Source organism: Salinivibrio sp. EAGSL (assembly GCF_013366455.1).
Taxonomy (GTDB): Bacteria; Pseudomonadota; Gammaproteobacteria; order Enterobacterales; family Vibrionaceae; genus Salinivibrio; species Salinivibrio costicola.
On the sequence record NZ_JABWMG010000008.1, the window covers coordinates 115,344 to 162,646 of the forward strand.

Here is a 47,303-nt window from a genome sequence, read left to right on the forward strand (position 1 = left end):
TAAAATGAATACAGAGGCGGTACAGCCGTATATCAATGAGCAGATGACAGCGCGTGAGGCCTTCACTCGGGTGCAAGTGCCACTACGAGAGTTTATGCTTAGGCAAACCCGTGTCAAAGATTTGGAAACCTTTGTCAATATGTCGGGCGCTCAAGTTGACGAGCCAGAGCAGGTGCCAATGACCGTACTGATCCCCGCATTTGTGACATCAGAACTGAAAACCGCGTTCCAAATTGGATTCATGCTGTTCTTACCGTTTTTGGTGATTGACTTGGTGGTAGCGTCGGTATTGATGGCGATGGGTATGATGATGTTGTCGCCCATGATAGTGTCATTACCGTTTAAATTAATGCTCTTCGTGTTGGTTGATGGGTGGAATTTGATCCTTTCTACCCTCGCCGCCAGTTTTGGCTAAAGGAGGCAGCAATGGCCCCGGAAGCGTTTGTTGAACTGTTCCAGGATGCGCTTTACCTGGTACTACTGTTAGTGTCTGCGATTGTCGTGCCGGGTTTGTTAGTCGGTTTGATCGTCGCTGTATTCCAAGCGGCAACCTCGATCAACGAGCAGACACTCAGTTTTCTTCCCCGTTTAATTGCGACGTTTATTGCGCTGATGTTTTTTGGTCATTGGATGACACGGATGTTGATGGAATATTTTTATCGTTTGATTGATCACATCCCAACCATTCTGTACTGACGGAAAGGCATATGGAATATCCGGCCTCGGTGATTTTATCTTGGATGGCTAACTACTTTTGGCCGTTTACACGCATCTCATCGATGATGATGGCGATGACGTTTTTTGGTGCCCGTTTCGTGCCTACCCGGATCCGTTTATACCTTTCTCTTGCGATTACCTTTGCGGTCATGCCTGCACTTCCTGCGGTGCCAGAGGACATCGAGTTAGTGTCATTTGCCGGATTTATGGTGCTCGCGCAGCAAGTCGTGATTGGCGTTGCGATGGGGCTAGTCACTCAGTTCATTACCCAAACCTTCGTCATCCTCGGCCAGATCTTGGGGATGCAATCAAGTTTGGGTTTTGCGTCAATGGTGGATCCAGCCAACGGTCAAAACACGCCACTATTGGGTCAGTTTTATCTCTTCTTGGCCGTTATGTTATTTCTTTCCACCGATGGCCACTTGAAAATGCTTAACCTAGTGGTAATGAGCTTTGAGACGCTCCCCATTGGCGAGATGATAGGGGCCGCAGATTATCGCAGCCTCGCAGCATGGTTTGGGATCATGTTCGAGGTCGCATTGAGTATGTCGCTGGCGGGTGTCATTGCTTTGTTGGTGGTCAATTTGTCTTTTGGTGTGATGACCCGAGCGGCGCCACAACTTAATATTTTCTCACTTGGCTTTGCATTTGCATTGTTGATGGGGTTGTTGATCAGTTGGTACTTACTGTCCGGTATGTTGACGCACTACAACAACCATTGGCAAACCGGGCTCAATCAAATTTGCTCCCTTATCCGGCTGAATTGCGAGTTTAACTAATGGCAGAAAGTGACGGTCAGGAAAGAACAGAAGACGCCACACCCCGAAGGCAGGAGCAGGCGCGGGAAAAGGGCCAAGTACCGCGCTCAAGAGAATTAGCGTCAGTGGCTGTTCTGGTGGTGGGTGCCGTCAGTTTAATGTGGTTTGGGCAAGCGTTGGGCGAAGCGTTAATGGCGCTGATGACGCGCTTGTTTTCACTTTCGCGTGCTGAAATCTTCGATAGCTCAGAGCTGATGCTGGTGATCGTTGGTGAGCTACTGCATCTAATTCTGCCTCTAGGCTTGATCCTTGTGGTGTTATTTATCTCCGGCCTCGTCGGCGCAGCAGGTTTGGGAGGTGTCAGCTTCTCTTGGGAAGCCGCGCGGCCCAAATTATCAAAAATGAGCCCGATTTCTGGCTTCAAGCGTATGTTTGGTACCCAAGGGCTCGTCGAGCTGTTGAAGTCAGTGTTGAAAGTCTTGCTCGTCGCCGGCGTTGCGACCTATTTGGTCTATATCAACTTAGAAGAGTTTTTTGAGCTGACGATCGACACCTTTCCCAGCAATCTTTTTCACGCGTTAAATATTTTGTTGGACTTTGTGTTGTTGGTCTGTTGTTCACTGCTGGTGGTGGTGGTGATTGATGTGCCATTCCAAATTTGGCAACACAATGAGCAGCTGAAAATGACTAAACAAGAGGTCAAAGACGAACACAAAGAGACCGAAGGTAGCCCTGAAGTTAAAGGGCGTATTCGCATGCTGCAACGGGAAATGGCGCAACGCCGGATGATGGCCGATGTGCCTCAAGCTGATGTTGTGGTCACTAACCCTGAGCACTATTCGGTGGCGTTACGCTACAACAGCGACATGGACAGTGCACCGGTTGTGATAGCTAAAGGCTCTGATTTTACCGCACTGAAGATTCGTGAAATTGCAGCAGAATATGATGTTGCTATTGTACCTGCACCACCGCTGGCACGCGCGCTGTATTTCAGTACCGAGCTAGAGCAGCAGATCCCAGACGGTTTGTTTACTGCCGTTGCTCAGGTGTTAGCGTATGTCTTCCAGCTCAAGCAATACAAAAAAGGCCGAGGCCGGCGGCCCACGCGCCCAGATGATACCTACTTACCCATCCCTACCGATTTGAAACACGATTAACCATGGTGTCATCGTACGCGTGAACGAAGTCCCGCTATCGGGTTGCTTGTCGGTGTTTTTTGGCTGGTAGACGCGCCAAAAAGCTGACACATTATCCGCTTTTTCTGGCGTAAAAATTGCTTGCCTTGCACTCTCGTTTTATTTCCGCGTGGCAACTGGCCCACGTTCACCAATCATGGACTTGAACGCCTGACATGTTAAAAGCCAAGTGGCGATTGCCATTTTCTGACAAGGTGCCTTACCACCGTCTGGGTGCGATGCCAGCGATCGGCGCACCGGTACTGGTATTGGCCACCTTAGCAATGGTGGTGCTGCCTGTACCGCCGATGCTGCTCGACTTAATGTTTTCTTTCAACATTGCCTTGTCGTTGATTGTATTGCTGGTCACCATTTATACCCGTCGTCCTCTTGAATTTGCTGCCTTCCCCGCGGTGTTGTTAATTGCAACCTTGATGAGACTAGCACTTAACGTTGCCTCTACCCGGGTGGTTTTGCTTTATGGTCACGAAGGCCCCGATGCAGCCGGTCAGGTCATTGGTGCATTTGGGTCAGTCGTGATTGGTGGCAACTACGCTGTCGGTCTGGTCGTCTTCCTGATTTTGATGATCATTAACTTTATGGTTGTCACCAAAGGTGCAGGCCGGATTTCCGAGGTCACGGCGCGTTTTACCTTGGATGCGTTGCCCGGTAAGCAAATGGCCATTGATGCCGACTTGAACGCAGGGTTAATCGATCAAGAGCAAGCGCGTGCTCGTCGCCAAGAAGTGACGCAAGAGGCTGACTTCTATGGCTCGATGGATGGTGCGTCCAAGTTTGTTAAAGGCGATGCGATTGCCGGGATCTTGATTCTTTTCATCAACATTGTTGGTGGGCTGTCTATCGGTATGGGCCAACATGATTTAGGATTTTCAGACGCGATAGAAGTGTATACCTTGCTCACCATTGGTGACGGTCTTGTCGCGCAAATCCCTTCATTGCTGTTATCCATTGGTGCCGCCATTATGGTGACGCGTCAAAATACCGATGAGGATATGGGGCAGCAGGTGGTGTTCCAGCTGTTTGATAATCCACGTGCCCTCATGATTGCCACCGGTATTCTGACGATCATGGGCGTGGTGCCTGGTATGCCACACCTGCCTTTTCTATTTTTGGCGTTGGCTTGTGGTGGACTGGCATATTGGAAATACCAGCAGTATCAAAAAGCACAACAAGCGCCAGAGCAGTCTGATGTCCCTGATGCAACCCCTCCGGCACCAAAAGAACTGTCCTGGGATGATGTTCAACCGGTTGATGTCATTGGCCTCGAAGTGGGCTATCGGCTCATCGCTATGGTCGACCGAGACCAAGGGGGCGAATTGTTAGATCGAGTGAAAGGGGTGCGTAAAAAACTCTCGCAAGACTTTGGCTTTTTAATCCCGCCCGTACACATTCGCGATAACCTAGAGTTACCACCGCATAACTACCGCATTACGTTAATGGGCGTCGCGGTCGGTGAAGCAGAGGTACACCCCCAACATGAATTAGCAATTAATCCAGGCCAAGTGTTCGGACCCATTGACGGTGAACCGACTCAAGACCCGGCGTTTGGCTTAGAGGCTGTCTGGATAGAGCCGAGCCAGCGCGAGCACGCGCAAGCCTTAGGCTACACAGTGGTTGATTCAGCAACGGTACTGGCGACACACCTGAGCCAAATGCTCACCAATAATGCCGAGCGACTACTCGGCCATGAAGAAGCGCAGAACTTGATAGATATGCTGGGTAAACAAGTTCCTCGTTTGGTGGAAGGGCTTATTCCCGATCAGATCCCACTGAGCGTGTTAGTCAAAGTGCTCCAGAACTTGCTCAGTGAAGCGATTCCTATCCGTGATATCCGCACCATTGTGCAGACCATGGCGGAGTACACAGGAAAGAGTCAAGATCCCGACATCCTAACGGCAGCAGTGCGGATTGCTCTGCGTCGCTTGATTGTCCAAGAAATCAATGGCAGCGCGCCTGAGCTACCGGTTATCACCCTTGTTCCTGAACTGGAACAGATGTTGCATAAAACAATGCAGGCGTCCGGTGGGGAGTCAACAGGCATAGAACCTGGTCTTGCTGAGCGGTTACAGTCTTCACTGGCTGAAGCAACTCAGCAGCAAGAACTACAAGGTGAGCCTGCGGTATTGCTGACATCGGGTGTGTTGAGAGCCACGCTCGCAAAATTTGTCAAGAATACGATTCCGACGTTACGTGTGTTGTCTTACCAGGAAGTACCGGACGAAAAACAAATTCGTATCGTTAATGCGGTTGGCAACAATTAACCTCGTTTATGAGTAGGGCCGTGCTTTGAAAATAAAACGTTTTTTGCAAAAGATATGAGAGCTGCGCTGAGCCAAGTGAAAGAAGAGCTGGGCGCGGATGCCGTTATCATGTCTAACAAAAAAGTGACAGGTGGCGTAGAGATTGTCGCGGCTGTGGATGCAGACACTGAGCCGATGCCGGATAAGCCTGCTCCTAAGGCGCAGCAGCAGTCGGCAAACGCCTATTCACAGGCACATCGGCAATTGGCTGATGATCAAGTTCAATTGCGCCAGCGTCAGCAAAGCCACGCGCGTCAAAATGGGCAAAGCAAGCGACCGCCTCGCTTTTCTGCGATGCTTGATGAGTATCGGGAACAATCACAGCCAACTGAACCCGAAACCGAAGCTGACTCGCTCACTGCCTTGCTACAGCGTCAGCAAAAGCAATCAGGTCACGGTTCGCGCCCCCAACCTCCAACTGACGCGCGTCAGTCGGCACTGGGTCGTGGCTATGAGCCTCGTCGCCAGTTAAAGAGCAATGGTCGCTCAGGTTGGCAAGATGCATCACCAGCGCCCCGTTCATCGCCCGCTAAACCGCAGCTCGATCCGTCCCGGTTTGAAGGACGGCAATCGCAAGCCTCGGATAAAGAAATTGATGCCATGCGTCAAGAAATGGCCTCGATTCGAAGCTTACTTGAACACCAGTTATCGGGGTTGATGTGGCAAGAGGTGGAACGTCGAGAGCCATTAAGAGCGATGCTAATCAAACGCTTAGAGCGGATGGGGCTATCCTCTGAACTGGCCGATCAACTGGCGTGTTATATCCCAGAAGAAACGCCGCCGAATGAGGCGTGGCAAGCGCTGTTAGATTTGGTGGCTGATCAAGTGATTACGGTTGATGAGAACATGCTAGAAACCGGGGGCGTGATTGCCTTGCTTGGCCCTACAGGGGTGGGGAAAACGACCACCATTGCCAAGTTAGCCGCGCGCGCCGCGATGGAATTTGGCCCTGAGGATATTGCCTTAGTCACCACGGACACCTTCCGTATCGGTGCCCATGAGCAACTCGCCACGTATGGGCGAATCCTTGGCTGTCCCGTTAAAGTCGCTAAAGATGCGGATGAGCTTGCCGATATCCTCTATCAACTGCGTCATAGACGCTTGATATTGCTAGATACCGCTGGAATGGGACAGCGTGATCTTCGGTTGTCGGAGCAACTGGATACCCTGATGCAAAACAGTGGCTCACATATCCGTAGCTTGCTGGTGTTGCCTGCGACATCGCAGCGCCGCGTATTGCAAGAAACCATCGAACACTTTCGCCGTATCCCTTTATCGGGATGTGTACTGACCAAGCTAGATGAGTCGCTCAGCCTCGGTGAATTATTGTGTGTCACCATCGAAAATGCCTTGCCTGTGGCCTACTTGGCCGATGGGCAACGTGTGCCGGAAGATATCCGCCAAGCCACGGGACAATTTCTGGTGGTAAAAGCCAGTGAAATGTTGGAGTCAGGCACGGATCAGCACAATCACTTCTGGAGCAGCGATGTCCCAGAGTCGAATGGGGCGGACTTTTATGATTGAGACAACCATGCAAGATCAAGCAAGCGGCCTTCGCCGTTTAACCAATCCGTCACGTACCAAGGTTATTACCGTAACCGGGGGGAAAGGTGGCGTAGGAAAAACTAACGTTACGTTAGGGATGGCCGCGTCCATGGCTCGTCAGGGCAAAAAAGTGATGGTGCTTGACGCCGACCTTGGCCTCGCCAATGTAGACGTATTACTTGGATTGCGGGCGGGTAAAAACCTATCGCATGTTCTCCAAGGTGCCTGTGACCTCAAAGATATTATTCTGGAAGGGCCGCATGGTATGAAAATCGTCCCCGCTTCGTCTGGCCTTCAAGGCATGACAGAGCTGACACCCGCCCAACATGCTGGTTTAATTCGTGCTTTTGGTACACTCGAAGAAGAGGTTGATGTACTCTTAGTGGATACGGCGGCGGGTATTTCTGATATGGTATTGAGCTTCTCGCGCGCGGCACAAGATGTCGTCATTGTGGTCTGTGATGAGCCCACGTCGATTACTGATGCGTATGCGTTGATTAAACTATTAAGCCGAGAACACGGGGTGACGCGCTTCAAAGTTGTCGCAAATATGGTCAGAAGCTACCGTGAAGGGCGAGACTTGTTCACAAAATTAACGCGAGTCACTGAACGTTTTCTCAATGCTAATCTAGAATTAGTAGCATGTATTCCCGTGGACGAAAGGGTGAGGCAAGCCGTGAGAAAACAAAAAGTTGTCATTGACGCATTTCCTCGCTCCCCCGCATCATTAGCCATGAATGCGCTCGCAAATAAAGCGCTGACATGGCCGGTACCACGTAATCCGGGAGGCCATCTGGAGTTTTTCGTTGAGCGATTGCTGATCAAAAATGATGACGCAGGAGAGTTAGTTCGTGAATAAAGCGCTCACGTATAGCCGCGTAGGGGTAGATCGCCAAGCGGTACTTGAGCGTTATTCGAGTTTGGTTAAGCGCATCGCGCATCATTTGATGGGGCGCTTACCACCGAGCGTTCAAGTAGAAGATTTAATCCAAGCTGGCATGGTGGGTCTTCTTGAGGCGCAGCAAAATTATGACCCGTCAAAGGGCGCAAGTTTTGAAACTTATGCTGGTATTCGTATTCGCGGTGCTATGCTGGATGATATGCGCCGCGGTGATTGGGTTCCACGGTCTGTCCACAAGGCGAGTCGAACGATCAGTGATGGCATTGCATCGTTAGAGAAAACCTTAGGGCGAGACCCAACTGATGTGGAGGTGGCAGAAAAGCTCGATATGAGTTTGGATCAATACCATCAGGCGCTTAACGACGTAAGCTGTGGGCGTTTAATCGGTATGGATGATCTGGGTGTCTCTGAAGATGCATTCACAACGGAGAGTCACCGTAACGACAACACTCCCTTTCAGGGCGTTGCGGAAGATAGTTTCAAGGCCGCATTAGCGGGCGCGATCAAAAGTCTTCCTGAAAGAGAGGCACTGGTTCTATCTCTCTATTATGATGAGGAATTAAACCTTAAAGAGATAGGCGCTGTGATAGGGGTCAGCGAATCCCGGGTCTGTCAGATTCAAAGTCAGGCTACGCAACGTTTGAGAGCCAAGCTAACCGCTTGGCATAGTGAGTAACTGTTTCGACAATAAAACGAGACCTCACCGGAGGCAACCTTGGATAAAAACATGAAAATTCTCGTTGTTGATGATTTTTCAACAATGCGCCGTATCGTAAAGAATCTTCTTCGTGACTTGGGTTTCAACAATACCGTTGAAGCAGATGACGGCTTAACCGCGCTGCCAATCCTTAAAAAAGGCGGTATTGATTTTGTCGTGACCGATTGGAATATGCCGGGCATGCAAGGGATTGACCTGCTTAAAGAGATCCGCAAAGACGATGAACTTAAGCACCTTCCTATATTGATGATCACCGCCGAAGCGAAACGCGAGCAGATTGTAGAAGCCGCGCAAGCTGGCGTGAACGGTTACATTGTAAAACCTTTTACTGCCGCAACGTTGAAAGAGAAGCTCGATAAGATCTTCGAGCGCATGTAATCAGTAACGCGCATAGTTAAAAGGAACCGTCATGATCAACCTGGACCAAGCGAAACAATTGGTCGCGTATCTTGAGAGTGGAGAGCAAGATAACGCTAACACGCTTCTGACTGAGATAGCGAAAGAAGCGCGTGACCCGCTGTTTAATGAAGTGGGTAAGTTGACCCGCCAATTACATGATTCTATTACTGACTTTCGCTTGGATCCCAGAGTAAGTGATTTGGCGAATGTCGATATACCTGATGCTCGCGATCGGCTTACGTATGTGATGCAGAAAACCGAATTAGCGGCAAACAAAACCATGGACGCGGTCGAGCGTACCATGCCGATTGCCAGTGATTTGCAAGACAATCTGCAAGCGGTACGGCCTAATTGGAACAGCTTGATGCGGGGCGACATTGCCTTGGATGAGTTTAAGCCATTGTGTCACAGCATTGAGGGTCTATTGACTCAGGTTGAGGGGGGGGCAACAGAACTGCATGCTCACCTTACTGAAATATTAATGGCACAAGATTTTCAGGACTTAACGGGGCAGGTAATTCGACGTGTTATTGAATTAGTGCAGGAAGTGGAACAGCAACTGGTTGAAATACTGACTGCGTTTGGCATGGATAGCGCTGCAATCGAAGCAGCATCGGCAACACAAGCAGATGATACCACCAGTAAATCAGCCCCTGAGGGTCCTGTGATTCATCCCGAAGAGCGTGATGACGTGGTTCACAACCAAGATGATGTTGACGACTTATTATCGAGTTTGGGTTTTTAGAGGTGCGCTATGAGCTTTGAGATGGATGAAGAAATCCTTCAGGACTTTTTGATTGAAGCGGGGGAAATCCTCGAACAAATGTCTGAGCAACTGGTCGATTTGGAGCGTGCCCCTGATGACGCAGACTTATTGAACAGTATCTTCCGAGGGTTCCATACCGTAAAAGGTGGGGCAGGTTTTCTTGGCCTCAATGCCTTAGTTGATACTTGCCATGGTGCTGAAAACGTTTTTGATAATTTGCGGAATCGTGGCCGTGAATTGACGTCCGACGTGATGGACACCATTTTGCAGGCATTGGATACCGTTAATGACCAATTTTCTGCCGTGCAAAATCGTGAAGAGCCTGTTATCGCAGATCCCACACTATTGGAAGCGCTTCACCGTTATGCCAAACCGGCAAGCGAAGACGAGGAAGTACCCGCAGAGCCAGAGCCGGAACCTGAGCCAGAACCCGAACCAACTGCTGAACCAGAGCCGCAAAACGATGCGACACCGGCACAAGACGAAGGTGCGATAAGCGGTGATTCCGTCGATGAAATTACCGAAGATGAATTCGATAAATTGCTCGATCAGCTTCATGGCGAAGGCAAAGCACCGACATCTTCAAATGAATCATCGCCCGCTAAGCCAGAAGTGGTGGAAAGCACCGAAGCGGATAGCGGTGATATCACCGACGATGAATTCGAAAAGTTACTTGACGATCTGCATGGCTCTGGTAAAGGCCCAGCCGCACCGCAGCCAGGCGATGATGCAGCTGAAAACAGTGCTTCAGCACCGAGCCAACCCGCCTCATCGGGTGGTGATGATTTTATTGACGATGATGAATTCGAAAAGCTGCTAGATGATTTGCATGGTAGAGGTAAGGGGCCAGCGGCAGATGCTGAAAGAGCGAAAGCCGATGCAGATAAAGTCGACGCTAAGCCTGAGCCCAAACCGGATCCTGCGCCGGCTAAAAAAGCGAGCAAGCCAGAACCCGCCAAAGAAGCAGCACCTAAAAGTGCGGGGGCAGGAGCAAAAGCGCCTGCCGCTGTAGAGAAAGCACCTGAGAAAAAACCGCCTGCAGCACCACAGCAAGAGCAGACCGTTCGGGTGAATACCTCCACGCTCGACGGCATTATGAATATGGTCGGCGAGCTTGTGTTAGTGCGCAATCGACTCGTCAGCCTGGGTCAAAGCAGCAATGATGAGAGCATGGCCAAAGCGGTTACCAACTTGGATGTGGTCACGGCGGACCTGCAAGGCGCGGTGATGAAAACGCGGATGCAACCGATCAAAAAGGTCTTTGGTCGTTTCCCTCGTGTTGTCCGCGATCTTTCTCGCAGCTTGAAAAAAGAAATTGTCTTGGAAATGCAGGGCGAAGAGACCGATCTCGACAAAAACCTTGTCGAAGCCTTGGCGGATCCTATGGTCCACTTGGTGCGTAACTCGGTTGACCATGGCATTGAAATGCCTGATGAGCGTGAAAAAGCAGGCAAACCACGTGTGGGTACCATTACCTTAAAAGCCTCCCAGGAAGGGGATCATATCTTGCTGACCATCGCCGATGATGGTGGCGGTATGGATGCAGAAAAGCTGAAAAGCATCGCGGTTAACCGTGGGGTGATGGATGCTGAAGCCGCCGCTCGCTTGAGCAACAGTGAGGCATATAATCTTATTTTTGCCCCAGGCTTTTCGACCAAAACAGAAGTGTCCGACATTTCCGGCCGTGGGGTTGGGATGGATGTAGTTAAAACGGGCATCACTAAGCTGAATGGCTCGATCAATATCGACTCTGAGCTGGGCCGAGGCACAGTGCTGGAAATCAAGGTACCGCTCACCCTTGCGATTCTTCCAACCCTTATGGTTGGCGTGGGAGACAACCCGTTTGCTTTCCCACTGTCCAACGTGAGTGAGATCATCAGTTTAGATATGTCCCGAACTAACACGGTTGATGGTCAGCTCACGCTTATTGTTCGAGATAAAGCGATCCCGATTTTCTTCTTGCAAGATTGGCTATGTAAACGTGCAACGGAGATTGATAAAACCAAAGGGCATGTGGTGATTGTACAAATTGCTCACCAACGTATTGCCTTTGTTGTAGATACCCTATTTGGGCAAGAGGAAGTGGTGATTAAACCGCTTGATGAATTGCTGCAAGGTACACCGGGTATGGCGGGTGCAACCATCACCAGTGATGGTCATATCGCCCTGATTCTGGATGTGCCCAACCTGTTGAAACATTACGCAGGTTAATGAGAGAAAAGGACGCCCATGGCAGTAAAAGTATTGGTGGTAGATGATTCAAGTTTCTTCCGTCGCCGCGTGAGTGAAATAATCAACGCTGATCCAAGAATGGAGGTGATTGATAGTGCGGTGAATGGCAAAGAAGCGGTTGAAAAAACCGCGCAACTTAAGCCAGACGTGATCACTATGGATGTCGAAATGCCGGTGTTAGACGGGATTTCAGCGGTGCGCCAAATCATGGCGCAAACGCCAACACCTATCTTGATGTTCTCATCGCTAACACACGATGGCGCAAAAGCGACGTTAGATGCACTCGAAGCGGGTGCACTCGATTTTCTTCCCAAAAAGTTTGAGGATATCGCGCGTAATCGAGATGAGGCAACGAACTTACTCCAGCAGCGCGTGCTTGAGATCGCGCGTAAGCGCCCGGTCATGCGTCGCGCTACACGTCCGTCACCTGCTTCCGGCTCTGAGCAAACCGTACCACCGACGGGGGGGGTGCGAGCGCCTGCACGTCCGGTGTCTAGACCCACCGCGGGTACGGCGTCTTCAGCAAAAGCGCCGGCAAAATTTGCCGCTTCGGGTAAGCGCTATCAATTAATGGCAATTGGTACCTCAACGGGGGGACCGGTTGCGCTACAAAAGGTACTGACTAAACTGCCAGCGAACTTTCCACTGCCCATTATCTTAATTCAGCATATGCCAGCGACATTTACCGCCGCATTTGCTCAGCGTTTAAATGGTCTGAGTAAGGTAACCGTGGCCGAGGCAAAAGATGGCGATATGCTCAAACCGGGTCATGCTTATCTTGCGCCTGGTGGCATGCAAATGATGGTAGATGGTCGGCCGGGTGCTGCACGTTTAAAAATTCTCGATGGCGGCGAGCGGATGAATTACAAACCCTGTGTGGATGTGACATTTGGCTCGGCGGCAAAAATCTATGGCGATAAAGTCCTATCTATGGTGCTAACAGGCATGGGAGCGGACGGTCGAGAAGGTGCACGCATGCTCAAAAATGCGGGATCGACGATCTGGGCGCAAGATGAAGACAGTTGTGTTGTTTATGGCATGCCGCAAGCGGTCGCCAAAGCGGGCATCTCATCGGAAGACTTGCCACTTGACCGGATTGCCGAGCGCATACTGGTTGAGCTGAATTTAAAATAAGGAGTGGGGCTTGATAGTCTGGAGTATCGCCAACCAAAAGGGCGGTGTTGGTAAGACAACCACCACAGTGACATTAGCAGGATTGATTAGCGAGCGTAAGAAACGTGTCCTGCTGGTGGACACCGACCCGCACGCCTCACTATCGACGTATTTGAATTTTGATTCGGAGCAGCTTCCGGCAAGTTTGTTTGATTTATTCCAATTACAGACCGTGAATAAAGACACGGTCAAACCGATTATTTTAAAGACCCAGTATGAAAACATAGATTTGATCCCCGCTCATATGTCACTGGCAACGTTGGATCGTGTCATGGGTAACCGTGGTGGCATGGGGCTGGTATTAAAGAAGGCGTTGAGCGCACTCTCGGATGACTACGACTATGTATTAATTGATTGCCCGCCCATACTAGGTGTGATGATGGTTAATGCGTTAGCGGCGAGTCATCGAATTTTAATTCCTGTACAAACTGAATTTTTGGCCATGAAAGGGCTGGAGCGAATGATGCGGACGTTACAGATCATGCAAAAATCTCGTAGCTCCAACTTTAATCTCACCATCATTCCTACCATGTACGACAAGCGAACACGCGCCTCGTTAGAAACATTGCAAGAGTTAAAGATTCGCTACAGTGATCAAGTGTGGGCGTCAGCCGTTCCTATTGATACCAAGTTTCGAGATGCGAGCCTCAAACATATGCCAGCGTCTTTCTATGCCAAAAACTGCCGCGGTGTCTTTGCTTACAAAACGCTATTAACCTATTTGGAGCGACTGGAACAGGATGAACAAGCATAACACCCTCTCCAGTGGTCAGGCGCTCGATGACTATTTTGAAGCCCTACTGGATGACTTAGGTGACAGCTCGGAAAGCGATTCCCAATCCGTCACACCCGATTTGGGCGTGACGCGGGTGTCGTCTGCCTCATTGATCGAGGATAATGATCCGACACAGCCACGCTTGCAGCCCAAGCCACAACCTAGTGCTGCACCGTTGAAGCCCGATCCGGTTGCTTATGCCGAGCCAGAGCGCGATCTGGCAGAAGTTGAGCGTTTGTTAGCTCAGCTTAGAATTGATGAAGAAGCTGAAGTCGACGCGCAAGCGGAAACCTCAACGCAAACAGAGACTGAATGCGCCCAAGACACTGCGACTGAAACAACAGAACCCTTGGTTGAAGAAGCGTCTGAGTCAGTGGTAGACACTTACACCATGGCTGATTGGGGCCTAGAAGAAAAAGACGCGATTACGGTAGACGAGTCTGTGCCTGAGGTAGAGACCGAGACCGAGATCGAGACCGACGAAGGTGTCTCCATCGAGTCCGAAGCAACGGTATCTACGTCCGACCAAGAAGAAGTGCGTGTTGATGAGGCGTTCAGGACGGAGCAAGCACAACAGGCGGACGTTGACGTCGAGGTTGACACACAAGCCGGTGAAGAGATTCCTCCCACACAGTGGGAAAATGCTGAAACTGAAGCGGAGTTTCAGGTATTATTTTTTGAGAGTATGGGCGTTACCTATGCCGTGCCACTTGCAGAATTAGGTGGTATTCATCAACTCGGAGACTGTAATCGTTTGATCGGACGACCAGATTGGTATCTAGGATTGCAGACAGAGAAGCAGCAACAGCTTGATGTCGTTGATACTGCTCGTTGGGTGATGCCAGAAAAACTGGCAGATAATCAGCACAGGGACGACTATAATTATATTGTGATACTGGGGGACAGTAAGTGGGGGTTGGCGTGTGATCAACTCCTAGGCACACAAGCTCTCAGTGGAAAAGCCATTCGCTGGCGAAAACAAGCCGGAAAAAGGCCTTGGCTAGCGGGCATGGTAAAAGAGAAAATGTGTGCTTTGATCCATGTCCCAGCATTTATTGCTATGTTAAATCAGGGGATTGACGCCAAAGCGATGGCGTAATAACTAGTTACACAGCGCGTAAAGAGGAAAATCAATGTCTCAGGTAGCTGAAATTCAAAAAGAAGGCGTCAATGACGAAGTATTGCAGTGGGTTACTTTTCAGCTTGAAGAAGAGACCTACGGCATCAACGTAATGCAGGTGCGTGAGGTTTTACGGTATACCGAAATTGCACCGGTCCCTGGCGCCCCTGACTATGTATTGGGTATCATTAATCTGCGTGGTAACGTCGTGACAGTGATCGACACACGCTCTCGCTTTGGTTTAGCCTCTGCCGAGGTTACAGACAATACGCGTGTGATTGTTATCGAAGCAGAAACCCAAGTCATTGGCATTATGGTCGACAGCGTGGCCGAAGTGGTATATCTGAAAACATCAGAAATTGATACCACGCCGAGCGTCGGTACAGAAGAAAGCGCCAAGTTTATTCAAGGCGTAAGTAACCGTAATGGTGAACTACTTATCTTGGTCGATCTCAACAAGTTATTGACCGATGAAGAGTGGAATGAAATGGCCATGCTGTAATGGTTGAGCTGCTGCTTACTTGGTTGCCGGTTGTGGTGACGGTGGTGTTTGCCATCGTCACTCTGTGGCGCTTGGGCGCGGAAAAGCGCGCTCGGGAGCGATTAGAGAACAAGTTGCAGGCGATGGAAACCGTGCTAAAAAGTGCGCGTCAACGCCATGACAGTCTTGCTAAGCAGTTTAATGAATTGCGTGCCGGTAGTATGGGTATGGGTAAAAAGTTGGCGGATTTATCTGCCAATGTCGACGATCTATTGGAAAAACACGTCGAGCTGGAGATGCACGATTCAGGTAGCCGCTTATACAGCCGTGCGAGCAAAATGGTCGACCTCGGTGCCGATGTGGATGAACTGATGCAAGAATGTGATCTCCCTAAAGCCGAGGCTGAGCTTTTACTGAGTTTACGTAAGCGTCAAGCGGCCAATCAGCAACGCTAGTCTTTATACCTGCGTATTGATTGGCTTATGCTCGTGCCAGCCTGGTGGGGTTTTTCCTTCCAACACCCACGCATAAGCAATCAACTCTGCTATCACTTGGTAAAGAATCGGCGGGATTTCATCCCCCTTTTCAAGCTTTTCTAACCACGCGAGCAGGTGAGCATCTTCGTGAATTAGGCAGCCTTGTTCATTAAGTGCTTCAATGAGTTCATGCGCGAGTTGGTTAGACGCTTTGGCTTGAACCGTCGGCGCGTTATAACCATCATATCCAAGCGCGATAGCTCGTTTCTCACCTTTGTCACCTTTCTTATCTTTGTCATCTTTCTTATCTTTGTCACCTTTCTCACTTTTCATCATTATACCCTCACTGAAATGCCGGCCCCTGGTGGCACTTCGGCTGTATTCGGTGTGACAGCTTCTACTCTATCACTGACATTGATCTCCATCGCAATGGCTTGCTGAGCGAGTCGGTCATTAAGCCAATCAATCGTTTGATAAATTCGCTGCTGGAGTGCGTGTGTCGGGGCGGTTAGCGTTATTTTATTCTCGACATCTGAGACGTCGACATCCGCACGAATAAATTGGCGGCCAACGGGAAGATAAAGTCGAATTTGCCAGCTTAGGTTTGGTGCCGACTCCGATGAATCTTGAGCCCCGCATCGACGCGCGTTTACCCGAATAGGGGGTTGCTGGGGGTCGGAAAAGGGCAGCACCCATTGCCACTCTCCCGGGCGAGCCGATTCAGCGACCCGCTGTTCGGCCATTAATCGCAATACGCCCTTCATACCGTCGCCTTCAGATTGTGGTGTCAGCCATTGGCGCAGTAACGTCGCCATTAATTTATCTGCGGGGCGTTGTGACAGCCATTCGGCGATTTTATCCGGGTTCAGGTCGTGTGAGCGACTCGGTAACGTCCACAATGACAGTAACGATTGCATCAGCGTTTGTGTCGCGGCAGGCTGTTGCTGGATAGTGGCGGTCAGCGCGGGCAATAGGTGTAACTGAGCCAGCACTCCGGAGAGGGAGGCCTGGGACTGACCGGTTAGCAACGTAAATTGCGCCTGCGTCAGTGCACGACTGTCTATCTGACGTGTCATTGGTCTTGCAAGCGCTGCTGGTTTTTCCACCCATTGTTGTGGATTCGTTGGCCCAATCTTCATGGTTTCTCACAATTATTTACGCGAGTCACACTTTGCAACCCTATGGTAACTAACAGTCATTTTGACCATTGTGATACTATGCGTCCACTTTTGTAACACAAAGCAGGATGCAACATTTGTCATGTTGGAAGTGAAACAGCTGTGCTGTGTTCGTGATGATCGAGTGTTGTTTGATGCGCTGACATTCTCTCTGTCTCCGGGTGATCTTGTTCAAGTTGAGGGACCAAACGGGGCAGGCAAAACCACGCTATTACGTATTATCGCGGGTCTAGGCTTAGCGGATAGCGGAGAGGTCTGTTGGCAGCAGCAGACGATTACCCAACAGCGCGACGTGTTTTATCGTAATCTTCTCTTTTTAGGGCATACCCCCGGAGTGAAACGCGAACTAACCGCCTTTGAGAATCTCTCTCATGCGATGCAAATGCATGGCCGCTATGACAGTGATGCGATTTGGCAAGCCTTGGCTAAAGTCGGCCTGGCTGGGCGCGAAGATATTCCCGCTGGACAACTATCAGCGGGTCAAAATCGACGCGTAGCATTGGCCCGTTTGTGGCTTACCGACCGTCGATTGTGGATTCTCGATGAACCGTTAACTGCGATTGATAAACAGGGCGTGAAGGTGCTTGAAGCTGTGTTCGAGCGGCATGTCAACCAAGGTGGCATTGTATTGTTCACCACGCATCAAGATATGTTTGTCGACCATCCTTTGCTGCGTCGTATTCGTTTGGGGGCCCAATGATCCAAGCCATGTGGTTGACCATTCGCCGAGAGCTAAAAGTGGCCTTCCGTCAGCCTGCTGACAGTCTCAATCCATTATGGTTTTTCATTATCGTGATTACCTTATTTCCATTAGGGGTAGGGCCTGGCCCGCAATTACTGCAGAAAATTGCTCCTGGTGTGATATGGGTCGCGGCCTTGCTCTCTGCATTATTATCCTTAGAGCGGCTTTTTCGCGACGATTATCTGGACGGCTCATTAGAGCAGATGATGCTGATGCCTGTCCCTTTACCTGTGTTGGTGATCGCCAAAGTGATTGCACACTGGTTGTTAACAGGGTTGCCTTTGCTGCTTGTGAGCCCGGTACTGGCGCTGTTGCTGTCATTAGATAGCACTAGCTACCAAGCGGTGGTCTTAACCTTGTTATTGGGGACCCCAACGCTGAGTTTTGTTGGCGCTATTGGCGTGGCGCTAACCGTTGGATTACGTAAAGGCGGCGTCTTGTTGAGCCTATTGATCCTCCCTCTTTATATCCCTGTACTGATTTTTGCGACCTCAGCGATTGATATGGCCGCATTAGGGGCAGACATCAGTGGGCAACTGGCTATTCTTGGCGCCATGTTGGTGGGATCGGTCACCTTGGCGCCATTTGCTATCGCCGCCGCGTTGCGTGTGAGCGTGAATTAATTATTAATCAGGAAGTAGAGCAATTGTCATGTGGAAGTGGCTTCACCCTTACGCAAAACCTGAAGTGAGTTATCGGCTCTGTGGGACTTTGCTCCCTTGGTTTGCCGTGCTGGCTGGGCTGAGCTTAATGATCGGAAATATATGGGGGCTGGCGTTCGCGCCCGCAGATTATCAACAAGGCGATAGTTTTCGCATTATCTATATCCACGTGCCGGCCGCAATCTGGTCGATGGGTGCATATATGTCAATGGCGATAGCCGCTTTTATCGGTCGAGTCTGGCAGATTAAAATGGCCGATTGGGCCGTGGGTGCCATTGCGCCTGTTGGGGCCGTTTTTACCTTTATAGCGTTGGTGACCGGCGCAATTTGGGGTAAGCCGATGTGGGGCGCCTGGTGGGTCTGGGATGCCCGACTCACGTCTGAGTTGATTTTGCTGTTCCTTTATATCGGTGTGATGGCACTTTACAACGCGTTCGATGATGCGCGTACTGCCTCACAAGCCGCCGGTATTTTAGCCATGGTCGGCGTGATTAATCTTCCTATTATTCACTTCTCGGTAGAGTGGTGGAACACCTTACATCAAGGCGCCACCATCACTAAGTTCGCTCGGCCGTCTATCGATCCTGGCATGCTATGGCCGCTATTGGTTTGCCTGCTGGGTTTCGCTTGCTTTTTTATCGCCCTGACCTTGATGGGGCTGCGTAATCAAATTTTGTTACGTGAGTCTCATCGACCTTGGGTCCGTGCGCTGGCGGAGGACCACTAATGCATTTTGATAGTATCAGTGCGTTTTTATCCATGGGGGGCTATGCCGCCTATGTGTGGAGTGCGTTTGGTATCACCGCGGGTGCGATGATTGCGCTGATTATCGGTTATCACCGTACTCACAACAAACGCCTGCAAGCCGTTAAACAACAAATCGCACGAGAGCAGCGAATAAAAGACGCTCAATCACTGGAGAATACCTTATGACGCCCCGACGTAAGAAACGATTGTGGATTACCCTTGCTTTGGTTCTTGGCGCCTCGACCACGATTGGGCTCGTTGTTTACGCCTTGAATCAGAATATGGACTTGTTCTATACCCCCACTGAAATCGTGCAAGGCAAACCCGATGGGACCAAGCCAACAGTCGGTCAGCGTCTTCGTATCGGCGGTATGGTGGTAGAAGGCTCGGTGAAACGCGATCAGGAGTCTTTGCAAATTCAGTTTGATGTCGCCGATGTAGGCCCTGCCGTCACTGTGACCTATGAGGGGATCTTGCCGGACTTATTTCGAGAAGGACAAGGCATTGTCGCGCAAGGGGTACTTGTTGATTCGCGTACGGTGAAAGCGAGTGAAGTACTGGCTAAGCACGATGAAGAATATATGCCGCCAGAAATCGCGGAGGCGATGGAGAAAAACCATCAGCCACTTGAATATACCGAGGAGCAAAAACAAGGTAGTCAGTTATGATTGTTGAGCTCGGGCATTATGCGTTAATCCTCGCCCTGGGGCTGGCGCTACTTTTAAGTTTTTATCCCCTCTATGGGGCGAGTAAAGGGCATGAAGGCATGATGAAAATGGCACGACCACTGTCTGTGGGCATGTTTGCCATGTTGCTGTTTTCTTTTATCGCCTTGAGTTGGGCCTTTTACACCAATGACTTTACGGTAGCTTACGTCGCCAGTAACTCCAACAGTGCACTGCCTTGGTACTATCGCCTCACTGCGGTATGGGGCGCTCACGAGGGCTCATTATTACTTTGGGTGTTGGTGCAAGCACTGTGGACGGTAGCGGTGGCTGTGTTTAGTCGCGGCATGCCGCTGTCCTCTGTCGCGCGCGTTTTAGCCGTCATGGGGATGATTTCGGTTGGCTTTTTACTCTTTATTATTCTAACGTCCAATCCCTTTGATCGCACCTTACCTTACTTTCCTGTCGACGGGCGTGATTTAAACCCATTGCTGCAAGACCCAGGACTTATTGTCCACCCACCGATTTTGTATATGGGTTATGTGGGCTTCTCGGTTGCGTTTGCTTTTGCGATTGGCTCATTGTTGGCCGGTCGCTTAGATACCGCCTGGGCGCGTTGGTCACGACCTTGGACTACGGCCGCTTGGCTATTTCTTACCCTTGGGATCGCACTTGGCTCCTGGTGGGCGTATTACGAACTGGGCTGGGGAGGCTGGTGGTTTTGGGATCCGGTCGAAAACGCGTCGTTTATGCCGTGGCTTGCTGGGACGGCATTAATGCACTCGCTGGCAGTGACCGAAAAACGGGGCACCTTTAAAGCCTGGACCGTATTATTGGCGATATCCGCATTCTCATTAAGCTTGTTAGGTACTTTCCTAGTGCGCTCAGGCGTCTTGGTCTCGGTACATTCTTTTGCGTCCGATCCGGCGCGAGGGCTATTTATTCTTGGCTTCCTGGTGGTGGTGATTGGTGGTTCATTGTTGCTCTATGCGTTGCGCGCCTCAGAAATTCGAGGGAACACCAAGGTGTCGCTCATTTCACGCGAGAACGCTTTGTTGGTTAACAATACCTTGTTGATGACCGCGTTGGTGATAGTCTTAATCGGCACCTTGCTTCCCTTGGTGCACAAACAAATTGGGTTAGGATCGGTCTCTATTGGCGAACCTTTCTTTAACTTTTTGTTCGCATGGCTAATGCTGCCTTTCGCCTTTTTCTTAGGGATTGGCCCCTTAATCCGTTGGAAGCGCGATAAGCTTTCCACTCTCGCCAAACCCATGCTCGCAAGCGGGATCGCGGCGGTCGCTTTGGGGATTGGGTCCATTGCCTTATTGGCTGATAGCTTTAAAGCGATGGCGGCCATGGGGGTCACCATGGCGTTGTGGATTACCTTCTTGCATGGCTATGAGCTACATTTACGCGCCACGCATCGGCATCCATTCCGTGTCGGGATCAAAAAGTTAGGGCGCAGTCACTGGGCGATGGTGTTGGGACACATTGGCTTAGCCATTACCATCATCGGTGTAGCCATGGTGGAAAATTATGATATTGAACGTGACGTTAAAATGGCGCCAGGAAGCAGTGTCACGCTGCAAGGGTATACCTTTAACTTTACTGACTTGTCGGAAAAGCAAGGACCGAACTATCAAGCTTATGTGGCATCCTTTGATGTGTACCATGGCGAGCGCTTTATCAATCATTTAGAAGCAGAAAAGCGTTTTTATTCGGTTCAGAGTTCGATGATGACAGAAGCAACCATCGATCGCGGTTTAACCCGAGATCTCTACATTGCTATGGGTGAAGAATTGCCGGATGGCGCTTGGGCGATGCGGCTTTATTACAAACCTTTTGTCCGTTGGATTTGGTTTGGTGCCATCGTGATGGCACTCGGCGGCGCGTTAGCGATCAGTGATAAGCGCTACCGCTTTCGTCGTAAATCGATCTCATCAACTGCGACATCGGAGGCGAAAGGATGAAGAAGTTACTGTGGTTTCTCCCGTTACTCGCCTTTGTTGCTCTCGCTGGCTTTTTTGTCGCCCAGCTCGATAAAAATGCGCAAGGAGACGATCCCACCAAGCTTGAATCGGTGTTGGTAGGCAAGCCGGTGCCCGCTTTTCATCTCGAAGATTTGCAAACGCCGGGCAAAGTGTATGACCAGGCTATTTTTAATGGTGAGCCTTTACTGTTAAACGTATGGGCGACTTGGTGCCCTACCTGTTATGCCGAGCATCAGTTTCTCAATAAACTGGCGTCGCAAGGGGTCAAAATCATTGGACTCAACTACAAAGATGATCGCGGCAAAGCGGTAAAATGGTTGAATAATCTTGGCAATCCTTACCAGATCAGTCTATACGATGGCGATGGCATGCTAGGGCTTGATTTAGGGGTATATGGCGCGCCAGAAACCTTTCTGATCGATGCCAACGGCATCATTCAATACCGGCACGTGGGGGATGTTAACGCACGTAATTGGCAAGAAACCTTAAAGCCTAAATTTGACGCATTGCAGGAGGAGGGATCGTGAAAAAAGTGATCATGATTATCCTATTGTGGGCCGGTGCGACCTTAGCATTTGCCAATGCGATTGATGTCTATCAGTTTGATTCGGCCAAACAAGAGGCGCGTTTTCGCGCCCTCACCAGTGAGTTACGGTGTCCTAAGTGTCAGAACAATAGCATTGCTGATTCCAATGCCGAATTGGCGCAAGACTTACGGCAAAAAGTCCATCAAATGCTGCAGCAAGGGCGTACTGACGATGAAATTCGCAGCTTTATGATTGCACGCTATGGCAATTTTGTGACCTATAATCCGCCATTGACTGCCTCCACCATAGTTTTATGGCTTGCGCCTGCACTGGTCATGCTCACGGGGCTTGGATTAATGGTCGTGCGCAGTCGCCGAGCCAAACACACGCTGAATGAGGCGTTCAGTGATGAAGAACAACAACGGCTTGATGCGTTATTAGCTTCAGAAAAAGCGACCTTAGCCTCAGAAAAAACGACCGACGCAGAGCCTAAAGTATCCGCTGAGCATGGATCAACCGAACAGAAAAAGGAGCCAAAATGATTGAGTTTTGGGGCGCCACCTTGGTGTTTTTTGTACTTGGCGCGGTGATGTTTCTCTGGCCCCTTTGGCAAAAAAGCGAACACGACCATCAAGCCAGCCGGGATGCACTTAACAAAGCCTTTTATTATGACCGGGTTGAAGAAATCCAGTCTGAGGGTGCCGAAGGGCTGATTGATAATGAGCAGGACCTAACGCAGGATTTGCAACAATCCTTGTTGGACGATATCCCTGAAAAAGAAAAAGCCAAGCAGGCTCGTCATTTGCGCTTAACGCCAATGCAATGGGTGCCGGGGCTTATTGTGCTTGCGATAGTGAGTTTTGGGTTATATGGCATTGAAGGGAGTGCGAATCAGGTCGCGCAGTGGCAGCAAACCGCCAAACAGTTGCCCGAGCTATCAAAGCGGTTACTCGAGGGTGAGAAGCCATTAACTCAGCAAGAGATGCAAGATCTTACCTTGGCGTTGCGGACCCGCTTACAGCACGAGCCGCAAGACAGCACCGGTTGGTTGTTGCTCGGACGTATTGGCTTGGCCAATCGGGATGGCGAAACCGCCAAAGGGGCGATGGAAAAAGCTTATGCCTTGGCACCCTCGCAATCCGATATTCAAGTGGGGTTGGCGCAAGCCTTGCTGTTTGCAGGTGATGAGGCAGACAGTGCCCGAGCGCAGAATTTATTAAAATCTGTGGTGAAAAAAGATCCCTTTAATCTACAGGCGATGTCGTTACTGGCCTACCAGGCGTTCGAGCAAGGCCGTTATCAAGATGCCATCGCGACCTGGAATGCGATGAAAACCTTGATTGGCAAAGACGACCCGCGTAACCAAACCCTTGATCAGTCGATTGCCCGTGCCCAGCTTGCCCTCAACAGTGCCGCAGGAGCCAAGATAGCGATCACGGTGAAACTGGGGGAGCAGGTTAAATTACCCGAGGATGGCGTGCTGATCATTTCCGCGCATGCATCGGCTGACGCGGCGATGCCGATTGCCGCTAAGCGTCTCCCACTGTCTAAGTTTCCGGTTTCACTGGCCTTGGCTGATAGCGACAGTTTGAACCCGGTGCAGGCACTTTCCTCGCTTGATACCTTGGTGATCAAAGCGCGTATTGACCGAGATGGCAATGTCGCGACTAAGCAAGGCGACTGGGTGGGCGTCAGTGATCCGGTGGCCTTAAGCGAAGGGGTTGAACTGGTTATCGACAAACAGCAGTAACCAAGACAAAATAGACAGATTGTTACTAAGGCTGGGCATTCCCAGCCTTTCATTTTATAGAGGAATCCCATTTGATGTGGAAACGTCTGTGTTTAATGGCGCTTATATTAGGTCTTGTCGCAGGGTGTGCGTCACGCCCACCGGGTGCCGAGCCGCACCCCGATGATCCATTAGAAGGATTTAACCGTGCGATGTGGACAGTAAATTACGATTACCTTGATCCCTATGTTGCGCGTCCGGTTTCGATCGCCTACGTCGATTATGTACCGAGTCCAATGCGCACCGGGATTTCCAATTTTTTGGGTAACCTAGAAGAGCCAGCCAGTTTTTTAAATAGCGTGCTGATGCTAGAAGGCGAAAAAGCGGTCACCCATTTTAACCGCTTTTGGATTAACACCTTGTTTGGCTTGGGTGGCTTAATTGATATCGCCTCTGCAGCCGATATTCAGCAATACGACCAACGTGAGTTTGGCGATGCGATGGGGCACTATGATGTCGGCACGGGCGCCTATATTATGCTGCCGGGTTATGGTCCCACGTCGGTCAGAGAAGGCGCCGGCGAAGTGGTCGATGGCTTATACCCGCCACTGGCATTACTGACCTTGCCGCAGTCGGCGTTAAAGTGGATGTTTGATGGCATGGAATCACGAGCGGCCTTGGTATCGCAAGAATCACAGCTGGACAACTCGCCAGACCCTTATGCGTTTGCGCGTGAGGCTTATCTGCAAAATCGTCGCTATCGTGCCAAAGGAGATGAGGCGTTAGAGCAACAACCGGCCTTGAATGATGAGTTTCTCGATGACTTTATCGATGATATCGACGCTGCACCGTAAGTTAACGTGATCTCGTTGAGGATAAGCGTGATCAAAAAAACACCACGGCGACACCGTGGTGTTTTTATTTAATCACTCGTATCGACTGGCGAGCGTTTATTGATCTAGCACTTAAAAACGATAGCTGGCCTGCACGCCGACTAACCACACATTACCGGTGGTTTCGCCTTCAAAACTTCCGAACGCCTGAGCTGCAACATCTTCAGATAGCGAATCAATACCATCACGGGGCTCTTTTACCGGGGCGTCTTTGGCAAAGACATAGGTAAAGGCCGCGTCTAGGGTGAGCTGTGGCGTCATCTCATAGCCAGCACCCACGCTTAACCAGGTACGATCGGTTTCTGGGATGGTCAGGGTACGGTTTTGATCACTGACTGCCGAGGTGTCATAGGCAATACCTGAGCGCAGTGTTAGCTGTTGATCCCACTGATACGTGGTGCCGATCGCAAAGCGGTAGTTATCTTCCCAGTTTTCGACTTTGACCATTTGTGGGTCACTAGACAGCGATGGAATATCTGCCTCTAACTTGTCAAAGCTGCTCCACTCGGTCCAATTAAGGCTGGTATGTACCGCCCATTGCTCAGTCAGCTGATGCAGGGATGATAGCTCTGCGGTGGCGGGGAGAGTAAGATCCATGCTGCCCGCGTAGTGTGTATTGCTGAAGGGGGAGCCTGAGCCATTGGGGTTTATATTGTAGGTTAACCCTTCAGCATGTCCATCTAACGTCAGATTCACTTCCGAGCGATAATTGACGCCAATGCGATTCTTATCATTGATGTCGTACACGGCACCCAATTGCCAGCCCCATGCACGATCATCGCCTTCCATATATTTGAGGGTTGTTCCTTCATTTACAGGTAGTTTTCCCAGCTTGGTAACCATACTGCCGTCAGTGTTTGTTTTCGCCCCAATACTGCCTTCCCCCAGCACATAACGGATACCGGCGCCAATACGCAACTGGTCGGTGGCCTTCCAGGCAAGGTTTGGGTTGATTTCAAAAGTAGTGACCGCCGCTTCGTTACCAAACTGGGTGCCAGTAAAGTCGTTGCCTAAATCAGTTTCCATGCCAAAGTTGGTGGCCAGCGCGATGCCCGCGGTCAAGCGGTCGTCGAGTTGATGCGAAAAGTAAAAGTTAGGGATCACGGCATCATGGGCGACATCATCGGTTGATGTGGGGCCAGTTGAAGAGTTTTGTCCATCAATATCGACGTTGGGATTCACGTAGATGCCACCCGCTGATACCTGGGTGTCCGCCAAATAGCTGAGCAGGGCAGGGTTGCGAAATTGCGCACTGGCGTTATCGGCCATTGCGGCTTCACCGGCAAAGGCACGACCAAGGCCGGTTGCTGAGGTTTCTGCTAACTGAAAACCCGCGCTGTGGGCGGTGGTGGAAAGCGAGCCGAGTGCGGTGGCAACGGCGAGATAAACGATCTTATTATTTTTCATCTGCTTACTTGTTCGCGGTTTAAAGGGAGGCCTAGAGTAAAAGCTCGTGCGCGCAAATCAATTTAGCGCTGCCAAAATGGATTAAAATAAAATAATAATTTGTAATTTTTTATTTTTCAGTTGAATAATCTAATAAGTTGATGGAATTCGCATCAGGTGAAAGGAAACTCAGCGAACAGCTGTAACGAAAGAGAGGGGAGTTAGCGGGTTGGCTAACGTCGATGATGAGAATCGTCGCTAAAAACAGGCACCTTGTTGTCCAGGAGCCTGTCTGTTAACAGCGTAAGCTGTCGCTGATTATCCGCAGCTTGATACTAGATTGCAGTGGGCGTGAGTTGTTGCTGTAGCTGCTCAGCCAGTGGAGCGGCCTGGCCGCTGGTCTTGCCCACCACGATGACATTGGCCGATTGTACCGGCAGGCTGACCGAGTGCATTGTGCCATCGCTTTTCTCGGCTGGCGCTTGGCTGGCCGATGGCACCACAAACACCGTATAGGTCTGCCCGCTGGCTCGCATCACCATATGCAGTGCGTGTTGGCCACCAAAGCTGCAATGATTAATATAGGTGATCTCGCCTGGCAACTTACTGAAGGCTTTTCCAAAAGGTTGCAATTTGGCGTTCACTTGCTCAACCGTCGCGGCTTCGTTGATGCCCGCAATAAATGTCTGTTCATGATAGTAGTGATCCAGTGCAGTACGATTTAGATCCGGCGTCGTAATGCCCCAATTTAACTGGCCGAGTGTCAGTCCAAACACAAACGCAATGGATGCTGCCATAGCAAGGTACCCGCGAGTTCGGCGCTTGGGTTGCTCGGTATCGTTGGTTTGTGAAAATAGAATTTTATCGGCTAAGTCCTCAGGCACATCAACGCGAAGCGCTTGGTCTATTTTGCTATCGAGATTGGCGACATCCTCGGCATAGCGTTGATGACGAGGAGAGGCCGCCTTCGATGCCTGTAGCTCGGGATCAGACGGGTCGGCCAAAAGACGGCGTCGAAATTCAAGATCGTCCATACTGTTGCCCTCCTGCCGTTGGATTATCAAGCGCTTCTTTGAGTTGTGCACGGGCCCTAAATAAGCGTGTCATCACGGTGTTTTTATTTAAATCTAACAGTTGCGCAATTTCCTCACCGCTAAAGCCGACAATCACTTGGAGCACCAATGGTTCGCGATATTCCGGGGCGAGGGCGGCAATTTGTCGATGTAACCAGCGCTGCTCCATTGAAGCTTCTTGGCTGGGACGGGTTTTATCTTCCCATTCTCCGTCTTGTATATCGATATGATCGTGCTGTTTGCGCTCAAAACGTCGTGCGTTTTCTCGGCGCAAAATAGTGATCAACCAGGCTTTCGCTGCCTTCTCGTCGTGCAAACTGTCCAAGGATCGCCAGGCACGCAGGCACGTCTCTTGAACTAAGTCTTCGGCGATATGTGGATCTTTGGCCAACCAATAGGCATACCGGTAGAGATCACGGTGCCAAGCGCGTACCAATGCCTCGTAGCGGGCTTGTCGAGTCATGCAGGATGAACCTTTTTAATCGATGCGTCCGTCTATAGACCGAGTGATTTGTCATTTAATTTCAGCTTAGGTGAAAAATCGGCACAAGTTTGATCTGTTTCAATATTGAATCCCTGCAAATCGGTAAAGTTAACCCTGTCGTTATCGGCCATGTGTCGACACTCGTGAGGTTGAGTGAACGGCGTTTCCTTTTTGAATGATATGACTTTCTGTTCGGATCTGGGTGCGGGAAAAGCACTGCACACTTCCCAGATTATCGTTTTGCTTTCCAATCTTTTTTGGGGCTCACGCTAGCGTGTAGCCCCTTTTTTTATGCCGTAGTTTCTTTTCAATCTGCTGTTATTAAATCACTCTCGGTACAGGGTACACGGAACTGTGCGCTTGTTGGCAATCTTACCAATCAATTAAAACGGGTGTTTTAAGCTAGTAACAATTTGGTTACAATCCTGGTCAGACCTGTAGAACATCCTAAGGAGCAGTGATGACGTCTCAGCAACATCTTAAAACCGGCAATGGCGATCGTATTGCCATTGTGTCTGGGCTGCGTACGCCATTTGCGCGCCAATCAACCGCTTTCACTGATGTGCCAGCGGTTGATTTGGGCAAAATGGTGGTACAAGAACTGCTGAACCGCAGCAGTATTTCCCCAAAAGACATTGATCAAGTGGTGTTTGGGCAGGTAGTACAAATGCCTGAAGCCCCCAACATTGCGCGAGAAATTGTATTGGGTACGGGGATGGACATTCACACCGATGCCTACAGTGTCACCCGTGCCTGTGCGACCAGCTTTCAAGCCGTCGCCAATGTGGCAGAAAGCATGATTGCAGGCAATATCCAAGTGGGAATTGCCGGGGGCGCGGATTCGTCATCGGTCTTGCCGATTGGCGTAAGCAAAAAGCTCGCCCGTACCTTGTTAGATTTAAGCAAAGCGAAAACCATGAGTAAGCGCTTAAAGCTGCTCAGTAAGCTATCGGTTAAAGATTTAGCCCCTGTACCACCGGCCGTCGCCGAATACTCAACCGGCCTCAGCATGGGGCAGACCGCTGAGCAAATGGCGAAGTCACATCAAATTTCACGGGGCGATCAAGACGCACTCGCACTTCGTTCTCATCAGCTTGCCAGTAAAGCGTGGGATGAAGGCTTGCTCAGTGATGAAGTCATGACGGCGTATCCTGAGCCATACAAAGCGTGGATTGGACAAGATAATAACTTGCGTCCCCATTCCACCCTGGAAGATTATGCCAAATTACGCCCTGCATTTGACCGTAAACATGGCTCTGTGACCGCGGCAAACAGTACGCCGCTCACTGATGGTGCGGCGGCAGTACTAATGATGCCAGAAAGCCGTGCTAAAGCGCTTGGACTCGAGGTCTTAGGCTATATACGCTCCTACGCGTTTTCGGCGATTGGCGTACAAAAAGATATGTTGATGGGCCCTTCGTATGCGACCCCGATGGCGTTAGACCGCGCGGGGATTACGTTGGCGGATCTCACCTTAATTGATATGCACGAAGCGTTTGCCGCGCAAACCCTATCGAATGTGAAAATGTTTGCCTCTGATACCTTTGCCCGTGAGCACCTCAATCGTGATCGCGCCATCGGTGAAATTGATATGGACAAATTCAACGTGCTGGGCGGCTCGCTTGCTTACGGCCACCCCTTTGCTGCTACAGGCGCGCGCATGATCACTCAAACACTGCGTGAGCTGAAACGTCGTGGTGGAGGATTAGCGCTTAACACCGCGTGCGCGGCTGGTGGGCTAGGTGCTGCAATGATCTTGGAGGCAGAATAATGACAACCGATAATACGCAAGCCTTTACGTTAACGATTGCTGATAATCACATTGCTTGGCTGACCATTGATGTGCCTGGCGAGAGTATGAACACCTTGCAAGCGAGTTTTGTCGAGGGCGTTTCAGCGGTGCTGGATCAACTCGAGGGCAATCAATCGATTAAAGGACTGGTGATTCACTCTGGCAAACCGGACAACTTTGTCGCAGGCGCTGACGTGCGCATGCTAGAGGCGTGTGAAAGTGCCGAACAAGCGAGTGAGATAGCGGGGCAAGGACAAGCCTTGTTCTCACGCATTGAAAAACTGCCTTTTCATGTGGTGGCTGCGATTCATGGTCCTTGTTTAGGCGGTGGGTTAGAGTTAGCTCTTGCCTGTCACAGTCGGGTTGCTACTGATTGGGATAAAACGCGACTGGGTTTGCCGGAGGTGCAACTTGGTCTGCTCCCCGGATCGGGCGGTACGCAGCGTTTACCGCGCTTAATAGGCGTCCCCGATGCATTGGACATGATGCTAACCGGTAAGCAGCTTCGGGCGAAGAAAGCGAAAAAACTCGGCGTGATTGATGATTGTGTTCCGAATACGGTTCTACTTGATGTCGCCGAAGCGTTGGCGCAAAAGTCCAAGCCGAAACGGAGCCGGACATGGCAAAGCTGGATGTTAAGCGGAAATTCGGTAGGGCGTAACCTCGTCTTTGATCAAGCGGGTAAAAAAGCGCGTGCCAAAACGCGGGGTAATTATCCGGCAGCGGATGCTATCTTAGCGGTGGTCAAAAAAGGCCTAGATAAAGGACTAAAAACAGGTTTCGCGGAAGAAGCTCGACAGTTTGGCGAGCTGGTGATGACGCCTGAATCAAAGTCATTACGCAGTCTCTTCTTTGCAACGACCGCGATGAAAAAAGAAAATGGCGCGGACGCCGAGCCAGGTCAGGTTGAACGAGTCGGTGTTCTCGGTGGTGGCTTGATGGGGGCGGGCATCGCCCATGTCTCCGTTGCCAAAGCCGGTTACCCCGTGCGAGTGAAAGATGTCAGTGAAGACGGCATTTTAAACGCGCTTCGCTACAGTTACGCGTTGCTCAACAAAAAGCGGAAGCGCAAGCAAATCAGTAAAGCTGAGTTGCAAGCGACCATGATGCAACTGTCTGGTGACACACAAGCCACGACCTTGTCGAATGCTGACGTGGTGGTTGAAGCGGTGTTTGAAGATTTATCGCTAAAACACCGCATGGTGCAAGAGATGGAGTCGATAACAAGTAAAGACGCTATTTTTGCCACCAATACCTCTTCATTGCCTATCCACCAAATTGTCGAAGGCAGCCAGCGGCCAGAGAAGGTTGTTGGCTTGCATTACTTCAGCCCGGTGGAAAAAATGCCTTTAGTCGAGGTAATTCCACACCAAGGGACCAGTGATAAGACGATATCTACCGTGGTTGAGCTTGCTCGCAAACAGGGGAAAACACCGATTGTGGTGGGGGATAGCGCTGGATTCTATGTGAACCGGATTCTTGCCCCGTACATGAACGAGGCGGCGCGTGTGTTATTGGCTGGCGAAACGATTGAACATATCGATAATGCATTGCTCGACTTTGGTTTCCCGGTCGGTCCTATTACGTTGCTTGACGAAGTGGGGATTGATATCGGGGCTAAAATTGCGCCAATTCTCACGCAAGAGCTGGGTAAGCGCTTTGAAGCGCCGGATGTCTTTGATGTGCTGTTAAATGATGACCGTAAAGGGCGTAAAACCGGTAAAGGCTTTTATCGCTACGATGCCAGTAAAAAAGGCAGTAAAGGTAAGCAGGTTGATAAAAAGATCTATAGCTTATTGAACATTAAACTCAATGCGAGTTTGTCGGGTCATGAAGTGGCCCAGCGTTGTGCGCTGATGATGCTGAATGAGGCGGCACGTTGCCTCGACGAGGGCGTCATTCGCTCCGCACGAGATGGCGATATTGGTGCGATCTTTGGCATTGGCTTCCCGCCATTTTTGGGCGGACCGTTCCGCTACATGGATCATATTGGTATTGAACGTGTGGTGAGCTTGCTCCAAGCGCATCAAAATCGTTACGGTGAACGGTTTGCGCCTTGTGAACGCCTGTTGGCAATGGCGAAAGAAGGCGATGTCTTCTATCCCGATACCGAATAAGCGCGTCGCTTAAAAAAGAGCGAGCGCCAAGCAAAAAAACAGGGCCACAAAGCGCGGCCCTGTTTTTTTATATTTTAACGGTAGGTTAGTCTTCACTGCGCCGACATCGTGCGCGGAAAGCCTCAATATCGGTAATCGGGTAAGCGCCGTCTAAGGTGGCATCGTCTTGGTGGTCAATGCCACAGCTGTGCATCACTAGTCTATCGGCGGTTCTTGGTTTTAAGGTATTGACCACAAAGCGTACCATATCAGCGCGTGTGAGCTCAGCCATGGCGTCGGCCACTTGCTCGCGACGTTGATAGTGATAATCTTTGTTGCCAATACTGATCCAGTAACGTTGCGCACGCGCGCGTAAATTATTATCTGGCTCTCGCACCTGGGCGAGTAGGCTCTGTTTGCTGCTCTGCCAACGCGATTCGCTCATCTCCAAGAGCACCATAAAAAACGCATTCAAAAAATCGTCAATCGCTCCCATTAATAACTCAGGGCCTGCCAACGGCGATTGCACGTAGAAAATCAATCCAGGGTGACGATTGAGGGGTAAATTGTTCGCGCCAACCATATAACCAAGTTGTTGTTTAGTCCGTAATTCGTTAAAAAAAGCGGACGACATGAGATGGTTCGCGAGGGTATAGGTCGCCACCGCCTCCGGGTCGGTAGATGCGCTTTGATAATATACCAAGAGTGCGGACTCCGCGTGTCCAAGTGTGCGCTCATAACTGACGGTGCCCACACCGTCGAGCAAGGTCAGCGGTCGTACTGATTCTTGATAGGCTTGCCCTTCTACGCGTAGCGCATCTTTCACGGTGTTGGCCAGTGCTTGTGTATGGTTTAGGTGCCAATTGCCATAAACAAACATATCGACGTGGAGGGTAGCGAGCATGGCCTCGACAAATTCAGGCAGATCGCGCAACGTCACCGTCTCTAAAGCGCTTAAAAGGGCATGATACGGTGGGTTATTGGGTTGTAGTAAGCCAGTCATGCTGTTGTATAGTTGACTGAGTGGTTTATTCTTCTCGGCATTTTCCCAGCTTCGTTTTAGCTGCGCTTTAATCGTTTCAAAGCGTTCGGGATTAAAACTGCGCTGAGAAAATCGCTGTAAAATCAGCTTGAGTAATAAAGGTTGCTTATCGTTAAAGCCACTGAGGGTTAAGGTCACGCCGCCTTGGTGCGCATACAAATTGTAATTCATGCCCGCAATTTCGGCCTGATACGCTTGCTCATTCAATGCTTCTAATAACATCTCAACGCTAAGCCGGGTCATGACAATATTTTTAACCGTCGCGACCGCATGTGGGCTATCAATGGCAATATAGACATGCCCTTTCGGCACGCGGAAGTGTGGCTCTTGGCCATACCAGAGACGAAAGCCTGGCAACGTCTCGATTAAGTGCGGGGTGTCACTTTGGTCGGGCTCAACGGGGAGCGGGTGCAGTGCATCGGCAATGTAGGGGTTTGGATCCGGTAGGGCGAGCGCTGGCGATATCGAGTCTGTTTTCCATTGTGCGATTTGCTTAGCAGAAAACCGTTTGATGGAATAAGGCGTTTGATACCATTCTGCTTGCTGATCATGGCTAAAGCCTTTTGCCACCAGCATCACTCGAACGTTATCGACGCTCATATGCTGCAACATGGTTTGAATTTGAGTGTGATCGAAGTCGGCCATCATATAATCCCCATATAAGAGATCGGCCGGTGCGTAATGGTGCATATTCATGACCAACTGACTCACGGTATCAATAGGGCGAAGTGCGTCTTGATAGTGAAAAGCTAACTCTTGCACTTGCCGCTTTTCCTGATAGCGCCAAGCTTGGACACCGTTCTGTCGAATCAATGCGATCGCTTCAAAAACATGGGTGATGATATCGTCGATGTGGCTTAAGCCCAATTCGGTGAGCGCAAAGCCAAGTGTAAACTCGCGAAAGTCTCGCCCACTGATCCCGCCGCCTGCTGAGAGTGTGTTGATATAGCCTTTATTTTTTAATAATGACATCAGGCTACCCGGGCCTTCATAACCGAGCAGATGGGCAATGTAAGATAAAGGCTTGGTACGATATTGATCAGGGCTTTCTGGCACGGAGAAAGCGAGGGTGAGTTTGCGCACCTCTTTAAGCGGCGCAATGGTGACCCATTGATGGCGCTCGGCCTTGGTCACTAGCGGTGCGTCAACGGTAAGCACAGGATAATCATGATTAGCAATCGCGGCAAAATATTGCTGGGCCAGCGCCTCAAGGTCATCGAGCGATTGTGGTCCGGTGAGCGCAACCGTCATCAAATTCGCACTGTAATTGGCGTGATAAAATGCGATCAAATCATCGCGCACTGATTGATCCGGACGGTCAGCCAATGTTTCTACACTACCGACGGAGAATTTGGCAAACGGATGCTGAGGATTAATGGTTTCTTTGTGAACTTGATAGATACGTCGCACATCATCATTGAGCTTCATGCGATATTCAGCGTCAACTGATTGACGTTCTTTATCCACGGCATCTGCGTCGAAACGCGGTGAAATAAAGAAAGCGCTGAAGCGATCTAAGGCGGGGGCGAACTGATTGGGACGAATATCGAAAAAGAAGGTGGTATTTTCTGTCCCCGTCCAGGCGTTGTTATGGCCACCATGTTGGCTGATAAATCGCTGAAAATCGCCAATCACTGGGTAAGACTCAGTGCCTAAAAATAGCATGTGCTCGAGAAAGTGAGCGAGCCCTTGTCGGTCTACCGGATCATGAAAGTGCCCCACATTGACCGACAAGGCCGCGGCGCTGCGATGCGCCTGTGGATCGTTGATCAGTAAAACACGTAATGCATTAGGCAGCGTGATATAACGGTAGTGTTTGTTGTCGTTTGGGCTGACGTACACAAGCAACTCACTTTTAAAGTAAATAAGTTAAGGTTAAGTATGACTACCACTGACCAGAGTCGCAAACCACTTATTTGGTCTTTGGTGTTTTACCTTGGTAGCATGCAGCAAATCTCAGTATAGAAGTGTGGGTATTAACGCGATGAAATTGATCATAATGCGTCATGGCGAAGCACAAGCTTTCGCGGCCACTGATAGTGAACGCGGATTGACCGCGCATGGCGAGCAACAAAGCCAACAAATGGCAACCTGGCTCCAGCAGCAGCTTAACGGGCAGGCCATTGATAAAGTACTCGTCAGTCCTTATTTACGCGCGCAACAGACATGGCAAGCATGTGCGCCTCTATTGCCTGCCGCTGGCGAAGTACTCACTGAAGAGGGTATTACGCCGTATGGAAACAGCGATCAGGTCCATACGTATCTAAGCGCGATGATAGAGGTAGATAATCCCGGTGTGATTTTGTTGATCTCACATTTACCGCTGGTTGGCTACTTGACCAATGAATGGGTAAAAGAGGGCCAACCGCCAATGTTTGCCACCTCGGCAATGGCGATCATTGACGTTGACACAGCGACGCAACAGGCGTCACTGGCTACCCTGATGTCGCCACGTCAGCTCGGACGCTAACGCTCAGGCACTTCGATTAATACCAAGAGGGCAGCATCGCCACCAAACTCGCGTGGCGCTTGATGAAACGCCATCACGCTGGGATGCTGGGCGAGCCAGAGGGGGATTTTTTCTTTGAGGATGCCTTTACCAATGCCGTGCATCACGCTGGCACAGCCGGTCCCCTCTTTGACGCACTCGGCGAGCATCGCCCCGAGCTCTCGCTTTGCCTCGGTTTGGGTCATGCCATGTAAATCTAAATAGATATCGGGCACATAGACGCCACGACGAAGCCGTTTGACTTCGTACTTAGAGACGTCTTGCCGCGCATAGTGCATGGGCCCTGACTCCGTTAAAAGTGGCTCAAACTGATCGGAGAAATAAAAGGCATGGTCGCTACTTTGCCGCTCAAACTGGCGTTGTTTACGTGGTTTGCTCATCTGGCGTTGTGGCGGGTTTATGGTATCCTGCTCCAACTTTTTTGCGCCTTTGACGGCATCACGGAATAGTGCTAACTCCTCTTCCGTCATCGATGGTTTTTTGCTCATAAAAAAACTGTCTCCGAGGTAATAGGCTCATTGTACAATCAGCCAGCTCAAAATGCTGCTTATTGTACTGACCTAGCGTCAAAGGGCGACCCCAAATTGCATGAAGCCGATGGAGGCCAATGTGGATACGATTTTTACTGAAGAAGTGGTCAGTGAGTTACATACGCTGCAAGACATGCTGCGCTGGACAGTCAGTCGTTTCAATGCGGCAGGGTTATTTTACGGCCATGGCACTGACAATGCTTGGGATGAAGCGGTTCAGCTGGTACTCCCGACCTTATATCTTCCTATTGATGTCCCGTCTGAAACCCGTTTTTCTCGCCTAACAACCAGTGAAAAGCATCGTATTGTTGAGCGTGTGATTGCGCGTATTAACGATAAAACGCCGGTCGCGTATTTGACCAATAAGGCCTATTTCTGTGGTTTAGAGTTCTTTGTCGACGAACGGGTATTGGTGCCTCGCTCTCCGATAGGTGAGCTCATCCAACAAGAGTTTGCCGGTATTTTGCCGCATGCACCGAACCGAATAATGGATCTGTGTACCGGCAGTGGCTGTATCGCGATTGCCTGTGCTTACGCCTTCCCCAATGCCGAGATAGACGCGGTTGATATTTCCACCGATGCGCTCGATGTTGCCGAAATCAATATTCAGGATCACGGCTTGGAAGAGCAAGTGATCCCAATCCGTTCCGATTTGCTTAAAGAAGTGCCACAAGACAAATACGATTTAATTGTGAGCAACCCGCCTTATGTCGATGCAGAAGACATGGACGACTTACCGGATGAGTTCCGTCATGAGCCAGAGCTGGGCCTCGCCGCGGGGACGGATGGATTGAAGTTAGTGCGTCGAATGCTTGCCAATGCGCCGGATTATCTTAGCGAAGACGGTGTGTTGATCTGTGAAGTGGGCAACTCCATGGTGCATATGCAAGAGCAGTATGGTCATTTGCCCTTGCATTGGCTTGAATTCGAGCAGGGAGGCCATGGTGTCTTTATGATTACGCGTCGCGATTTAGTCGCCTGTGCCGATGAATTTGCCCTTTATCGCGATTAATGCGTGCCTTTGCTCGTGTTACTTAGCCAGCCCTTGTGCTGGCTTTTTTCTATTTAGGGGGCGAGTCAGCGGATTTTTTTGCGTCTTTGGTTGCTTTATGGTTAATTGCTAACAAAGTATGCAAAAACACAACAATGCCCATCAGGCAAACAGAGGAAGGCATGGCAGGCAATACGATTGGACAAATTTTTCGCGTCACCACCTTTGGAGAAAGTCATGGCGTGGCGTTAGGCGCTATTATTGATGGCTGCCCACCGGGGTTAGCGCTGACGGAAGCAGACATGCAACAGGATCTAGACCGTCGCCGGCCGGGCACGTCTAAGTACACCACGCAGCGCCGTGAGCCCGATGCGGTCAAAATTCTCTCTGGCGTGTTTGAGGGCCAAACCACCGGCACATCGATTGGGTTGATGATTGAAAACACAGATCAACGCTCAAAAGATTATTCGAAAATCAAAGATGTGTTTCGTCCAGGCCATGCTGATTTCACCTATCACCATAAATATGGCGTCCGTGATTATCGTGGCGGCGGTCGTTCGTCGGCGCGTGAGACAGCCATGCGCGTGGCAGCCGGTGCGGTGGCTAAAAAGTACCTTGCGCAAGAGCACGGCATTCAAGTGCGCGCTTATCTGGCGCAAATGGGCGAGGTCACTATCGATACCGTCGACTGGGCGCAAGTTGAGCAAAACCCTTTCTTTTGCCCAGATGTGAATAAACTTGAGGAATTGGATGCGCTGATCCGTCAACTGAAAAAAGACGGAGATTCAATCGGTGCCAAGCTCACCGTGGTGGCAGAAAACCTTCCTATCGGCCTTGGCGAGCCGGTGTTTGACCGTTTAGATGCCGATATTGCCCATGCATTGATGGGGATTAACGCGGTGAAAGGGGTCGAAATCGGAGATGGGTTTGACGTGGTGAATCAGCGTGGCAGTGAGCATCGTGATGAAATCCACCCGGACGGGTTTGCCTCGAACCATGCGGGAGGCATTCTTGGTGGTATCTCTTCAGGGCAGCCACTGGTCGCGCACTTGGCATTAAAGCCCACCTCTAGCATCACAGTGTCGGGTAAGAGTATTGATGTTCATGGTGACGCTGCCGATGTGGTGACGCGAGGCCGTCACGATCCTTGTGTGGGGATCCGCGCGGTGCCGATTGCCGAAGCCATGGTGGCAATCGTACTGATGGACCATTTGCTCCGTCATCGTGGGCAAGTTGGCCGTTAAAAGCCGGCCCGCCAATTCACACACACCTCATGTATCTTGTTATTTGTTGACGCTCCCCCGTCATTTGTTGGCGGGGCATGTTTGTAACTTTCCCCTATGACTCATAACTATCACGATTTAATTCAACTGTTTAACCAAACCTTTCTCGCGACTTTTAACACCGAGCTGTTACTGGGCGGCGATGAGCCTATTTATCTGCCGGCGAATTCAAATCACCCGCATCACCGCGTGATCTTTGCGCGTGGTTTTTTTGCCTCAGCGCTACACGAAATCGCACACTGGACCATTGCCGGTGAGAAACGCCGTCAACTGGAAGATTATGGCTATTGGTATCACCCTGATGGCCGCGATGCTGACACGCAAGCCGCGTTTGAAGCGGTAGAAGTGAAGCCTCAAGCGATAGAGTGGATCCTTGCGGCAAGCTGTGGCTTTCGTTTTCAAGTCAGCTGCGACAACTTAAGTGGTGTAGAGCCCGATCGCCATGCCTTTGCGGGCAAAGTCCGTCATCAAGTCATTGATTATTTATCTGACGCAGAGGCAAGCTCGGCTTTGCCCGTGCGCGCTAAGCAGTTTTCTGATACCTTGCGAGACTTTTACGGTGTCTCTGCTCTGGGGCCCGATGACTTTACGTTGCCCAGCTAAGGTTAATAAGATGAAAGTTCAAGATTATGAAGCACGCATTTTGGCATTAATCGATGAGATGGTAGACACTGCCTCAGACGATGAATTATTTGCGAGTGGCTATTTACGCGGCCACGTCTCGCTGGCGGCTGCGGATTGTGAGTTAGAGGGCATAGATGAAGTGGCGTCATTAAAAGCGCGCGTGGACACTAGCTTGTCGAAAAATGCGAGTGAACTCTCACCGGGCGATCAACGCTTGGTCGGGGCGCTTTGGGATCTGCTTCAGCAACAAGTCGAAAAATCGGCTTAATACTGCAATACCGCGCTTATTAATAACTGCGCTTTTCAACTCCTGTTCTGCGGTATCCAGTGATTATCAAGCCATCGCCTCGACGATGGCTTGGTTGTTTTTACCCACACTTGCTTGTTTTTACCGGTATATAACTAACCATTCGCTACACCGCTTTACCTTTTAGCAGTTTGCGGACCCACATGCGTCCCGGGTGCAGGGTATCGAGTACTGACTGTGGCAAAGGCAAGGGCTCATCACATAACTGAGCGACGAGGATTTCTGCGGCGAGAGGCGCGGAGGTAAGACCGCGAGAACCAAGCCCCAGAAGGCAATATAGCCCAGGGTAAACAGGGACGGAACCGGCTTTTTCCTTGTCTTTTTGCAGGGTTTGGTAGGCCCAAAGTAGTGCGTCGTAATTACACACATTGCCGATAAATGGCAGGTGGTCGCGACTGGCACAGCGCACACCAACGCGTCCTGTTTCGGCAACAGGTACATGATGAGCCCAATCAGTGTCAATACAGTCGGTTAAGCGCTGCTGGTTTTCAACCTGATCGGCCGATTGAAATTCAAGGTCGGCATTGTTGCGCGCATAGCTTGCGCCTAAGCAATGTTCGCCAGCCTGATTTGCCGGTGTTAAATAGCCCTCAAAACATAACACCGTGTTCAGTGCGCGGAGGTCAGCATTGGTGGGAACATGGCTCACTTGGCCGCGCACGGGGTAAACCGGAATGGGCGCCGTTTGGTCAAAGTTATCCGCTTGGTGCCCATTGGCGATAATCACGTTCTGGTGACACAGCTCACCGTTGGCGGTACTCAGGGTCCAACCATTATCCGTTTGTGTTAACGCATTGATGTGACAATCAAAATGCGCGCTTAGCTGTCCGCGGGTGATAGCGGCACCAATCACGCCTGCGGTAAACTGTTGCGGACTGAGCCAGCCGCCCAGCGGGTAAAACACACCGGCATGCCCAGTTTCTACCCCCACTTTTTCTGTCACTGCGTCTTGGCTTACGCGCATGACCAGTGCCTCAGGAAATGCGCCATGGAGCATTTTTTCGAGCTTAGAGGCGCTTTTCTTGTCATAGCCTAGTTGGGTAACACCACACCAGTCATGTTCAAAGGCAATGCCTTGTTCAGCCTGTTGGCGAATAAACTGCCGAGCAAATAAAAAAGCGGGCGCAAAAAACTGACTCAAGTTGTCGTTGTTGCCATTAAGGAGTGGATAAACCGCTCCTTGCTGATTTCCGGATGCGCCTGCCGCTGGCTGCGGGTCTTGGCAATAAAGCGTGACTTGCTTGCCTCGCTGAAGTAATGCGCTAATCAAGGCTGCACTGGCAATACCACCGCCAATAATGGCAATGTCATCCGCTGTTGCGGCGGATGTGCGCGCATACCAAGGTGGATGGCTGGCAGTGGCTTGGCGAGCAGGCAAAGCGCCCGCTAACATTTCTCGCTTGTGACCAAAGCCTTTTACCTTTTTCATGTCAAAGCCGGCGTCAATCAGTCCACGGCGGACAAAGCCGGCCGCGGTGAAAGTCGCGCAGGTACACTGCTCTCGCGCAAGTCTTGCCATGCCATTAAATAAATCCTGGTTCCACATTTCAGGGTTTTTGCTTGGGGCAAAACCATCTAAATACCAGGCATCAACAATCCCTTTCTGACCTGTTGGTACTTGTGGTAACCAATCTTTAATATCCCCAAACCACAAATCGAGTGTAATCTGACCATCAGCTAATACAATACGTTGACAACCCGCTAACGGTACGGGGTAATGGGCGCGAAGTTGTTCAGCATAGTTTGCAAGCTCGGGCCAAGCTTGATGGGCACGCGCGAGATCTTCTACGGTCAAAGGGTACTTTTCAAAACTGATAAAGTGGAGGTGCGTGACGGTGCTATCAAGGTTAGCATGGCGGAATTGGTCAAAGGCATGCCAGGTGGCGAGAAAGTTTAGCCCGGTCCCAAATCCGGTTTCTGCAATCACAAAGCGTGACTGAGTTGCCGTATGCCAACGTTCGGGTAACTGATTTTGCCCTAGGAACACGTAGCGCGTCTCAGCTAAGCCGTCGTGATTGGAAAAGTAGACGTCGTCGAACTGATCAGCAACAGGCGTACCTGTATCATTCCAGCTGATTTTTGCATGGTCGATTGAGGGAGTGCTCACAAATGCCTCATACACAGGAAAGAGAAGATGGAAATTGTACTGATAGAAAGGAAAGCTGACCACTTATCAGCTTTAAAAACGCTATCATCCACTGCGAAATTAACGTCTAGGAAAGAATCATGAAACGAGCTGTCATTACAGGCATGGGGATTGTTTCCAGTATTGGTAACAACGTCAAAGAAGTGCTGGAGTCGCTCAAAGCGGGGAAATCTGGCATTAACTTCTCTCAGCAGTTTGCAGATATGAAGCTGCGCAGCAACGTTTGGGGGGATCTCAAACTTAACCCAGCCGACCACATTGATCGTAAAAAAATGCGCTTTATGGGGGACGCGGCTGGCTTCGCCTATTTAGCCATGGAGCAGGCGATTGAAGACTCAGGCTTAGCCCCTGAGCAAGTTTCTAATCCGAGAACGGGCCTAGTTGCCGGTTCTGGGGGCGCATCATCGGTCAACCAAGTCACGGCGGTTGATACCTTACGCGAGAAAGGTGTAAAACGCCTCGGCCCTTATATGGTGCCACGTACTATGTCATCCACGGTCTCAGCGTGCTTGGCGACCCCGTTTCAAATTAAAGGGGTCAACTACACCATGAGCTCGGCCTGTGCGACATCGGCACACTGTATTGGCCATGCGCTTGAGCTGATTCAATTGGGTAAACAAGACGTCGTGTTTGCTGGTGGCGGCGAAGAGCTTGATTGGTCACTCACCATGATGTTTGACGCCATGGGCGCACTCTCAACCAAATACAATGATGATCCACAAAAAGCGTCACGTACCTATGATGCCGATCGTGATGGTTTCGTGATTTCTGGCGGCGGCGGTATGCTGGTGGTTGAAGAGCTTGAGCATGCGCTGGCGCGCGGTGCCACCATTTATGGTGAAATTGTCGGCTATGGGGCAACGTCTGACGGCTATGATATGGTCGCGCCATCCGGCGAAGGGGCGGTGCGCTGTATGAACATGGCGATGCAAGATGTTGATGGCGAGGTGGATTATATCAACACCCATGGCACGTCAACGCCAGTGGGTGATGTCAAAGAGCTTGGTGCCATCCAAGAAGTCTTTGGTGGTAAGAGCCCTGCTATTTCCGCGACCAAGTCGATGACAGGCCATGCACTCGGTGCTGCTGGGGCGCATGAAGCCATTTACTCGACGCTAATGCTGGCGCACGGCTTTGTCGCCCCGAGTATCAATGTTGATAACTTGGATCCGGCCGCTGATGGGCTAGATATTGTGACACAACCACGTGAGCAAGCACTCACTCGTGTTATGTCAAACAGCTTCGGATTTGGCGGAACGAACGCCACCTTGGTGATTGAAAAGTATCGCGGCTAATATCGCGCCTATTTTCAGGTTCTCAATGGACCCGGCCACGGCCGGGTTTTTTATTATTGGCCCGACGTGGGGGCATGCTTTTTGGCGGATGTTTTCTTGCATGTAGGGCGATACAATGGGCGTTATTTTTCAGCGCTCGTACGCGACGTTAAAAACAGGATGCTGACCGTGAAAATAGTTGTAGATGAAAACATGCCCTACGCCCAGGCATTGTTTAGCCAATTAGGTGAAGTCGTTGCCTTACCTGGCCGGGCGATCGGTGCGGAAGATATCCAAGATGCCGACGCTTTGTTGGTGCGCAGTGTCACGCATGTTAATCACGCGTTGATTCAAGATGCTAAGCAATTACGCTTTGTCGGTTCGGCTACCGCGGGAGAAGATCACCTTGATTTTGATGCACTGCAAGCACAAGGCGTATATGCCACGGCAGCGCCGGGCTGCAACAAAGTTGGGGTCGCGGAATATGTGATCAGTGCCTTATTGGTGTTGGCGCAACAGCAAGCATTTAAATTGACCGACCGAACCGTCGGTATTGTCGGTGTCGGTCACGTTGGGAGTTACTTAGCTGATCGTTTAGCTGCACTGGGCATTAATACCTTGCTCTGCGATCCGCCGCGTCAGGCGCGTGAGAATCGCGCGGATATGGTGGATATTGATACGCTGATTGCACAATCGGATGTGGTGACCTTTCATACGCCTCTGACGTCGACTGGTGAGCACCCTACTCATCACTTGATGAATCACGCTCGTTTAAATGCACTCGCACCGGGAAGCATTTTGATTAATGCCGCACGCGGCCCGATTGTTGATAATCAAGCGCTTAAGACACGGCTGGCACGAGGCGATATGGATGCAGTTTTGGACGTGTATGAGCATGAGCCCGAGGTCGATCTTGCTTTGGTCGAACGGCTAACCTTTGCAACGCCACATATCGCTGGCTATGGATTGGAAGGAAAAGCTCGCGGTACCACCATGGTGTTTAATGCCTTATGCCAACATTTATCGTTACCACAGCGCGCTGACGCCGCCGAGCTATTGCCGACAGCGCCCATTCCTTCTGTGCAACTAGCCGCGCCTTGGCAGCAGACTGATCTTATGGCGTTAACCCAACTTGTTTATGATATCCGTCGCGACGATAGTGATTTTCGCCGAGCGATGACACAAGCAGGGGAGAACAAACCGGCACAGCGTACAGCCTTTGACCAATTACGAAAAAATTACTGGGATCGACGTGAGTACAGTGCGATCACGGTAGCCGGACACGCTGATTTCGGGTTACAGTCGCTGGCTAAGCTGGGCTTTAGTATTGAGGAGCACGCATGACACAAGCATTTGATGTTGCGGTTTTGGGCGCAACAGGTGCGGTAGGCCGTACCATTATCGACATTTTAGAAGAGCGCGATTTTCCTATTGGCACTCTCCACCTGCTTGCCAGCGAGCGCAGTGCCGGTGAAACCATTACCTTCAAAGGCGAAAGTTTGCGTGTGCAAAACGTCGACACCTTTGATTGGACCCAAGTTCAAATTGGCTTGTTTTCGGCAGGCGCGCAAACCTCCGCACATTGGGCGCCTATTGCCGCAGAAGCAGGAGTGGTGGTGATCGATAATACCTCACAATTCCGCTATGATTTCGATGTGCCCTTGGTGGTACCGGAAGTCAATCCAGCCGCGATTGGTGATTTTCGTAACCGCAATATTATTGCAAATCCCAATTGCTCAACGATTCAGATGCTGGTCGCATTAAAACCCATTTACGATGCCGTGGGGATCGAACGTATTAACGTCTCTACCTATCAATCGGTGTCAGGATCTGGAAAGTCGGGTGTCGACGAACTCGCAGGCCAAACGGTGAAACTGCTCAATAGCCAAGATGCCGAACCTTCGCTCTATAGCAAACAAATTGCTTTCAATTGCTTGCCTCAGATCGATCAATTTATGGATAACGGCTACACCAAAGAAGAAATGAAGATGGTGTGGGAAACGCAAAAGATTTTCGCTGATGAGATGATTGGTGTTAACCCTACTTGTGTGCGTGTGCCTGTTTTTTATGGCCATGCAGAAGCGGTGCATATCGAATGCCGTCAACCCATTGACGCAACAGAGGCGATGGCAATCCTTAGCCAGCACGAGCATATTGAAGTCTTTGAAGGCGAAGAGTATCCAACCCAAGTCAAAGAAGGGACGGGATCAGACAAGGTGCTTGTGGGACGGGTCCGTAACGACATTAGCCATCCAAATGGTTTAAACCTCTGGGTGGTTGCTGACAATGTGCGTAAGGGTGCCGCAACCAACACGGTACAAATTGCTGAAGTCTTAGTGCGCGATTATCTTTAATCGACAGCGTGTGACGATGACAAGAGCGTGATGGTCCACGCATCACCATGTCAATTTGATTGATACCCCATCCGTTGATGGGGTATTTTTTTAGGCATTAAATTTGCACAGATGACGATACGCGAAGTGTGGGCATGCTATCATCGAGGCAAAACTGAGGCAGAGCGCCCACAGTTTGATCGCACAACACACTTTTATATCATCAAACTACAGTTTTTCGCATGGCTTCCGATATAGTTAGATATTTAGTGAGGCCATTTCTGCCATAGGGAGTGCGGGTGTGTCCAACGCACAGCAAAGTGAACAGTCTTCTTCTCAAACGCGATTGACGATAATCTCGCACACAGTGAGGCGGCATCTTCTTGCCGTCGTGGGGTTATTGGCGATCAGTCTCGTCAGTGTGTCTACCTTACCGGTCGAGGCGGCCATTCGTATTCTGGGCCCGCAAGACGAAATGACGACTGAGTCGTCATCCGCACAACAACCGCCTACGGTGCAATCCGCGCAGCAATATGGCCCAACAGGTGCAAACGAAACCTTGTGGTCGATTGCGACGCAAATGCGTCCCAATACACAAGTCAGTGTTTACCAAACATTGGGCGCGATTTTCCGTCTCAATACCGACGCGTTTGCCAATAATAATATCCATCGCTTGCAGCCAGGTAGCACATTAGTGATGCCAACCTTGGAGCAAATCGAACGAGAAAGTACGCAAGATGTCGTAAATCGTCTTGAAATTGATGACGCACGTAAGCAAGCACAAACGACGACACCATTGAGTGATCAAGTCACCCAGCCTGACGCTCAAGCATCAGAGCAAGTCGAACCCGAGCAAGCTGAACCAGAATCGCAACAAAGCGCCTCAGAAACAGAGCAGGCACAGGACGCTGACGCGAGTGAGCCTGAGACACCACAACCTGAAGTGGTAGAAACGTTGCAATCGCAGCTACAAAACTCAGATCAAGAAATGACCCGCTTGGTTGAGAGTAATCATGTGCTCAAAGTGCGCTTATCCGAAGTTCAGTACGAACTGAATGCGCTGAAAGAAAAAATGAGCAGTGATGACGAGTTGAATCAGGAAATACGTGCTTTCCTAGAACAACAACGTCAGCAGCAGGCGAAACAAGAGACGCAGCCTCCCTCTGCGGTCGACTCTTTATTGGATAATCCACTCCTGCTCGCCATGTTCGCGATCATTCCTGGCGCGTTAATTGCCGGTGGGGTTTTCTTCTTCTTGGCGCGTCGTAAGAAACAAAACGAAGAGCATGACGAGCCCGCCTCACTCGACCATGATGAGCTAGATGATATGCCGGTTATCATGGTGCCCGATCCTGAAGATGAGCAGGAAGGGGAGAGTCACCAAGATCAATCTGACGATGAGTTAGAGATCACTGAGGATGGTCGTAGTGATGAAGACGTGGCATTTGGTGATGACACGGTATTCGGTGATGACACGGACCTTGATGATCTCAATCTTGACGATGAACTGGACGACATGTCTGGTAACGAATCGAGCGTTGCGCCAACCAGTGACGATGCCATTGGACTCGAGGACATGGAGCGTGCGTTAGATGAATTGGCGGATACACCGCCTGCCGATACCGAAACGTCGACCGACAGCGAAAGTGAAACCGACGACGCAGCCCTCCCTGAAGAGGAAATGAGCTCAGACGAGGCGCTTGCAGCAGAGTGGGCGAAAGCGCTAGAAGAAGGTAACGACAGTGATGTAGACGACATTGATGCCTTGCTCGCCGGGGAATCGGGCACTGAATCTACGTCGGAGGAACCCTCTGAGTCCACGCGTGAATCAGAAGCAAACGTAGAGAGTGATACTGAGGCGACATCGGATGATAACCCTGAATCAAGCGAAGAGTCGGAAGAGCAAGCACCGAATGATGCATTATTTGACTCAGCCCTTGCCGATGAGCCAGCGTTAGATCTCAGCCAAGAAATTGATTTATCAGATGATGACGACGAAGACAGCGTTTCGCTCGACAACACGACCGAGCTTCTTGATGAGCTTGTCGGTGATGATGATGACGATGATGATAGCTGGTTGAATGATCAAGATGATACGGAGACTGAGTTTGATGAAAGCAGTGATGCTTTACTGGATGAAGTATTAGACAACGATGATCCGCACCTTGAAGACTCTGACGCCTTGTTGGAGGAAGTGTTAGGTGACGACGACGAATCCGATCCACTTGCGGAGGAAGATGATCCTGCACTGTGGGAAGAAGCTGAAGACAGCGATCCTAATGAAGCGGAACTCGAAAAACTGCTTTATGAATCAGAGGGTGAACCAGAGCCTGATCCTCGTAAAGCAGAACAGCCCGCAGAGCCCGAGACTGACGACGACGCACAGGGTGACACGGATGAAGCGCCAGCCGATGACACTGCAGAGCCCGAGGCCGAAGCTCAGGATGATACGGATAGAATGTCAGCCGAGGATACCGCGGAACCCGAGGCCGAGGCTCAGAACGATACAGATGAAGCACCCGTCGCCGACGAGTCGCCAGCAGATCAACAGCCTGAACAAACGGCTGAGCCGGATGACGCCGCCGAGGTTGAAGACACATCCGACACTGTGCCCGAAGAGCCAGTCGATGACGCTGCAGAGCCCGAGACTGAGGACGATGCACAGGATGACACGGACGAAGCGCCAGTCGATGACACCGCTGAATCCGATGCACAGGATGACGTGGACGAAGGTCCAAT

At 50.6% G+C, this 47,303-nt stretch carries 45 protein-coding genes (1 of these 45 only partly in view); 37 read left to right on the forward strand and 8 right to left on the reverse strand.

Annotated elements, in window-relative coordinates; translation table 11 throughout:
* From fliP to HLG76_RS06955, 16 genes are all read left to right on the forward strand, one after another.
* Nucleotides 1-415, forward strand: the final stretch of a protein-coding gene (gene fliP / locus HLG76_RS06880; RefSeq protein WP_077460311.1) for a flagellar type III secretion system pore protein FliP. The gene continues 425 nt to the left of window position 1, outside the view; 415 of the gene's 840 nt are visible here — the last part of the coding sequence; its start codon lies beyond the left edge, outside the window; its stop codon occupies nt 413-415.
* A gap of 11 nt (nt 416-426) precedes the next feature.
* On the forward strand, nt 427-696 hold the full coding sequence (gene fliQ, locus HLG76_RS06885; RefSeq protein ID WP_021023068.1) for a flagellar biosynthesis protein FliQ: 270 nt from the start codon (nt 427-429) through the stop codon (nt 694-696).
* 11 nt (nt 697-707) lie between these two features.
* Nucleotides 708-1,496, forward strand: a complete 789-nt coding sequence (gene fliR, locus HLG76_RS06890; RefSeq protein WP_077576582.1) for a flagellar biosynthetic protein FliR — start codon at nt 708-710, stop codon at nt 1,494-1,496.
* Complete coding sequence (gene flhB / locus HLG76_RS06895; RefSeq protein WP_175993345.1) at nt 1,496-2,632, forward strand: flagellar biosynthesis protein FlhB; 1,137 nt, start codon at nt 1,496-1,498, stop codon at nt 2,630-2,632. The genes fliR and flhB overlap by 1 nt, the downstream gene beginning before the upstream one ends.
* Before the next feature lie 194 nt (nt 2,633-2,826).
* A complete protein-coding gene (gene flhA, locus HLG76_RS06900; protein ID WP_077669119.1) occupies nt 2,827-4,932 on the forward strand; it encodes a flagellar biosynthesis protein FlhA in 2,106 nt (701 codons plus the stop codon).
* A 54-nt stretch (nt 4,933-4,986) separates the two neighbouring features.
* Nucleotides 4,987-6,495, forward strand: a complete 1,509-nt coding sequence (gene flhF, locus HLG76_RS06905) for a flagellar biosynthesis protein FlhF (protein WP_175993346.1) — start codon at nt 4,987-4,989, stop codon at nt 6,493-6,495.
* Nucleotides 6,488-7,375 carry a MinD/ParA family protein gene (locus tag HLG76_RS06910; RefSeq protein ID WP_021023073.1) on the forward strand — a complete coding sequence of 296 codons (888 nt, stop codon included), beginning with the start codon at nt 6,488-6,490 and terminating at the stop codon, nt 7,373-7,375. Before flhF ends, HLG76_RS06910 begins: the two co-directional genes overlap by 8 nt.
* Nucleotides 7,368-8,093 (forward strand): RNA polymerase sigma factor FliA, encoded by a 726-nt coding sequence (locus HLG76_RS06915; protein ID WP_021023074.1) that lies wholly within the window; start codon nt 7,368-7,370, stop codon nt 8,091-8,093. Before HLG76_RS06910 ends, HLG76_RS06915 begins: the two co-directional genes overlap by 8 nt.
* Before the next feature lie 51 nt (nt 8,094-8,144).
* Complete coding sequence (gene cheY, locus HLG76_RS06920) at nt 8,145-8,513, forward strand: chemotaxis response regulator CheY (RefSeq protein WP_037353866.1); 369 nt, start codon at nt 8,145-8,147, stop codon at nt 8,511-8,513.
* A gap of 31 nt (nt 8,514-8,544) precedes the next feature.
* On the forward strand, nt 8,545-9,279 hold the full coding sequence (locus HLG76_RS06925; RefSeq protein ID WP_021023076.1) for a protein phosphatase CheZ: 735 nt from the start codon (nt 8,545-8,547) through the stop codon (nt 9,277-9,279).
* A 9-nt stretch (nt 9,280-9,288) separates the two neighbouring features.
* Nucleotides 9,289-11,511: a chemotaxis protein CheA gene (locus HLG76_RS06930; RefSeq protein ID WP_175993347.1), complete on the forward strand. Its 2,223-nt coding sequence runs from the start codon at nt 9,289-9,291 to the stop codon at nt 11,509-11,511.
* A gap of 18 nt (nt 11,512-11,529) precedes the next feature.
* Nucleotides 11,530-12,666 (forward strand): chemotaxis response regulator protein-glutamate methylesterase, encoded by a 1,137-nt coding sequence (locus HLG76_RS06935; RefSeq protein ID WP_021023078.1) that lies wholly within the window; start codon nt 11,530-11,532, stop codon nt 12,664-12,666.
* Between the two features lie 10 nt (nt 12,667-12,676).
* A complete protein-coding gene (locus tag HLG76_RS06940; protein ID WP_077460316.1) occupies nt 12,677-13,459 on the forward strand; it encodes a ParA family protein in 783 nt (260 codons plus the stop codon).
* Nucleotides 13,446-14,579: a chemotaxis protein CheW gene (locus HLG76_RS06945; RefSeq protein ID WP_175993348.1), complete on the forward strand. Its 1,134-nt coding sequence runs from the start codon at nt 13,446-13,448 to the stop codon at nt 14,577-14,579. Before HLG76_RS06940 ends, HLG76_RS06945 begins: the two co-directional genes overlap by 14 nt.
* 34 nt (nt 14,580-14,613) lie before the next feature.
* Entirely contained in the window at nt 14,614-15,102 is a 489-nt protein-coding gene (locus HLG76_RS06950) for a chemotaxis protein CheW (RefSeq protein ID WP_021023081.1), read from the forward strand.
* Nucleotides 15,102-15,536 (forward strand): DUF2802 domain-containing protein, encoded by a 435-nt coding sequence (locus HLG76_RS06955; protein ID WP_021023082.1) that lies wholly within the window; start codon nt 15,102-15,104, stop codon nt 15,534-15,536. The genes HLG76_RS06950 and HLG76_RS06955 overlap by 1 nt, the downstream gene beginning before the upstream one ends.
* Before the next feature lie 3 nt (nt 15,537-15,539).
* Here HLG76_RS06955 and HLG76_RS06960 read toward each other — a convergent pair whose 3' ends face one another.
* Nucleotides 15,540-15,893: an EscU/YscU/HrcU family type III secretion system export apparatus switch protein gene (locus tag HLG76_RS06960; RefSeq protein ID WP_242414125.1), complete on the reverse strand. Its 354-nt coding sequence runs from the start codon at nt 15,891-15,893 to the stop codon at nt 15,540-15,542.
* Nucleotides 15,893-16,696: a hypothetical protein gene (locus HLG76_RS06965; RefSeq protein ID WP_175993349.1), complete on the reverse strand. Its 804-nt coding sequence runs from the start codon at nt 16,694-16,696 to the stop codon at nt 15,893-15,895. The genes HLG76_RS06960 and HLG76_RS06965 overlap by 1 nt, the downstream gene beginning before the upstream one ends.
* Nucleotides 16,697-16,817: 121 nt before the next feature.
* On the opposite strand from HLG76_RS06965, the gene ccmA reads away from it, so the two are divergent.
* The 10 genes from ccmA (at nt 16,818) to HLG76_RS07015 (ending at nt 24,655) form a co-directional block, all read left to right on the forward strand.
* Nucleotides 16,818-17,435, forward strand: coding sequence for a cytochrome c biogenesis heme-transporting ATPase CcmA (gene ccmA, locus HLG76_RS06970; protein WP_077576587.1), 618 nt, complete (start codon nt 16,818-16,820; stop codon nt 17,433-17,435).
* On the forward strand, nt 17,432-18,100 hold the full coding sequence (ccmB, locus tag HLG76_RS06975) for a heme exporter protein CcmB (RefSeq protein WP_077460320.1): 669 nt from the start codon (nt 17,432-17,434) through the stop codon (nt 18,098-18,100). The genes ccmA and ccmB overlap by 4 nt, the downstream gene beginning before the upstream one ends.
* Before the next feature lie 28 nt (nt 18,101-18,128).
* A complete protein-coding gene (locus tag HLG76_RS06980) occupies nt 18,129-18,866 on the forward strand; it encodes a heme ABC transporter permease (RefSeq protein WP_077460321.1) in 738 nt (245 codons plus the stop codon).
* Nucleotides 18,866-19,072 carry a heme exporter protein CcmD gene (gene ccmD / locus HLG76_RS06985; protein ID WP_021023088.1) on the forward strand — a complete coding sequence of 69 codons (207 nt, stop codon included), beginning with the start codon at nt 18,866-18,868 and terminating at the stop codon, nt 19,070-19,072. Before HLG76_RS06980 ends, ccmD begins: the two co-directional genes overlap by 1 nt.
* Complete coding sequence (gene ccmE, locus HLG76_RS06990; RefSeq protein ID WP_021023089.1) at nt 19,069-19,554, forward strand: cytochrome c maturation protein CcmE; 486 nt, start codon at nt 19,069-19,071, stop codon at nt 19,552-19,554. Before ccmD ends, ccmE begins: the two co-directional genes overlap by 4 nt.
* Entirely contained in the window at nt 19,551-21,524 is a 1,974-nt protein-coding gene (locus HLG76_RS06995; protein WP_077669129.1) for a heme lyase CcmF/NrfE family subunit, read from the forward strand. The genes ccmE and HLG76_RS06995 overlap by 4 nt, the downstream gene beginning before the upstream one ends.
* Complete coding sequence (locus tag HLG76_RS07000) at nt 21,521-22,072, forward strand: DsbE family thiol:disulfide interchange protein (RefSeq protein WP_077460323.1); 552 nt, start codon at nt 21,521-21,523, stop codon at nt 22,070-22,072. The genes HLG76_RS06995 and HLG76_RS07000 overlap by 4 nt, the downstream gene beginning before the upstream one ends.
* Nucleotides 22,069-22,614: a cytochrome c-type biogenesis protein gene (locus HLG76_RS07005; RefSeq protein WP_368656348.1), complete on the forward strand. Its 546-nt coding sequence runs from the start codon at nt 22,069-22,071 to the stop codon at nt 22,612-22,614. Before HLG76_RS07000 ends, HLG76_RS07005 begins: the two co-directional genes overlap by 4 nt.
* Entirely contained in the window at nt 22,611-23,822 is a 1,212-nt protein-coding gene (gene ccmI / locus HLG76_RS07010) for a c-type cytochrome biogenesis protein CcmI (protein ID WP_175993350.1), read from the forward strand. The genes HLG76_RS07005 and ccmI overlap by 4 nt, the downstream gene beginning before the upstream one ends.
* Nucleotides 23,823-23,896: 74 nt before the next feature.
* Nucleotides 23,897-24,655: a VacJ family lipoprotein gene (locus tag HLG76_RS07015; RefSeq protein ID WP_021023094.1), complete on the forward strand. Its 759-nt coding sequence runs from the start codon at nt 23,897-23,899 to the stop codon at nt 24,653-24,655.
* 111 nt (nt 24,656-24,766) lie between these two features.
* Here HLG76_RS07015 and HLG76_RS07020 read toward each other — a convergent pair whose 3' ends face one another.
* The 3 genes from HLG76_RS07020 to HLG76_RS07030 form a co-directional block, all read right to left on the reverse strand.
* On the reverse strand, nt 24,767-26,101 hold the full coding sequence (locus tag HLG76_RS07020) for an outer membrane protein transport protein (protein WP_175993351.1): 1,335 nt from the start codon (nt 26,099-26,101) through the stop codon (nt 24,767-24,769).
* Between the two features lie 314 nt (nt 26,102-26,415).
* Nucleotides 26,416-27,114, reverse strand: a complete 699-nt coding sequence (locus HLG76_RS07025) for a DUF3379 family protein (protein WP_077678651.1) — start codon at nt 27,112-27,114, stop codon at nt 26,416-26,418.
* Nucleotides 27,101-27,616, reverse strand: coding sequence for a sigma-70 family RNA polymerase sigma factor (locus tag HLG76_RS07030; RefSeq protein WP_077460328.1), 516 nt, complete (start codon nt 27,614-27,616; stop codon nt 27,101-27,103). The genes HLG76_RS07025 and HLG76_RS07030 overlap by 14 nt, the downstream gene beginning before the upstream one ends.
* Before the next feature lie 481 nt (nt 27,617-28,097).
* Between HLG76_RS07030 and fadI the strand changes: the two genes are divergently transcribed.
* Nucleotides 28,098-29,408, forward strand: coding sequence for an acetyl-CoA C-acyltransferase FadI (gene fadI, locus HLG76_RS07035; RefSeq protein ID WP_021023097.1), 1,311 nt, complete (start codon nt 28,098-28,100; stop codon nt 29,406-29,408).
* Entirely contained in the window at nt 29,408-31,546 is a 2,139-nt protein-coding gene (fadJ, locus tag HLG76_RS07040) for a fatty acid oxidation complex subunit alpha FadJ (protein ID WP_175993352.1), read from the forward strand. The genes fadI and fadJ overlap by 1 nt, the downstream gene beginning before the upstream one ends.
* An 85-nt stretch (nt 31,547-31,631) precedes the next feature.
* Here fadJ and HLG76_RS07045 read toward each other — a convergent pair whose 3' ends face one another.
* Nucleotides 31,632-34,409 carry an insulinase family protein gene (locus HLG76_RS07045; RefSeq protein ID WP_175993353.1) on the reverse strand — a complete coding sequence of 926 codons (2,778 nt, stop codon included), beginning with the start codon at nt 34,407-34,409 and terminating at the stop codon, nt 31,632-31,634.
* A gap of 142 nt (nt 34,410-34,551) precedes the next feature.
* Here HLG76_RS07045 and sixA point away from each other — a divergent pair, with 142 nt between their 5' ends.
* Nucleotides 34,552-35,037, forward strand: coding sequence for a phosphohistidine phosphatase SixA (gene sixA, locus HLG76_RS07050; RefSeq protein WP_175993354.1), 486 nt, complete (start codon nt 34,552-34,554; stop codon nt 35,035-35,037).
* On the opposite strand, the gene smrB is transcribed toward sixA, so the two are convergent.
* Nucleotides 35,034-35,564: an endonuclease SmrB gene (gene smrB / locus HLG76_RS07055; protein WP_021023101.1), complete on the reverse strand. Its 531-nt coding sequence runs from the start codon at nt 35,562-35,564 to the stop codon at nt 35,034-35,036. The genes sixA and smrB overlap by 4 nt on opposite strands.
* Before the next feature lie 121 nt (nt 35,565-35,685).
* Here smrB and prmB point away from each other — a divergent pair, with 121 nt between their 5' ends.
* From prmB to HLG76_RS07075, 4 genes are all read left to right on the forward strand, one after another.
* Nucleotides 35,686-36,618: a 50S ribosomal protein L3 N(5)-glutamine methyltransferase gene (gene prmB, locus HLG76_RS07060; RefSeq protein WP_077660688.1), complete on the forward strand. Its 933-nt coding sequence runs from the start codon at nt 35,686-35,688 to the stop codon at nt 36,616-36,618.
* A 161-nt stretch (nt 36,619-36,779) separates the two neighbouring features.
* The gene (gene aroC, locus HLG76_RS07065; RefSeq protein WP_175993355.1) at nt 36,780-37,841 is read left to right on the forward strand and encodes a chorismate synthase; all 1,062 of its coding nucleotides are present in this window, start codon (nt 36,780-36,782) and stop codon (nt 37,839-37,841) included.
* Nucleotides 37,842-37,937: 96 nt separating this feature from the next.
* Entirely contained in the window at nt 37,938-38,483 is a 546-nt protein-coding gene (locus HLG76_RS07070; protein ID WP_021023104.1) for an elongation factor P hydroxylase, read from the forward strand.
* Nucleotides 38,484-38,493: 10 nt separating this feature from the next.
* Complete coding sequence (locus HLG76_RS07075) at nt 38,494-38,772, forward strand: YfcL family protein (protein WP_077774073.1); 279 nt, start codon at nt 38,494-38,496, stop codon at nt 38,770-38,772.
* A gap of 145 nt (nt 38,773-38,917) precedes the next feature.
* Here the strand turns inward: HLG76_RS07075 and mnmC are convergent, their stop codons facing one another.
* Nucleotides 38,918-40,918: a bifunctional tRNA (5-methylaminomethyl-2-thiouridine)(34)-methyltransferase MnmD/FAD-dependent 5-carboxymethylaminomethyl-2-thiouridine(34) oxidoreductase MnmC gene (mnmC, locus tag HLG76_RS07080; protein ID WP_077676741.1), complete on the reverse strand. Its 2,001-nt coding sequence runs from the start codon at nt 40,916-40,918 to the stop codon at nt 38,918-38,920.
* Between the two features lie 119 nt (nt 40,919-41,037).
* Here mnmC and fabB point away from each other — a divergent pair, with 119 nt between their 5' ends.
* The 4 genes from fabB to HLG76_RS07100 form a co-directional block, all read left to right on the forward strand.
* Entirely contained in the window at nt 41,038-42,252 is a 1,215-nt protein-coding gene (gene fabB / locus HLG76_RS07085) for a beta-ketoacyl-ACP synthase I (protein ID WP_175993356.1), read from the forward strand.
* 168 nt (nt 42,253-42,420) lie between these two features.
* Nucleotides 42,421-43,575 (forward strand): 4-phosphoerythronate dehydrogenase, encoded by a 1,155-nt coding sequence (locus HLG76_RS07090; RefSeq protein WP_175993357.1) that lies wholly within the window; start codon nt 42,421-42,423, stop codon nt 43,573-43,575.
* Nucleotides 43,572-44,585, forward strand: coding sequence for an aspartate-semialdehyde dehydrogenase (locus tag HLG76_RS07095; protein WP_021023109.1), 1,014 nt, complete (start codon nt 43,572-43,574; stop codon nt 44,583-44,585). The genes HLG76_RS07090 and HLG76_RS07095 overlap by 4 nt, the downstream gene beginning before the upstream one ends.
* Nucleotides 44,586-44,865: 280 nt before the next feature.
* Nucleotides 44,866-47,303, forward strand: a 2,438-nt coding sequence (locus HLG76_RS07100; protein ID WP_368656349.1) for a FimV/HubP family polar landmark protein, incomplete at its 3' end; no start/stop codon positions are given.

What these genes read in the sequence shown, in the direction of transcription:
- HLG76_RS07015 (WP_021023094.1), top strand. Translation starts at nt 23,897, where the DNA reads ATGTGGAAACGTCTGTGTTTAATGGCGCTTATATTAGGTCTTGTCGCA.
- ccmD (WP_021023088.1), top strand. Translation starts at nt 18,866, where the DNA reads ATGCATTTTGATAGTATCAGTGCGTTTTTATCCATGGGGGGCTATGCC.
- HLG76_RS06980 (WP_077460321.1), top strand. Translation starts at nt 18,129, where the DNA reads ATGTGGAAGTGGCTTCACCCTTACGCAAAACCTGAAGTGAGTTATCGG.
- HLG76_RS07070 (WP_021023104.1), top strand. Translation starts at nt 37,938, where the DNA reads ATGACTCATAACTATCACGATTTAATTCAACTGTTTAACCAAACCTTT.
- ccmA (WP_077576587.1), top strand. Translation starts at nt 16,818, where the DNA reads ATGTTGGAAGTGAAACAGCTGTGCTGTGTTCGTGATGATCGAGTGTTG.
- HLG76_RS06965 (WP_175993349.1), bottom strand. Translation starts at nt 16,696, where the DNA reads ATGAAGATTGGGCCAACGAATCCACAACAATGGGTGGAAAAACCAGCA.
- fabB (WP_175993356.1), top strand. Translation starts at nt 41,038, where the DNA reads ATGAAACGAGCTGTCATTACAGGCATGGGGATTGTTTCCAGTATTGGT.
- fliR (WP_077576582.1), top strand. Translation starts at nt 708, where the DNA reads ATGGAATATCCGGCCTCGGTGATTTTATCTTGGATGGCTAACTACTTT.
- smrB (WP_021023101.1), bottom strand. Translation starts at nt 35,564, where the DNA reads ATGAGCAAAAAACCATCGATGACGGAAGAGGAGTTAGCACTATTCCGT.
- aroC (WP_175993355.1), top strand. Translation starts at nt 36,780, where the DNA reads ATGGCAGGCAATACGATTGGACAAATTTTTCGCGTCACCACCTTTGGA.
- HLG76_RS06955 (WP_021023082.1), top strand. Translation starts at nt 15,102, where the DNA reads ATGGTTGAGCTGCTGCTTACTTGGTTGCCGGTTGTGGTGACGGTGGTG.
- HLG76_RS06910 (WP_021023073.1), top strand. Translation starts at nt 6,488, where the DNA reads ATGATTGAGACAACCATGCAAGATCAAGCAAGCGGCCTTCGCCGTTTA.
- HLG76_RS06945 (WP_175993348.1), top strand. Translation starts at nt 13,446, where the DNA reads ATGAACAAGCATAACACCCTCTCCAGTGGTCAGGCGCTCGATGACTAT.
- HLG76_RS06950 (WP_021023081.1), top strand. Translation starts at nt 14,614, where the DNA reads ATGTCTCAGGTAGCTGAAATTCAAAAAGAAGGCGTCAATGACGAAGTA.
- ccmE (WP_021023089.1), top strand. Translation starts at nt 19,069, where the DNA reads ATGACGCCCCGACGTAAGAAACGATTGTGGATTACCCTTGCTTTGGTT.
- flhB (WP_175993345.1), top strand. Translation starts at nt 1,496, where the DNA reads ATGGCAGAAAGTGACGGTCAGGAAAGAACAGAAGACGCCACACCCCGA.
- HLG76_RS07030 (WP_077460328.1), bottom strand. Translation starts at nt 27,616, where the DNA reads ATGACTCGACAAGCCCGCTACGAGGCATTGGTACGCGCTTGGCACCGT.
- ccmB (WP_077460320.1), top strand. Translation starts at nt 17,432, where the DNA reads ATGATCCAAGCCATGTGGTTGACCATTCGCCGAGAGCTAAAAGTGGCC.
- HLG76_RS06925 (WP_021023076.1), top strand. Translation starts at nt 8,545, where the DNA reads ATGATCAACCTGGACCAAGCGAAACAATTGGTCGCGTATCTTGAGAGT.
- fadJ (WP_175993352.1), top strand. Translation starts at nt 29,408, where the DNA reads ATGACAACCGATAATACGCAAGCCTTTACGTTAACGATTGCTGATAAT.
- HLG76_RS06935 (WP_021023078.1), top strand. Translation starts at nt 11,530, where the DNA reads ATGGCAGTAAAAGTATTGGTGGTAGATGATTCAAGTTTCTTCCGTCGC.
- flhF (WP_175993346.1), top strand. Translation starts at nt 4,987, where the DNA reads ATGAGAGCTGCGCTGAGCCAAGTGAAAGAAGAGCTGGGCGCGGATGCC.
- HLG76_RS07000 (WP_077460323.1), top strand. Translation starts at nt 21,521, where the DNA reads ATGAAGAAGTTACTGTGGTTTCTCCCGTTACTCGCCTTTGTTGCTCTC.
- HLG76_RS07095 (WP_021023109.1), top strand. Translation starts at nt 43,572, where the DNA reads ATGACACAAGCATTTGATGTTGCGGTTTTGGGCGCAACAGGTGCGGTA.
- ccmI (WP_175993350.1), top strand. Translation starts at nt 22,611, where the DNA reads ATGATTGAGTTTTGGGGCGCCACCTTGGTGTTTTTTGTACTTGGCGCG.
- cheY (WP_037353866.1), top strand. Translation starts at nt 8,145, where the DNA reads ATGAAAATTCTCGTTGTTGATGATTTTTCAACAATGCGCCGTATCGTA.
- HLG76_RS07075 (WP_077774073.1), top strand. Translation starts at nt 38,494, where the DNA reads ATGAAAGTTCAAGATTATGAAGCACGCATTTTGGCATTAATCGATGAG.
- flhA (WP_077669119.1), top strand. Translation starts at nt 2,827, where the DNA reads ATGTTAAAAGCCAAGTGGCGATTGCCATTTTCTGACAAGGTGCCTTAC.
- fliQ (WP_021023068.1), top strand. Translation starts at nt 427, where the DNA reads ATGGCCCCGGAAGCGTTTGTTGAACTGTTCCAGGATGCGCTTTACCTG.
- HLG76_RS06930 (WP_175993347.1), top strand. Translation starts at nt 9,289, where the DNA reads ATGAGCTTTGAGATGGATGAAGAAATCCTTCAGGACTTTTTGATTGAA.
- HLG76_RS06995 (WP_077669129.1), top strand. Translation starts at nt 19,551, where the DNA reads ATGATTGTTGAGCTCGGGCATTATGCGTTAATCCTCGCCCTGGGGCTG.
- HLG76_RS07020 (WP_175993351.1), bottom strand. Translation starts at nt 26,101, where the DNA reads ATGAAAAATAATAAGATCGTTTATCTCGCCGTTGCCACCGCACTCGGC.
- HLG76_RS07025 (WP_077678651.1), bottom strand. Translation starts at nt 27,114, where the DNA reads ATGGACGATCTTGAATTTCGACGCCGTCTTTTGGCCGACCCGTCTGAT.
- sixA (WP_175993354.1), top strand. Translation starts at nt 34,552, where the DNA reads ATGAAATTGATCATAATGCGTCATGGCGAAGCACAAGCTTTCGCGGCC.
- HLG76_RS06960 (WP_242414125.1), bottom strand. Translation starts at nt 15,893, where the DNA reads ATGATGAAAAGTGAGAAAGGTGACAAAGATAAGAAAGATGACAAAGAT.
- fadI (WP_021023097.1), top strand. Translation starts at nt 28,098, where the DNA reads ATGACGTCTCAGCAACATCTTAAAACCGGCAATGGCGATCGTATTGCC.